Annotated in this window: 50 protein-coding genes, 2 tRNA genes and 1 pseudogene (2 of these 53 only partly in view); 20 read left to right on the forward strand and 33 right to left on the reverse strand. The window is 74.3% G+C overall.

What is annotated here, in order from left to right:
- A protein-coding gene (locus tag IE305_RS04285) for an ABC transporter ATP-binding protein (protein WP_190127982.1) crosses the window boundary here: on the forward strand, positions 1-1611 show its 3' portion. 186 nt of this gene lie to the left of the window's left edge; 1611 of the gene's 1797 nt are visible here — the last part of the coding sequence; its start codon lies off the left edge, out of view; it ends in the stop codon at positions 1609-1611.
- Between the two features lie 11 nt (positions 1612-1622).
- On the opposite strand, the gene IE305_RS04290 is transcribed toward IE305_RS04285, so the two are convergent.
- Genes IE305_RS04290 through IE305_RS04305 form a run of 4 tightly spaced genes read right to left on the reverse strand, consistent with a single transcriptional unit; the run spans position 1623 to position 5684 of the window.
- Positions 1623-2780: a CaiB/BaiF CoA transferase family protein gene (locus IE305_RS04290; RefSeq protein ID WP_229890510.1), complete on the reverse strand. Its 1158-nt coding sequence runs from the start codon at positions 2778-2780 to the stop codon at positions 1623-1625.
- Positions 2777-3460: a LutC/YkgG family protein gene (locus tag IE305_RS04295; protein WP_190127983.1), complete on the reverse strand. Its 684-nt coding sequence runs from the start codon at positions 3458-3460 to the stop codon at positions 2777-2779. Before IE305_RS04295 ends, IE305_RS04290 begins: the two co-directional genes overlap by 4 nt.
- Complete coding sequence (locus IE305_RS04300; RefSeq protein WP_190127984.1) at positions 3457-4944, reverse strand: lactate utilization protein B; 1488 nt, start codon at positions 4942-4944, stop codon at positions 3457-3459. The genes IE305_RS04295 and IE305_RS04300 overlap by 4 nt, the downstream gene beginning before the upstream one ends.
- The gene (locus IE305_RS04305; RefSeq protein ID WP_190127985.1) at positions 4941-5684 is read right to left on the reverse strand and encodes a (Fe-S)-binding protein; all 744 of its coding nucleotides are present in this window, start codon (positions 5682-5684) and stop codon (positions 4941-4943) included. The genes IE305_RS04300 and IE305_RS04305 overlap by 4 nt, the downstream gene beginning before the upstream one ends.
- 248 nt (positions 5685-5932) lie before the next feature.
- Here IE305_RS04305 and IE305_RS04310 point away from each other — a divergent pair, with 248 nt between their 5' ends.
- Entirely contained in the window at positions 5933-6637 is a 705-nt protein-coding gene (locus tag IE305_RS04310; protein ID WP_190127986.1) for a hypothetical protein, read from the forward strand.
- Positions 6638-6674: 37 nt separating this feature from the next.
- Entirely contained in the window at positions 6675-7097 is a 423-nt protein-coding gene (locus tag IE305_RS04315) for a secondary thiamine-phosphate synthase enzyme YjbQ (RefSeq protein WP_190127987.1), read from the forward strand.
- A gap of 32 nt (positions 7098-7129) precedes the next feature.
- Here IE305_RS04315 and IE305_RS04320 read toward each other — a convergent pair whose 3' ends face one another.
- The 4 genes from IE305_RS04320 to IE305_RS04335 all read right to left on the reverse strand — a co-directional run bounded on the left by IE305_RS04320 (position 7130) and on the right by IE305_RS04335 (position 11485).
- The gene (locus tag IE305_RS04320) at positions 7130-8056 is read right to left on the reverse strand and encodes a D-alanyl-D-alanine carboxypeptidase family protein (RefSeq protein WP_190127988.1); all 927 of its coding nucleotides are present in this window, start codon (positions 8054-8056) and stop codon (positions 7130-7132) included.
- A 117-nt stretch (positions 8057-8173) separates the two neighbouring features.
- The gene (locus tag IE305_RS04325) at positions 8174-8680 is read right to left on the reverse strand and encodes an Lrp/AsnC family transcriptional regulator (RefSeq protein WP_190127989.1); all 507 of its coding nucleotides are present in this window, start codon (positions 8678-8680) and stop codon (positions 8174-8176) included.
- Between the two features lie 100 nt (positions 8681-8780).
- A complete protein-coding gene (locus IE305_RS04330; protein WP_190128218.1) occupies positions 8781-10283 on the reverse strand; it encodes an FUSC family protein in 1503 nt (500 codons plus the stop codon).
- Between the two features lie 221 nt (positions 10284-10504).
- Positions 10505-11485, reverse strand: coding sequence for a helix-turn-helix domain-containing protein (locus IE305_RS04335; RefSeq protein WP_190127990.1), 981 nt, complete (start codon positions 11483-11485; stop codon positions 10505-10507).
- A gap of 110 nt (positions 11486-11595) precedes the next feature.
- Here IE305_RS04335 and IE305_RS04340 point away from each other — a divergent pair, with 110 nt between their 5' ends.
- Both IE305_RS04340 and IE305_RS04345 read left to right on the forward strand, forming a co-directional pair.
- The gene (locus IE305_RS04340; protein ID WP_190127991.1) at positions 11596-12837 is read left to right on the forward strand and encodes an alpha/beta hydrolase; all 1242 of its coding nucleotides are present in this window, start codon (positions 11596-11598) and stop codon (positions 12835-12837) included.
- A 44-nt stretch (positions 12838-12881) separates the two neighbouring features.
- Positions 12882-13943, forward strand: a complete 1062-nt coding sequence (locus IE305_RS04345) for a lactonase family protein (protein ID WP_190127992.1) — start codon at positions 12882-12884, stop codon at positions 13941-13943.
- A gap of 67 nt (positions 13944-14010) precedes the next feature.
- Here the strand turns inward: IE305_RS04345 and IE305_RS04350 are convergent, their stop codons facing one another.
- From IE305_RS04350 to IE305_RS04385, 8 genes are all read right to left on the reverse strand, one after another.
- A complete protein-coding gene (locus tag IE305_RS04350) occupies positions 14011-14976 on the reverse strand; it encodes a sirohydrochlorin chelatase (protein WP_190127993.1) in 966 nt (321 codons plus the stop codon).
- A 117-nt stretch (positions 14977-15093) separates the two neighbouring features.
- Positions 15094-16107: an N-acetylglucosamine kinase gene (locus IE305_RS04355; protein WP_190127994.1), complete on the reverse strand. Its 1014-nt coding sequence runs from the start codon at positions 16105-16107 to the stop codon at positions 15094-15096.
- A 29-nt stretch (positions 16108-16136) separates the two neighbouring features.
- On the reverse strand, positions 16137-16814 hold the full coding sequence (locus IE305_RS04360; RefSeq protein WP_190127995.1) for a uracil-DNA glycosylase: 678 nt from the start codon (positions 16812-16814) through the stop codon (positions 16137-16139).
- Between the two features lie 82 nt (positions 16815-16896).
- A complete protein-coding gene (gene fabI, locus IE305_RS04365; protein WP_190128219.1) occupies positions 16897-17685 on the reverse strand; it encodes an enoyl-ACP reductase FabI in 789 nt (262 codons plus the stop codon).
- Between the two features lie 56 nt (positions 17686-17741).
- Complete coding sequence (locus IE305_RS04370) at positions 17742-19127, reverse strand: MFS transporter (RefSeq protein WP_190127996.1); 1386 nt, start codon at positions 19125-19127, stop codon at positions 17742-17744.
- Between the two features lie 96 nt (positions 19128-19223).
- Positions 19224-20342, reverse strand: coding sequence for a fatty acid desaturase family protein (locus tag IE305_RS04375; RefSeq protein ID WP_190127997.1), 1119 nt, complete (start codon positions 20340-20342; stop codon positions 19224-19226).
- A 184-nt stretch (positions 20343-20526) separates the two neighbouring features.
- Positions 20527-20691, reverse strand: coding sequence for a hypothetical protein (locus IE305_RS04380; protein WP_190127998.1), 165 nt, complete (start codon positions 20689-20691; stop codon positions 20527-20529).
- 69 nt (positions 20692-20760) lie between these two features.
- Positions 20761-21759, reverse strand: coding sequence for a bifunctional lysylphosphatidylglycerol flippase/synthetase MprF (locus tag IE305_RS04385; RefSeq protein WP_229890511.1), 999 nt, complete (start codon positions 21757-21759; stop codon positions 20761-20763).
- 172 nt (positions 21760-21931) lie between these two features.
- Here IE305_RS04385 and IE305_RS04390 point away from each other — a divergent pair.
- From IE305_RS04390 to IE305_RS04400, 3 genes are all read left to right on the forward strand, one after another.
- Positions 21932-22024, forward strand: a tRNA-OTHER gene (locus IE305_RS04390).
- A gap of 288 nt (positions 22025-22312) precedes the next feature.
- Positions 22313-22792: a hypothetical protein gene (locus IE305_RS04395; protein ID WP_190128000.1), complete on the forward strand. Its 480-nt coding sequence runs from the start codon at positions 22313-22315 to the stop codon at positions 22790-22792.
- Between the two features lie 229 nt (positions 22793-23021).
- Positions 23022-23795: an AfsR/SARP family transcriptional regulator gene (locus IE305_RS04400; RefSeq protein WP_229890513.1), complete on the forward strand. Its 774-nt coding sequence runs from the start codon at positions 23022-23024 to the stop codon at positions 23793-23795.
- Positions 23796-23961: 166 nt separating this feature from the next.
- On the opposite strand, the gene IE305_RS04405 is transcribed toward IE305_RS04400, so the two are convergent.
- From IE305_RS04405 to IE305_RS04450, 10 genes are all read right to left on the reverse strand, one after another.
- Positions 23962-25182, reverse strand: coding sequence for a beta-ketoacyl-[acyl-carrier-protein] synthase family protein (locus tag IE305_RS04405; protein ID WP_190128002.1), 1221 nt, complete (start codon positions 25180-25182; stop codon positions 23962-23964).
- Entirely contained in the window at positions 25182-25412 is a 231-nt protein-coding gene (locus IE305_RS04410) for an acyl carrier protein (protein WP_190128220.1), read from the reverse strand. The genes IE305_RS04405 and IE305_RS04410 overlap by 1 nt, the downstream gene beginning before the upstream one ends.
- Positions 25413-25498: 86 nt before the next feature.
- Entirely contained in the window at positions 25499-26509 is a 1011-nt protein-coding gene (locus IE305_RS04415) for a beta-ketoacyl-ACP synthase III (protein ID WP_190128003.1), read from the reverse strand.
- Positions 26506-27525: a ferritin family protein gene (locus IE305_RS04420; protein ID WP_190128004.1), complete on the reverse strand. Its 1020-nt coding sequence runs from the start codon at positions 27523-27525 to the stop codon at positions 26506-26508. The genes IE305_RS04415 and IE305_RS04420 overlap by 4 nt, the downstream gene beginning before the upstream one ends.
- A complete protein-coding gene (locus IE305_RS04425) occupies positions 27518-28081 on the reverse strand; it encodes a flavin reductase family protein (RefSeq protein WP_190128005.1) in 564 nt (187 codons plus the stop codon). Before IE305_RS04425 ends, IE305_RS04420 begins: the two co-directional genes overlap by 8 nt.
- A complete protein-coding gene (locus tag IE305_RS04430) occupies positions 28078-28644 on the reverse strand; it encodes a hypothetical protein (protein ID WP_190128006.1) in 567 nt (188 codons plus the stop codon). Before IE305_RS04430 ends, IE305_RS04425 begins: the two co-directional genes overlap by 4 nt.
- Positions 28645-28672: 28 nt before the next feature.
- Positions 28673-29161 (reverse strand): type II toxin-antitoxin system RatA family toxin, encoded by a 489-nt coding sequence (locus IE305_RS04435; RefSeq protein ID WP_190128007.1) that lies wholly within the window; start codon positions 29159-29161, stop codon positions 28673-28675.
- Positions 29162-29163: 2 nt separating this feature from the next.
- Positions 29164-30447: an aspartate aminotransferase family protein gene (locus tag IE305_RS04440; protein ID WP_190128008.1), complete on the reverse strand. Its 1284-nt coding sequence runs from the start codon at positions 30445-30447 to the stop codon at positions 29164-29166.
- Between the two features lie 49 nt (positions 30448-30496).
- A complete protein-coding gene (locus IE305_RS04445) occupies positions 30497-31636 on the reverse strand; it encodes an acyl-CoA dehydrogenase family protein (protein ID WP_190128009.1) in 1140 nt (379 codons plus the stop codon).
- A 50-nt stretch (positions 31637-31686) separates the two neighbouring features.
- Positions 31687-33360 (reverse strand): aldehyde dehydrogenase family protein, encoded by a 1674-nt coding sequence (locus tag IE305_RS04450; RefSeq protein ID WP_190128010.1) that lies wholly within the window; start codon positions 33358-33360, stop codon positions 31687-31689.
- Between the two features lie 296 nt (positions 33361-33656).
- Here IE305_RS04450 and IE305_RS04455 point away from each other — a divergent pair, with 296 nt between their 5' ends.
- The 5 genes from IE305_RS04455 (at position 33657) to IE305_RS04475 (ending at position 43507) form a co-directional block, all read left to right on the forward strand.
- Entirely contained in the window at positions 33657-33968 is a 312-nt protein-coding gene (locus tag IE305_RS04455) for an acyl carrier protein (RefSeq protein ID WP_190128011.1), read from the forward strand.
- Positions 33969-34054: 86 nt separating this feature from the next.
- On the forward strand, positions 34055-39820 hold the full coding sequence (locus IE305_RS04460) for a type I polyketide synthase (RefSeq protein ID WP_190128012.1): 5766 nt from the start codon (positions 34055-34057) through the stop codon (positions 39818-39820).
- A gap of 119 nt (positions 39821-39939) precedes the next feature.
- Positions 39940-41568, forward strand: a complete 1629-nt coding sequence (locus IE305_RS04465) for a long-chain-fatty-acid--CoA ligase (protein ID WP_229890517.1) — start codon at positions 39940-39942, stop codon at positions 41566-41568.
- A 66-nt stretch (positions 41569-41634) separates the two neighbouring features.
- On the forward strand, positions 41635-42621 hold the full coding sequence (locus IE305_RS04470) for an LLM class flavin-dependent oxidoreductase (protein ID WP_190128014.1): 987 nt from the start codon (positions 41635-41637) through the stop codon (positions 42619-42621).
- 100 nt (positions 42622-42721) lie between these two features.
- Positions 42722-43507, forward strand: a complete 786-nt coding sequence (locus IE305_RS04475) for a thioesterase II family protein (RefSeq protein ID WP_190128221.1) — start codon at positions 42722-42724, stop codon at positions 43505-43507.
- Positions 43508-43585: 78 nt separating this feature from the next.
- Here the strand turns inward: IE305_RS04475 and IE305_RS04480 are convergent, their stop codons facing one another.
- The gene (locus tag IE305_RS04480; protein WP_190128015.1) at positions 43586-44023 is read right to left on the reverse strand and encodes a hypothetical protein; all 438 of its coding nucleotides are present in this window, start codon (positions 44021-44023) and stop codon (positions 43586-43588) included.
- Positions 44024-44264: 241 nt separating this feature from the next.
- Between IE305_RS04480 and IE305_RS04485 the strand changes: the two genes are divergently transcribed.
- From IE305_RS04485 to IE305_RS04500, 4 genes are all read left to right on the forward strand, one after another.
- Positions 44265-44353 (forward strand) — tRNA-Val (locus tag IE305_RS04485).
- A 33-nt stretch (positions 44354-44386) separates the two neighbouring features.
- The gene (locus IE305_RS04490; protein ID WP_190128016.1) at positions 44387-45352 is read left to right on the forward strand and encodes a diacylglycerol/lipid kinase family protein; all 966 of its coding nucleotides are present in this window, start codon (positions 44387-44389) and stop codon (positions 45350-45352) included.
- Between the two features lie 95 nt (positions 45353-45447).
- A complete protein-coding gene (locus tag IE305_RS04495) occupies positions 45448-45816 on the forward strand; it encodes a nuclear transport factor 2 family protein (RefSeq protein ID WP_190128017.1) in 369 nt (122 codons plus the stop codon).
- 93 nt (positions 45817-45909) lie between these two features.
- The gene (locus IE305_RS04500; protein ID WP_190128018.1) at positions 45910-47496 is read left to right on the forward strand and encodes an MmgE/PrpD family protein; all 1587 of its coding nucleotides are present in this window, start codon (positions 45910-45912) and stop codon (positions 47494-47496) included.
- A 36-nt stretch (positions 47497-47532) separates the two neighbouring features.
- On the opposite strand, the gene IE305_RS04505 is transcribed toward IE305_RS04500, so the two are convergent.
- Positions 47533-48210, reverse strand: coding sequence for a ScbR family autoregulator-binding transcription factor (locus IE305_RS04505; RefSeq protein ID WP_190128019.1), 678 nt, complete (start codon positions 48208-48210; stop codon positions 47533-47535).
- Positions 48211-48368: 158 nt separating this feature from the next.
- Here IE305_RS04505 and IE305_RS04510 point away from each other — a divergent pair, with 158 nt between their 5' ends.
- Positions 48369-49466 carry a ScbA/BarX family gamma-butyrolactone biosynthesis protein gene (locus IE305_RS04510; RefSeq protein WP_190128020.1) on the forward strand — a complete coding sequence of 366 codons (1098 nt, stop codon included), beginning with the start codon at positions 48369-48371 and terminating at the stop codon, positions 49464-49466.
- Positions 49467-49473: 7 nt separating this feature from the next.
- On the opposite strand, the gene IE305_RS04515 is transcribed toward IE305_RS04510, so the two are convergent.
- On the reverse strand, positions 49474-50082 hold the full coding sequence (locus IE305_RS04515) for a TetR family transcriptional regulator (RefSeq protein ID WP_190128021.1): 609 nt from the start codon (positions 50080-50082) through the stop codon (positions 49474-49476).
- A 122-nt stretch (positions 50083-50204) separates the two neighbouring features.
- Between IE305_RS04515 and IE305_RS04520 the strand changes: the two genes are divergently transcribed.
- Both IE305_RS04520 and IE305_RS04525 read left to right on the forward strand, forming a co-directional pair.
- Entirely contained in the window at positions 50205-51356 is a 1152-nt protein-coding gene (locus tag IE305_RS04520) for an acyl-CoA dehydrogenase family protein (protein ID WP_229890519.1), read from the forward strand.
- 52 nt (positions 51357-51408) lie between these two features.
- A pseudogene (locus IE305_RS04525) lies at positions 51409-51909 on the forward strand (HAD family hydrolase); the annotation flags it as partial.
- Here IE305_RS04525 and IE305_RS04530 read toward each other — a convergent pair.
- The 4 genes from IE305_RS04530 to IE305_RS04545 all read right to left on the reverse strand — a co-directional run.
- On the reverse strand, positions 51903-52820 hold the full coding sequence (locus IE305_RS04530; RefSeq protein WP_229890521.1) for an alpha/beta fold hydrolase: 918 nt from the start codon (positions 52818-52820) through the stop codon (positions 51903-51905). The pseudogene IE305_RS04525 and the gene IE305_RS04530 overlap by 7 nt on opposite strands.
- A gap of 102 nt (positions 52821-52922) precedes the next feature.
- Entirely contained in the window at positions 52923-54380 is a 1458-nt protein-coding gene (locus IE305_RS04535) for an MFS transporter (RefSeq protein WP_190128024.1), read from the reverse strand.
- A 57-nt stretch (positions 54381-54437) separates the two neighbouring features.
- Positions 54438-55649 (reverse strand): cytochrome P450, encoded by a 1212-nt coding sequence (locus tag IE305_RS04540; RefSeq protein ID WP_190128025.1) that lies wholly within the window; start codon positions 55647-55649, stop codon positions 54438-54440.
- A 108-nt stretch (positions 55650-55757) separates the two neighbouring features.
- A protein-coding gene (locus IE305_RS04545) for a TetR-like C-terminal domain-containing protein (RefSeq protein ID WP_190128026.1) crosses the window boundary here: on the reverse strand, positions 55758-55960 show its final stretch. Its footprint extends 502 nt past the window's final position; the window shows 203 of its 705 coding nt (coding positions 503-705); its start codon lies off the right edge, out of view — the gene reads right to left on this strand; the stop codon is at positions 55758-55760.

The raw sequence follows: 55960 nt of genomic DNA on the forward strand, positions 1-55960 counted from the left end.
GCCATCCCGCACGGCCGTACCGGCCTGCTGACCCTGCTGGCCCTCGGCATGATCCTCGCCGCCGTCGTCAACAGCGTCTTCGGCGTCCTCCAGACCCTGATCTCCACCACCGTCGGCCAGCGCGTCATGCACGACCTGCGCACCGCCGTGTACTCCCGGCTGCAGAGCATGCCGCTGGCCTTCTTCACCCGCACCCGCACCGGTGAGGTCCAGTCCCGCATCGCCAACGACATCGGCGGCATGCAGGCCACCGTCACCTCCACCGCCACCTCGCTGGTCTCCAACCTCACCAGCGTCATCGCCACCGTCGTGGCCATGATCGCCCTCGACTGGCGGCTCACCCTGGTCTCGCTGCTCCTGCTGCCCGTGTTCGCGCACATCAGCCGGCACGTGGGCGACGAACGAAGAAGGATCACCGCCAAGCGGCAGACGCAGATGGCCGCCATGGCCGCCATGGTCACCGAGTCGCTCTCCGTCAGCGGCATCCTCCTCGGCCGCACCATGGGCCGCTCCGACTCCCTCACGCACGCCTTCGCCGCCGAGTCCGAGCGCCTGGTCGACCTGGAGGTGCGGACCAACATGGCCGGGCGCTGGCGGATGTCCACCATCGGCATCGTCATGGCCGCCATGCCCGCCCTGATCTACTGGGCCGCCGGCATCGCGCTGCGCACGGGCGGCCCCGGCATCTCGCTGGGCACCCTCGTCGCCTTCGTCTCGCTCCAGCAGAACCTCTTCCGCCCCACGGTCAGCCTGCTCTCCACCGGCGTGCAGATGCAGACCTCCATCGCCCTGTTCCAGCGCATCTTCGAATACCTGGACATGCCGTCGGACATCACCGAGCCCGCCAACCCCGTGCGGCTGCGGAAGATCGGCGGCGAGGTGCGCTTCGAGGACGTCACCTTCTCCTACGACGGCACGAGCACCGCGCTCACCGGCATCGACCTCACCGTCCCCGCCGGCACCAGCCTCGCGGTCGTCGGGCCCACCGGCTCCGGCAAGAGCACCCTCGGCGCCCTCGTGCCCCGCCTCTACGACGTCACCGGCGGCCGGGTCCTCATCGACGGCACCGACGTCCGCGACCTGGACTTCGACAGCCTCGCCCGCGCGGTCGGCGTGGTCTCCCAGGAGACCTACCTCTTCCACGCCTCCGTCGCCGACAACCTCCGCTTCGCCAAGCCCGACGCCACCGACGAGGAGCTCCGGGCGGCAGCCGAGGCAGCCCAGATCCACGAGTACATAGCGGCCCTGCCCGACGGCTACGACACCCTGGTCGGCGAGCGCGGCTACCGCTTCTCCGGCGGCGAGAAACAGCGCCTGGCCATCGCCCGGACGATCCTGCGCGATCCGCCGGTGCTCATCCTCGATGAGGCCACCAGCGCCCTGGACACCCACACCGAGCACGCGGTGCAGCAGGCCATCGACGCCCTCACCGCCGGACGCACCACCATCACCATCGCCCACCGGCTCTCCACCGTCCGCCACGCCGACCAGATCGTCGTGCTCGACCACGGGCGGATCGCCGAGCGCGGCACCCACGAGGAACTGATCGACGGCGACGGCCTCTACGCCGCCCTCGTCCGGCGCGACACCCACCTCACGGCCAAGGTCTGACCCGACCGCTCCTACGTCCCGGCGGCGAACTCCGCCCGGACGGCCGCCGTGTGCTCGCCCAGCGCCGGCACCGCGCCCATCGCCGCCTCACGCCCGGCCACCTCCACCGGCGGCAGCAACCCCTGCAGAGGCCCGGCGGGAGAGGCGAACTCCCGGTGCCGGCCCCGCGCCACCAGCTGCGGATGACGGCTGAACTCCGCCACCGTGCGCAACCGCGCATTGGCGATCCCCACCGCGTCCAGCAGGACGCACAGGCCGTCCGCCGTGTGCCCCGCGAAGCACCCCTCCAGCACGGCCGTCAGCTCCTCGTCGTGCGCGTGCCGCAGCGGGTTGTCGGCGAACCGATCGTCCCGCACCAGCTCCGGGCGGCGCAGGACCCGTTCGCACAGCGCCACCCACTCCCGGTCGCTCTGCACGCCGAGGAACACCCGCGCCCCGTCGCCGCACCGGTACGGCCCGTACGGCGCGATCGACGGGTGCCGCGCGCCACTGCGGGGCAGGGGCTCGCCGCCGTACGCCTCGGCGAAGTACGGGTGCCCCATCCACTCCGCCAGCGCGTCGAACAGCGAGACGGACAGGGCACTGCCCCGGCCGGTGCGTTCCCGCTCGTACAGCGCGGTGAGGATGCCCGAGAAGGCGTACATGCCGCCGGCTATGTCGGCGACGGATATCCCCGGGCGCGCCACCTCCTCCGGGCTGCCGGTGAGGGAGACCAGCCCCGCCTCGCACTGCACCAGCAGGTCGTACGCCTTCTTTTCGCGGTAGGGGCCGTCCGGGCCGTAGCCGGAGAGGTCGCAGGTGATCAGCCGGGGGTCGCGGGCCCGCAGCGCCTCGGCACCGAAGCCCAGGCGGGCGGCGGCGCCCGGGGCGAGGTTCTGCACGAACACGTCGGCGCGGGCCGTGATCCGGTGCAGCAGCGCCCGGTCCTCCGCGTCCTTCAGGTCCAGGACCACGCTCTCCTTGCCGCGGTTGACCCACACGAAGTAGGCGGAGAGCCCCTTGGCGCGGCGGTCGTAGTCGCGGGCGAAGTCACCGCCCCCGGGCCGCTCGACCTTGATGACGCGGGCTCCCAGGTCCGCCAGCTGCCGGGTGGCGAACGGCACGGCCACGGCCTGTTCGAGGGCGACCACCGTCACGCCCGACAGGGGCAGCAGCACGTCCCCGCTCACGGTGCCGCCTCGTCCAGGAGGACCACCTCCAGGGTCCGGGGCCCGTGCACGCCCTCCACGCGGTCGAGTTCGATGTCGCTGGTCGCCGAGGGCCCCGAGATCCAGGTCAGGGGCCGCAGCGGGTCCAGCCGCCCCAGTGCCTGCGGCACCGAGTCCACGACCTGGGACGGCACCCGCACGACGCAGACGTGGTGGTCGGGCACCAGCGTGATGCGCCGCCGCCCCTGCCCCGGGCCGCCGTCCAGCACCAGCGTGCCGGTCTCGGCGACGGCCAGCGCACAGCCGGTCACCACGCTGTCCACCCGGTCGAGCTCCCCGGTGGTCAACCCGGGCGTGTCGGGCACCATCTCGACACCCGCGCCCGCCCCCACGCCGGCCAGCCACTCCGGCGGCACCCCGGCCGGGACGACCACCCGGCGCGCCCCGCGCCGCCGCAGCAGCCCCGTGAGCAGCTCCGGCAGCTCCGCGGCGCCGGCGCGGTGCACGGTGGCGCGGTAGTCCTCCAGGTGCGCGGCCAGCAGCGCGACGCGCTCGGCAGCGGTCCGTTCGCCGTGCGTCAGGGCGTAAGCGCGCGGCACCGGATGGTCGCCGGGCCGCTCGTGGCGTGGCACGTCCGCCAGCGCCCGCCGGATGCGGGCCAGCACGCGCTCGCGCGCCGGGTCGTGGGGGCGGCCGGTCACGCCGTCCCTCCCCGGCCGGCGCCGTCCCCGCGCGTGCGGGCCCACCAGTCCCGGAACGACTCCTCCGGCACGGGCGGCAGATCCCGCGCCGCCGACCAGGCACGGCCCGGTCCGGGCAGCCGCCGCGGGTGGAGGCCGCGGGTCCGGTACAGCAGGCGCTGGGCGCGCCGCAGCGCCGCCGGGTGGTCGAGCACCAGCCCGGCCGCGCGGGCCGCGGCGCCCTCCAGGGCCCGCCGCCGGGCCGGCCGTACGACCGTCCGTACGCCGCGCACCGTGGCCTCGCCGCCCTCCACGACACGTTCGCGCAGGTGCAGCAGCACCTCCGGGATGTCGATGGCGACGGGGCAGACCTCGTAGCAGGCGCCGCACAGCGAGGAGGCGAAGGGCAGCGACTGCTCCAGCGGCGAGGCCGTGCCCCGCAGCTGCGGCGTGAGGACCGCACCGATCGGCCCCGGGTAGGGCGAGCCGTAGGCGTGGCCGCCGGCCCGCTCGTAGACGGGGCACACGTTGAGACAGGCGGAACAGCGGATGCAGCGCAGCGTCTGCCGGCCGGTGACGTCGGCCAGGGCGTCGCTGCGGCCGTTGTCGAGGAGGACGAGGTGGAAGGCGGACGGCCCGTCACCGTCGGTGGTGCCGGTCCACATCGTCGTGTAGGGGTTCATGCGTTCGGCGGTGGAGGAGCGCGGCAGCAGCTGGAGGAAGACCTCGAGGTCGCGCCAGGCCGGCACGGTCTTCTCGATGCCGACCACGGAGATCAGCGTCTCGGGCAGGGTCAGGCACATGCGCCCGTTGCCCTCGGACTCCACGACGACCAGCGTCCCGGTCTCGGCCACCATGAAGTTGGCACCGGACACGGCCACCTTGGCGCGCAGGAACTTCTCCCGCAGGTGCAGCCGCGCCGCCTCCGCCAGCTCGGCCGGGCGGTCCGTGAGCCCCTCGGGTGCGGGCCGCCCCCAGGCGCCCATGCGGTCCCGGAACAGCTCCCGGATCTCCGCACGGTTGCGGTGGATCGCCGGCACCAGCAGGTGGGAGGGCAGGTCGTCGCCGAGCTGCACCACGAGTTCGGCGAGGTCCGTCTCGTACGCGCGGATGCCCGCCTCCTCCAGTGCGGCGTTCAGCCCCGTCTCCTGCGTCGTCATCGACTTGACCTTGACCACCTCCCGCTCGCCGGTGTCCCGCACCAGCCGGGTGACGATCCGGTTCGCCTCGTCGGCGTCGGCGGCCCAGTGGACGGTGCCGCCGGCCCGGGTGACGTTCTCCTCCAGGCGCAGCAGGTAGTGGTCGAGGTGGCGCAGCGTCCGGTCCTTGATTGCCGCGGCGGCGGTGCGCAGCTGCGCCCAGTCCGCCAGTTCGGCCACCGCGGCGGCCCGGCGGTCGCGGATCGTGTGGGTGGCGCGGCGCAGGTTGGCGCGCAGCACGGCGTCGTCCACGGCGCGTGCGGCGGCGCGCGGGAAGGCGGGCATGCCCACGTACGTACGGCTCACGCCCCGCTCCCGTCCCTCGACGCCAGGATCTCGGCGAGGTGCAACGGGCGGACGCGCGAACCGCGGCGGGCGAGGATGCCGCCGAGGTGCGCGAGGCAGGAGTTGTCGACGGCGCACACCACGTCGGCGCCGGTCGCCACCAGGGCGCGTGCCTTGTCGGTGCCCATGGCGGCCGAGACGGCGGCGTTCTTCACGGCGAAGGTGCCGCCGAAGCCGCAGCACTCCTGGGCGCCGGCCGGTTCGCGCAGGCGCAGCCCGTCGACCTGCTCCAGCAGCCGCCGGGGCCGGTCGCCCAGGCCCAGCGCCCGCAGGCCGTGACAGGTGGGGTGGTAGGCGACGGTGCGGGGAAAGCGCGCGCCGACGTCGGTGACGCCCAGCACGTCGACGAGGAACTCGGTCAGCTCCCGCGTCCGGGCCGCCACCTCCGCCACCGCCGCGGCGAGCGCCCCGCCGTCCCCGGCCCGCGCGGCGATGCGCGGGTACTGCTCCCGCACCATGGCGGCGCAGGACGCGGAGGGTGTGACCACGTGGTCGTAGCCGGCGAACACCTCGGTGTAGCGGCGCACCAGCGGCTCGGTGGGGCGGCGGTGACCGGAGTTGAAGAGCGGCTGCCCGCAGCAGCTCTGCGCGGCGGGGAACTCCACCCGCACCCCCAGCCGTTCCAGCAGCGTGACGACGGCACGCCCGGTGGCGGGGTAGAGCGTGTCGTTGACGCAGGTGACGAAGAGGGCGACGCGCACGGACGGGCACCTCCTCACGGCCGGGAGCGGACGGTGATCGTCCGGTGGTTCCGGTGGCTCATCCTGCCGCAGCGGCGCGGGGGTTGTGAAGAGCGAGCGGCCAGGGGCGCACGCGTGTCGGGGGCGCTCGCCCCCGGCCGCAAGCCCCCGATTGCTTCTCTGCCTGGTGGCCCGCCCCTCGCCCGGGGGACGGGCCCGGGGGTGCAATGGCCGGAACTCGGGGGGCCGGGCGAATCGGGGGACGGGACATGAGCGGTGGGACCGGGGGCGAAGGACCGGACACGTCCGGGCGCGGGTACGGACCGGCGTGGATCGCCGTGGCCGGGACCATCGTCGCGGCCGTCGTGGGAGCGTGGGCGACCCTCGCCTTCTCCGACCGGGGCGGAGGGCACGATCACGACGACGTCACCCCCACCGCCTCTGCCGATGCCCTCGTGGGCGGTACGGGCGGCGGGGGAACGGAGAGTGCACCGCCCCGCAGGGTCTCGCCGTCACCCGACCCGGCCGACGAACCGACGCGCACCGCCTCGCCGTCGCGGGCGCCGTCGGCCAAGGCACGGTGGACGGGCCTGGTCACCCTTCCGCTGAGCCTGAACCAGGCCTCGGACGTCGGAGCCGACGTCGACGGGAGCAGCCCCGGCCGCCTGGTCGGCGTGGACGACGACCTGCGGGGCGACTTTTCCGCGTCGGCCAGCGTCGTGGTGATGAGCGGTCGCGCCGCGGAGGCACCCGGGAGCGCCACGGAACTGAGCCGGGCCGAGTGCGTGCGGCGGCTGCCCGGCGGGGTACCGACGCAGCCCGTCTGGGTGCCCCTCACCCGCGGCAACAGCAACGCTGTCTCCGGAACGTACTGCTTCACCACCACCGGCGGGCGTGTCGCGGCCTTCGAGATGGTCTCGGCCTCGTTCCCGCTGCCCGAGAAGGTCACGGTGCAGGTCGTGGTGTGGGACTGATACGGGGCCCGGCCCCGCGGGGCGGGAAGATGGAACCATGACCGACACCTTCCACACCCGCGTCCTGGACATCACCACCGGCTCCACCGAGCGCGTGTACGACCTCACGCGCGACTGCGAAGCGTTCCTGCGCGAGGCCGCCGGCGGCCGGGACGGGCTGCTCAACGTCTTCGTGCCGCACGCCACGGCGGGCGTGGCGGTGCTGGAGACCGGGTCCGGCAGCGACGACGACCTGCTCGCCGCGCTGCACGACCTGCTGCCCGCCGACGACCGCTGGCGCCACCGGCACGGCCACCGCGGCCACGGCCGTGACCACGTCCTGCCCGCCCTCGTCCCGCCGCACGCCACGCTGCCCGTCATCGGCGGCCGGCTGGAGCTGGGCACCTGGCAGTCGGTGTGCCTCGTCGACACCAACGTCGACAACCCCGACCGCCAGGTGCGCCTGACCTTCCTCGGCTGAATCCGGCCGGCCCGGCCGAGGAGCGCCCGGCGTCAGTCCTTCTGGGCCGACGGCGGCAGCGTGCGGAGCGTCACCTTGGTCTTGGTGTCGAACGCCCAGTCGAGCATCTTCGTCGCGTCCGGGTAGCGGTTCGTGGCGTCGTTGAGGATGACGCCGACCACCGTGCGCTTGCCGCGCTCGGCGGCGAACACCAGGCACGGCCCGGCGGCCGTGCCGGTGCCCGTCTTGATGCCCACGGCACCCTTGTACGAGCCGAGCAGCTTGTTCGTGTTGTACCAGGTGTAGAGGCGGTTGACGTTCTGCGCCTTCTGCCGGGTGCTGGCGGACTTCACGACCGTGCCGAACGTGGTGTTGGCCATCGCGTGCCGGGCCAGGGCGGCCAGGTCACGGGGCGTCGTGTAGTTGTCGCCGCGCTGCGATATGCCGTCGAACGAGTCGTACCGGGTGTTCTTCAGGCCCAGCGACGCGGCCTTCTGGTTCATCTTGCCGATGAACGAGGCGGTCCGGGCGGCCTCCGTGCTGCCGGTGCCGAAGGTGTCGGCGAGCGCGTAGGCCGCGTCGCAGCCGGACGGCAGCATGAGCGCGTACAGCAGCTGCCGCACCGTCATCTGGTCGCCGGTGCGCAGGTCCGCGGTGCTGGCGCCGGTGCGGACCACGTAGTCCCGGTAGGACTGCTTGATGGTGACCTTGCGGTCCAGGTTGACGCCCTTGGTGTCCAGCACCGTCACCGCGGTCATGATCTTGGTGGTGCTGGCCATCTGCCGCCGGGTGTCCGCGGCCTTGCTCCACAGCGCCTTGTTCTTGCCGCTGTCGAGCAGGAACGCGCCCTGGGCGGATATGCCCGACGGACCGCTCGCGGCCTGGGCGGCCGTCGCCGGGAGGGCGACGGCGAGGGCCGAGGCCGAGGCGACCGCCACGACGCCCCACCGGCGCACGGGTCTTCTGCGGCTCCGTTCCATGTGTACCTTCTCTCGCGTGGGAATGAGCGAGCCGATGATCGCATCGGTGCATTCCCGCGGAGAAGCCGGGGCGGCCTTGCCCGACGGGCCGTCAGAACGACCTTCGAAACGACCTGGTTACCGGGGGTCCGTCCCCTCGGGGGCGGACCGGCGGGCGGCGGCCCGGCCCACCGCCTCCACCAGCGGTTCCATGCGGTAGGGCACGCGCTCGCGCAGCACCATCTCGGTACGGGTGCGCACCACGCCCGGCAGCTGCACCAGCCGCTGGATCACGTCCTCGAGGTGCGCGGCGTCCCGCGCCACGACGCGCGCCATCAGGTCGCCGCCGCCCGTTATCGAGAACGCCTCGATGATCTCGGCCACGCCGCCCAGGCCCTCGGCCACCGTGTCCAGGTGCCCCTGGGTCACCTCGATGTGCACGAACGCCAGCACCGGATGGCCCAGCGCCGCCGGCGACAGCCGCGGCCCCGTCCCCGTGATCACACCGTCCCGCTCCAGCCGGTCCAGCCGGGCCTGGAGCGTGCCCCGGGCGATGCCCAGCAGCCGCGCGTACTCCCGCGCGCTCGTCCGCGGCTGCTCCAGCAGCAGCCGCAGGATCCGCGCGTCGAGCGCGTCCACCGCCATGGGCCATCCGCTCCCTCGGGCTCGCTGTCGGGGGCCTCGAACTGTACCAATGGCCCACCGGCGGCCCCGTGCTGCGGCACGTCCCCGGACGGGGTGCGGGTCAGGCGCCGGCCAGCGGCCTGCCCGACCCCAGCAGCGGGGCCGCCAGCTCCGCGAGCTCCCGCTCCAGGTGGTGCAGGTGCGCCAGGGCCCGTTCGGCGCCCGGGTGGTGCGCCGGCGCTGCCGGCTCCACGGCGCGCGCCGGGGCCTCGGTCTCCGCGGCCACCGGGACGAGGGCGTGCAGCGCCTCCTCCACGCGCCGGCAGGCCGCTGTCAGCCGGGCGTCGTGCGAGGCGTCGGGGTCCGCGGCGACCTCGGCCAGGCCGCGCGCCTGCCGCGCGCACTCGTCGAGCCGCGCGATGACCAGTGCCGCCCGCTCCTTACGGGCCCGCAGCGGGCTGAGGGGGTGCAGCAGCGGCGCCACCGCCACCCGCACCCGGCCCAGGACGAGCTCCAGCTCGGCCACGTGCGGCGACGGGTCGGCGGCCTCGTCGCCCGCCAGCCGCCGCGCCGACTCCGCGGTGCAGCGCCGCACGGCCAGCAGGGCGCGGTGGATCCACGCGTCGGTCGCGGCGTGCGTCGTCACCGGCAGCACCGCCACCACTGCGATCGCCGCACCGAAGGCACCCACCAGCGTCTGCTCCAGGCGCAGCGCCAGCAGCCCCGGGTGCAGCACGCCCAGCAGCCCGTAGAGCAGCCCCGCCATCACGGTGACGAAGAACATCATCCAGCTGTACGACGGCGCCGCCGTGTAGAAGATGCCGAACACGCAGGCCGCCACCAGCAGCACGGTCGGCAGCGGGGCACCGTGCAGCGGCACCGCCACCAGCAGCCCCACGCCGATGCCCGCCAGCGTGCCGACCACGCGCCGGAAGCCGCGGACGAGCGTCTCGCCCCGCGACGCGGTGTTGACGAAGATCCACCAGGCGGTGCCCACGGCCCAGTACCAGCGCTCGCCCGAGACCAGCTGCCCCACGCCGAGCGCGAGCCCGGCCGCGACCGTGTTCTGGACCGCCAGCCGCGTCGTCGGCCGGGCCAGCCCGCGGGCGGCCAAGGGAGCCGGCGCGGCCGGCGGCGGCGTCCGCCGCTCGAAGCACCACAGCCCGAAGCGGACCAGCGAGGACGCGGCCAGGGCCAGCAGCATCGCCCCGTACAGGACGGGCAGCTGCTCCGGCACGGCCCGCAGGAACTGCGCCATGAAGAACATCATGAACGCGAAGATCCCCAGCGCCTGGCCGCGCGGGCCCCAGCGCCGCACGTACACGCCGCCGAGCACGATCGCGAGGAACGCGCCGTCCCGCGCCAGGGCCTGCCCGTGCAGCGCCGTCGCCAGCGCGAGCACGGGGAAGCCCACGACGGGCAGCAGCGCGGTGGTCAGGCCCTGCGCGGGGACGCGCGCGTCGGTGACGGTGAAGAGGGCGAGCAGCGCGGCGAGGCCGCCCGCGACGGCCGCGGGGAGCGCGTGCGTGACGAGGCCGCTCACCGCGACCGCCAGGCCCACTCCGAGCACGGCACGGGCCGCGCTGCGCAACCGCAGCCGGCCCGGGTCCGCGACCACGAACATCCTCTTCAGCAACGCGCCCCCCTGTTCCGTTCGGCAATGGGTGTCCGGCATGACAAAGGCGCCGCGGAGATCCGCAGCGCCATCGACCCCTCCATGAGACCATCACCCGGCGTTTGGCTCAAGAGAGACCCGGAACACTGGGCCAATGGCCCACCTACCGCGCGTACGGCTGCGCCACGAGCGAGCCAATGGCCCCTCCCGGTGGCCCTTACCGCCGGTCGTCACCCCAGCCGGCCCACCAGCAGGCCGCCCAGCGCCGTCCGCCGGTGCACCACCGACCGCCCCGCCCGCACGCTGTCCACCAGCCCCGCCCCGCGCAGCGCCGCCGCGTGGGCCGAGGCCGTGGCCGCGCTGACGCCCAGCCGCCGGGCCAGCCCGCCCGTGGTGTGCTCCTCCGCCAGCACCAGCAGGACACCCAGGCGCGTCCGGCCCAGCACCGCGGCCAGGGCGTCCTCCGTGACGTACGGCCCGTCGGGCCCCGGCGGCAGCCCCCGCCCGGCCGGGTACGTCACGTGCACCGGCCGGCCGGGCACGTCGGACAGGAGCGGGTGCCCCGTCCAGTGGAACGTCGGCACCAGCACCACCCCGCGGCCGGCCGGGACCACCTCCCGCTCCTCGGGCGACGGCAGCTCCCAGACGCCCGCGGCCAGCCGCGCCCCGGGCACCAGCCCGGCGAGCACCGCCCCGGTGCCGTGCTCCGCCACGGCCAGCGCGTACCGCGTGAACTCCTCCCGGTGCAGGTCCTGCACCACCGGCCACACCGGGCGCACCACCGCCTCGAACGCCGCGTGCCGGGCCCTGCGCAGCTGCTGCCACGCGTCCTCGTCGCCCCGGTGCAGGGCACGCACCCACGGCGGTACGGGCCCCGCGTGGCCGGCGTACACACGCTCGATCTCGCCGCGGACCAGCGCCGGCTCCGTCTCCCGGGCGGCGTCCAGGGCCGCCGCGAGACCGTCGCGGAACTCGTCGAGGAACAGCGGGGCCCGCCCGCCCGGGACCAGATCCCCCAGCGGCTCCATGGCCGCCGGCAGCGCGCGCAGCACCCGCTGCCGCCACCGCCCGGACAGCAGCCCGGCGGAGGGGGAGACGGCCGCGGGCAGGAACAGCATGCTCAGCGCCGTGTTCAGCTCCTGCAGCGGAGCCGGCCGGGGCGCGAACCTGACCCCGGCGACGTCCTCGGCCCCCAGCCGTATCCGGATCACCCCGCACCACCTCACCCCGCGGCGCAGCACACCACCGCCTGCCGCGCCATCCTTTCGGCCAGGGCCTCAGAGATCGCCCGGCCGCCCCGCCCCGCGCCAGCATGCCCGGCATGAACCGCAGAGACTTCCTCGCCGCGACCGCGCTCTCGACCGCCGCCCTCCTGACGACCGGTCAGCCTACGTCCGCCGCCGCCCGGACCCGCACCACCGGCCCGGTGACCCCGCTGCTGCCCGCGCCCACCGGCCCGTATCGCGTCGGCGCCACCGCCCTCCACCTCGTCGACCGCACCCGGCGCGACCCGCTGGAGCCGGGCATCCCCGTACGCGAGCTGATGCTGACGGTGCACCACCCCGCCCGCGCCACCACAGGACACCCGCCCGCCCCCTACATGACCGCCCGCGCCGCCACGTCCTTCGCGGAGTTCCAGCCCGCCGCCCACCCCGGGCTGCCCGCCGCCGGCGTGGACTGGGCGGGCCCGCGCACCCACGCGTACGCCGGCGCTCCCGTGCTGCCCGGCCGGTGGCCCGTCCTCCTGTACAGCCCCGGCGGCGGCGACCCCCGCACCCTCGGCACCGCCCTCGCGGAGGACCTGGCCTCCCACGGCCACGTGGTCGTGACCGTCGACCACCCGGGCGACGCGTGCGGCGTCGAGTTCCCCCGCCCCGCGCCGCCGTACCGGACCGGCGTCCTCCGGGAGAGCGTCCTCCGGGGCGACCCGCGCACCGACCCCGCCCTCTTCCGCACCCTGATCGACGCCCGCGTCGCCGACCTCCGCTTCGTCCTCGGCCGGCTGGAGGACTGGGCGGCCGGCCACGGCACCGACGCCGACGGCCGACCCCTGCCCGCCGGGCTCGGCCGCACGCTGGACCTGCGGCGCACGGCCGCCTACGGGCACTCCGCCGGCGGCACCGCCGTCGCCCAGGCCCTGCACGAGGACCACCGGCTGCGCGCCGCCGTGAACCTGGAGGGCTTCCTCGACCACCCCACGGGCGAGCTGTTCCCCGTCGCCCGCGACGGCGCGGACCGGCCGCTGCTCCTGCTGGGCACCGACGGCTTCGCCGGCCGTACGGAACGGGACCGGTCCTGGCAGGCCGCCTGCCGCCGCTCCCGCGGCCACGCCGTCCGGCACGAGCTCACCGGCACCGCCCACTGGGTCTTCACCGACCACGCCGCCTTCGCGCCCCGGCTCCAGGCCGCCGGCCTGATGACTGCCGAGAGCCGCGCCGCCCTGGTCGGACCGCGGGACCCCGCCACCACCGTCCCCCTGGTCCGCGGGCTGGTCCGCGCCTTCCTCGCCCGGCACCTGGCCGCACCACAGCGCCCACGGGCCACCACGGCACCGGGCGTGTAGCGTCGGACCGACCGCGGACACGGGTGTGCGAAGGGGAGAACGGCATGACGGACGGCGGCGGACAGCGGCAGCGCTGGGCCTACATCGGCTCGTTCACGCAGGCGGGCGGCCCCGGGCTGACCGTCGCCCGCGTCACGGACGGCACCGGCACGCTCACGCCCGTCCACCGCCTCGCCGGCGACACCCTCCCCAACCCCTCCTACCTGGCGCTCTCACCCGGCCGGGGCGTGCTCTACGCAGTGAGCGAGACCGACGAGGGCGCGGCCGCCGCCTTCTCCCTCGCCGACCCGGCGCGCCCCGAGATGCTGGGCGCCCCCGTGCCCGTACGCGGCGACGGGCCCACCCACCTCGCGGTCGCCGGGTCCGTGCTGCTCACCGCCAACTACGGCTCCGGCAGCGTCAGCGTGCTGCCCGTCCGCACCGGCGGCGCGCTCGGCGCGCCGGCCGCCGTGTACCCGCACCGCGGCTCCGGGCCCGTCACCGGTCGCCAGGCCGGGCCGCACGCCCACGCCGTCGTACCCGACCCCTCCGGGCGCTGGGTGCTCGCCACCGACCTCGGCACGGACACGGTGTGGATCTACGCGATCGACCCGCTGAGCGGCCTGCCGGTACCGCACGGCCAGGCGCGGCTGCGCCCCGGCAGCGGCCCCCGGCACCTGGTCTTCCACCCGCGCGGCGACCGCGCCTACGTCCTGAACGAGCTCGAGCCCACCCTGACCGTGTGCCGCTGGGACGCGGACACCGGGACCCTGGAGCCCGGCGCCGTGACCCGGGTGGTGCCCGACGGCGCCGCGGACCCCACGTACCCGTCGGCACCCGTGATCTCCGCCGACGGCCGTCTGCTGTGGGCCGCCAACCGCGGCGACGACAGCATCGCCACCCTCGCCCTCGACGCCGCGGGCGACACCTGCGAGCTGCGCTCCACCGTGTCCTGCGGCGGCCACTGGCCGCGCGACCTGACGGCCCATCCGGACGGCGGCGTGCTCTACGCGGCCAACGAACGCTCCGGCGACGTCACCTGGTTCACCGTCGACCCCGGTACGGGCCTGCCGTCCCGCGGCGGCACGCTGCGGCTGCCCGCCGCCTCCTGCGTGGTCCTGGCCTGAACGTGCCGGAGGGGCCTCCGCGGTGCGGAAGGCCCCTCCCGGGATGCGCGCGACGGCACGCGGCACGTCAGCGGACCGGTGTCCCCTGCGGTGCGGGCTGCGGGGTGATGCCCAGCACCTCCGCGTACTTGGCCAGCACCAGCTTGCCGATCGCCGGGTACGAGCCCAGCGGCTCGGCGGCCTCGCAGCCGGCCTCCTTCGCCGCCATGTCGACAAGGCTGCCGTCCACCTCCGGGCCGACCAGGCACGGCGCGAGCGCCAGCTGGTGCGAGCCCGAGGAGCGCAGCTGGTCGGCGGCGCGGGTGATCGCGCCGTCCTCGTCCAGCGCGGCGGCCAGCACCGGCACCGCCAGGCGGGCCGAGAGCAGCATGCCGGTGATGCCGGCGGCCTGCACGGCCTCCTCGCCGCCGACCGTCGCCAGCACGATGCCGTCGGCGGCGGTCGCCACGGTGAACAGGCGCGCCCGGTCGGCACGGGCCAGGCCGGCCTCCGACAGGCGCACGTGCAGCGCCTCGGCGAGCAGCGGGTGCGGGCCGAGCGCGGCGGTCAGCTCGCCGGTCGCGCCGCTGTTCATCAGCGACTGGCGTATCCGGCGCAGCGCGGCGCTGTCCGGCCCCGCGAGCAGCGGGACCACCACGGCGTCGGGCGCCCGGTCCCAGGCCGCGAGGGCCTCGGCGGCGGCCTCGTCGCCCGCGGCGGCGGCTTCGCGCGCTTCGCCGGTGCGAGCGGCGCGCTGCGCGGCGGCGTGGCCGAGGACGGCCTCCAGCGCGGGGAAGCCCTCACCGGCGTCGGCCTCGGCCGCGTCGACGTAGCCGACGCGCGCGTCGAGGCCGGGGAGCTCGGAACGGGCGATGCTGAGGATCTCCTCGGCGGTGCGACGCATGGTCAGGTCGGGCGTCCCGGGCACGGCGAGCACCAGCGGGGGCGCACCCGCCGGAGCGACCACGGGCTCGGGCCGCCGGTGCCGCCCGGGCTGGCGGGGGCGTGGCATTCGTACTGGCAGGCCGGACGCGGGTCCTGTGGGGGAGCTCATGGCGCCGCATGTTAGCCGTTCATAGGACTTCGACGTTCGACTGGGGGTAACTGGACAAGGTCTGTCCGGTTTTATTCGTTCACTCCTACGAGACCTCTCCGAAGGGCCCGGAAGTGATCAGCGGACGACGCACAGCAGCGTGCCGTCCACCGGCAGGGCCAGCCGGCCGGCCGCCAGCGCCGCGGCCACGTGCAGGGCGCCGTCGAGCGGGTCGCCCGCGGCCGGCACGCAGCGTGCGTACGGCAGTTGCTTCCGCAACTCCTCGCGCACCGGCCCCAGAAGCGGCTCGCCGACCCGGAACAGCCCACCGGTCAGGGCCACGTCGGCCACGTCGTGACTTCCCTTACTCCCGCGCCGCGGGCACGCCGCGGCCGCCGCCCCGGCGATGTGGCCGGCGGCGGCCCGCAGCACGCCCGCCGCGACCGGGTCGTGGGCCGCGGCGCAGCGGGCCACCTCCGGGGCGAAGGACGCCAGCACGGCGGGGCGGTCCGGGCGCGGGTACAGCCGGGCCGGCAGCCCGGCCACCGGCCCGAACAGCGCCTCGGCCCGTTCCAGCAGCGCGGCCGAGCCGCCCGTGCGCCCGTCGTACGCGCGCAGCGCCGCCTCCAGGCCGGCCCGGCCGATCCAGGCGCCGCTGCCGCAGTCGCCGAGCAGGTGGCCCCAGCCGTCCACGCGCCGCCAGCCGCCGCCGGGCGTCAGGTCGGTGCCCAGCGCCACGAGGCCGGTACCCGCCGCGACGACCGCGCCGGGGCGCGCGCCGAGCGCCCCCGCGTACGCCGTCACGGCGTCGGAGGCCAGGGCGAGCAGGGGCGCGCCGAGTTCGCGGTGCAGGGCGTCGGGCAGCAGCGCCCGCAGCTCCTCGCCGAGCGTGGCCATGCCGGAGGCGCCCACGCAGACCGCCGCGCAGGGGGCCGCGGTGCCGGACTCGGCCAGCAACTCCCGGGCCAGCGGCAGCACCTGGCCGAGCAGCCCGCGGGCGTCCATGCCGCGCCCGGCCGTCGCCACCGGCACCGTCGACGTACGCACCCGCACCGGCCCGCCGTCCCCGGCGTCCAGCGCCACGCGCACCCCCGAACCCCCCGAGTCCACGCCCAGTACGGGCCGGCCCCCGTGCCCCGTCGCGTCCGCCATGACCGGGCACCCTACCGCCGGGCGGCCCGTCAGGGCAGACGCCAGTCCACCGGCGCGGAACCCTGCCCCAGCAGCAGGTCGTTGACCCGGCTGAACGGCCGCGAGCCGAAGAAGCCGCGGTCGGCCGACATGGGGGAGGGGTGCGCCGACTCGACGCAGGGCACGCCGCCCAGCAGCGGCCGCAGATTGCGGGCGTCCCGCCCCCACAACACCGCCACCAGCGGCTTGCCCCGGGCCACCAGGGCGCGGATCGCCTGCTCGGTGACCTCCTCCCAGCCCTTGCCGCGGTGCGCGGCGGGCCGGCGCGGGGCGGTGGTGAGCGCCCTGTTGAGCAGCAGGACGCCCTGCCGCGTCCACGGTGTGAGGTCGCCGTTGGACGGGCGGGGCAGTCCCAGGTCGGTGTTGAGCTCGCGGAATATGTTCTCCAGGCTTCCGGGCAGCGGCCGGACCTCCGGCGCCACCGAGAAGCTCAGGCCGACGGCGTGGCCGGGCGTGGGGTACGGGTCCTGTCCGACGACGAGCACCCGTACGTCGTCGAACGGCTGCTGGAAGGCGCGCAGCACGTTCGGGCCCGCGGGCAGGTAGGTCCGGCCCGCGGCGATCTCGGCGCGCAGGAAGTCGCCCATCGCGGCGATGCGCCCGGCCACCGGCTCCAGCGCCTTGGCCCAGCCCGGTTCGACGATTTCGTTCAACGGTCGTGCAGCCACGGAGCGTCACCCTAGTGGGTCGGCTGCGGGTCCGTCGACTCGCGTCAACAGGAGGGCGGGGAGGGGGCCGCGAGGGGGACGCTCATGCGCCCGTCGAGTGGACCCCGCCGTCCACGTGGACGATCTCGCCCGTCGTGGCGGGGAACCAGTCCGACAGCAGCGCGGCCACCGCGCGGCCGGCGGGGGAGGGGTCGGTGGCGTTCCAGCCGAGCGGGGCCCGGTCGGGCCAGAGCGTGGCGAGGTCGTCGAAGCCCGGGATGGACTTGGCCGCCATCGACTTCAGCGGGCCGGCCGCCACCAGGTTGCAGCGCACGCCGCGCGGCCCGAGGTCGCGGGCCAGGTAGCGGTTGACGGACTCCAGCGCGGCCTTGGCCACGCCCATCCAGTCGTAGCGCGGCCACGCCACCTGCGCGTCGAAGGTCACGCCCACCAGCGACCCGCCGCGCGGCATCAGCGGCAGCAGGGCCGTGGCCAGCGACTTGTAGGAGTACGCGGAGACCTCGACGGCGCGCGAGACCGCGTCCCAGCCGGCGTCGAGGAAGGAGAACACCTCCTGCGGGCCGAAGGCGATGGAGTGCACCACGCCGTCGAGGACGGCGTCCCCCGCCTGCCGGTCGCCGCCCTGGAAGTGCCCGCGCACCGCGTCCGGCAGCGCGGCCAGGTGGTCCGGGTCGGTGACGTCCAGCTCGACGACGGGCGCCGGTTTGGGCAGCCGGGCCGCTATGCGTTCGACGAGGGCGAGCCGGCCGTAGCCGGTGAGGACGACGTCGGCGCCCTCCTCCTGGGCCGTGCGGGCCGCGTGGAAGGCGATGGAACTCTCGGTGAGGACGCCGGTGACGAGGACGCGCTTGCCGGCGAGGATGCCGCTCATGGTGATCATCAGTCCTGTTCGGTCGGGAAGGCGGGTGGGTGAAAGGGAGGAGGGCGTCAGTGGCGGTCCACCGACTCGCCCGTCGTGCGCTCGCCGAGCAGCAGCACGCTCAGCGCCAGCAGGGACATCGCGGCGGCGATCACCACGAACAGCGGCCCGGCGCCGTACGCCTCCAGCACCGGCAGCAGGGCGAACGGCAGTGCCGCGGCGCTGAGCTTGGACAGCGAGTAGGCGAGGCCGGAGGCCGCGGCGCGGATCGCCGTCGGGTACTGCTCGGCGAGGTAGACGTGGGAGACGTTGGCGAAGACGTTGCTGACGAGCGTGTAGCAGAACCCGGCCAGGATCAGCAGCGCCGGCGAGGCGGCGTAGGCGAAGCCGAGGCCGGTGACCACCATCGCCCCCGCGGACAGGGCCACCAGCGTCCTGCGCTCGACGCGGTCGATCACCGGCAGGGACAGCGCCGAGCCGATGGGGTAGCCCAGGAACGACAGGGCGGTGAAGCCGAGGCCGGCCACGACGTCGTAGCCCTTGGCGGCCAGGATCTGCGGCGCGAGCGAGCCGAAGCCGTAGTAGCCCACCACGGACAGCACGCACACCAGCCACAGCATGACCGTCCGGCGGCGGTACGGGGCCTGGAGCACCGTCCGTATCCGCGGCGGCTCCACGGGCGCGGAGGGAGCGGCGGCGGTCGCGGCCGGGGCGGACGCCTCGGCGTACGGCCGGGCGGTGCCCGCCGGGATCTGGGCCTCCATCCGGGCCACGAGCCGTTCGGCCTCCTCGTGCCGGCCCACCGCCGCCAGCCAGCGCGGCGATTCGATCAGCTGCCGGCGGAGCACCCACACCACCGCCGAGCCGAGCGAGCCGATGACGAAGAGCCAGCGCCAGCCGTCCAGGCCCAGCGGGCTGCGCGGGACGAGCCACAGCGCCGCGAAGCCCACGGCGGGCACCCCGCAGAAGGCGATGGTGTAGGCCCAGGCGGTGTACCGGCCGCGCTTGGAGGCGGGCAGGACGTCCGCCAGGTAGCAGTCGGAGAGCGACTGCTCGGCGCCGATGCCGATGCCCGCCAGGAAGCGCGTGGCGATGAGCCAGGCGGCGTTCGGGGAGAAGGCGCCCAGCAGCGAGAAGCCCGAGTAGAGGGCGAGGTTGACGAGGAAGGCGCGCCGCCGGCCGTACCGGTCGGCGATCCGGCCCAGCAGCAGCGAGCCGATGAACTGGCCGATGAACGCCGACGCCAGCACCAGCTTGAGCGTGGTGGCGCCGAACGCGAAATCGTTCTGGAGGACCTTGGAGACGGTCCCGGAGAGGTTGTTCTCGAAGGTGTCGAAGAGCAGGCCGATGCCGACGACGCCGGTGAGCCGGCGGTGCATGGGGGTGATCGGCATCCGGTCGAGCCGGTCGCCGACGGACGGCGCGACCACGGGGCGGACGGTGGTGGTGGTCATGGTGTTCCCGGGGAGGAGGGCGTGCGGGGGCGGGGAGCGGGAGGAGGGGCCGCCGGCCGGGCGCACCGGCCCGGCCGGCGGCGGCCCTCCCGGTGGCTAGGCCACCGGCAGGCCGTCGCGGCCCACCTCGCCCCGCCGGATCGGGGCGCTGACCTCGTGCAGGTACGAGGCCACCTCGCGGTAGGAGGCCCAGAACCCCACCTCGTGGTAGGGCACGCCGCGTTCCGCGCAGTACTCGCGGGTCAGCTCCCGGGCGCGGGCCAGGTGCTTCTGCGGCATCGCGGGGAACAGGTGGTGTTCCACCTGGTAGTTGAGGCCGCCGTAGAGGAAGTCGATCAGCCGGGAGGGGCGGATGTTGCGGGAGGTGAGGACCTGGCGCTCCAGCCAGTCCAGCGTCTCCTTCTCCCCGTCCCGGACGGCCATGCCCTTGTGGTTGGGGGCGAAGATCAGGCCGAAGTACACGCCGAGCGCGGCCTGCTGCACCAGGATGAAGGCCACCGCGAGCAGCGGCGACAGCAGCCAGAACACGGCCGTCAGGTAGATCGCCACGCGCAGCACGAGCAGCGTGGACTCCAGCACCGGGCGCTTGGTCCTGCCCTCGGCTATCGACTTCACCGCGGTCTTGTGCATCTTGAACGACTCGAGCGTCAGCAGCACGAAGAACAGCACGCTCTGGTAGCGGACCACGAAGCGCTGGCTCCCCTTGCGGGTGGCGTACTGCTTGAGGTCGAAGATGACCGTGCGGCGCCCGATGTCGGGGTCCATGTCGAGGTGGTTGGGGTTGCTGTGGTGACGGTTGTGGTGGTTGACCCACCAGCCGTAGCTCACCCCGTTGACGAAGTTGGCGTGGAAGTAGCCGACGATCGAGGCGGCGGTCTTGTTGCGGAACATGGCCTTGTGGCCGGCGTCGTGCCACATGAAGGCCGACTGGCCGCCGCACAGGCCCATCCACAGCGCCACCAGCAGCTGCCACCACGAGTCGCCGAGCAGCACGAAGGCGGCGATGCCGGCGACCAGCAGCGAGGTGTTGAGCGTCAGCCGCCACGCGTAGTAGCGGGGATCGAGATCGAGCAGCCCCTCGGCCTTCACGCGCTTCAGCAGCTCGGCGAAGGTGGCCGAGGCGCCGGTGCGCTGCTGCGGGGCGGGGGTGGCACGGTGGTCCCGGAGCGAGGTGACGCCCCCGGGACCGGTCGTGCTCGGATGTGGAGATCGCATTTTCGGTGCTCCCGTGGGAAAAGAGGCGCCCGGTCGTGCGCGGTGCGCCGCATTCGGCCGGCATTCGCCGGACCGCACTCCGGGCGGACAGTTGCGGCGAAGCCTTTCGCGCCGTGCTGATATGTCGCTGATGCTGGGCTGACCGGTGAATGCGGCGGTGCGTACCGCACCGGTGCGGCCGGGTTCAGGCCGCGGCGTGCCGGCCGGTACTCAGCCGGCCGTCGAGCGCGCGGACGACCTCGTCCGCCTCGCGGGCGAGTTCTTCGTCGTCCGGCAGTCCGATGATGCGCATCAGGTAGTCCACCATCGACTGCCGCAGGGCGTCGGTACCGCTCTCCCGGTGGGTCATGGCCGCCTCCTCGTGGGCGAATGTGGAAACCTCTTCGAATACAGGTGTGTGCAGAACGCGTGGGGGCGATCAGAACGCGTTGCAGGCGCGGAAGATGTGGGCGAACGAGGCCAGCGACGCCTGCCCGTCGAAGGCGACGTATTCCGGCAGCAGCGCGTCCGGCGCCCATTTCTGCTTGTAGGCCAGCTGGGTCTGGGCCGGGTACAGCGCCTCGCCGTGCTCCCACAGGAAGTGCATGAGCCACTGGAACGCGGGGCTGTGCCCGGGCAGTTCATTCGCCTCGTCCAGGCCGGTGAAGGGGGTGAAGCCGAAGTGCAGCCACTCCACGCCCTCCTCCCGGAACCGCTCGATGGCGTGCGCGTTGATGGCCTCCATCAGCCCCGGCGAGCCGCTGGGGATGCGGCGGCTGAGGTCGTGCATCCAGCCGGCGCGGCTGCCGTAGACGGGGGAGTACGAGATGTAGGCCACCGGCGCGCCGTCGATCGTGCCGACGAACAGCCGCCGGTGCTGCTGGGCGTCCCCGCCGAGCTGGCCCACCAGGAACTCCAGCGGCCGGGCCTGCTCGCCCTTGGAGCCGAGCCAGGCGTTGTCGATGGCCTCCAGCGCGGTGTGGTAGTCGCCGGCCGGCACCTCGGCGATCTCCAGGCCGTTGCGCAGCGCCCGGGAGATCTTGTTGCGCAGCTGGACGAACCGGCCGCCGCGCAGCGAGAACTCCGGCAGCGAGACGGCCCAGGAGGCGCCGATCTGGTTGACCGTGAAGCCCTGCGCGGCGTACCGCTCGGCGTCGTGGCGCTGGAGCTGCACGCCGACCAGCCGCAGCCCCTGGCCGCGGACGTGCTCGGTGAAGCGGCGCAGCAGGGTGTCGTACGTCTCCGGCGCGGCGAACGGGCCGCCGAGCTGCACCGCGAAGCGGCCCGTCGTGCGGTAGACGATCACGCCGTCGGCGCCCGGGGTGGTGAACACGCTGTTGCCGCTGTTCAGCGTGAGGAACGAACTGGAATTCTCTGCCTGGGTGTGTGTGCGGACGGCCCGGAGAACCGGGTTCTCCGCGGTGGCGGTTGCGGACACTCGATGTCCCCTTCCCAATGAATCGCGGTGGGGAGAGTAGAGCATGGACCGGGCGGCGCCGGAAAGTGACGGATGATGATTTCTCTTTGTGTCAGTGGTGCGTCAGCCGGGTATCAGAGCGGGCTGTCAGTCTGGTTCTCGTGAACGGCACGGAAGAACGGGCCGGGAACGAGGAGAGGTGCCCGGAGTGGCTTATCGGGGACCGGAGCCCAGGCTCTTGGTCGGGTCGGTGCGGCCTGCGCAGGTTCGAATCCTGCCCTCTCCGCCGAAAGGCCGTGGAAGCACGGCGCGAAATACGCAGAAGAATTGACCACCGAGAGGTGCGAAGGAATTCATGGACGTGGGGCGGGCGTAGTGCGGCGGAATTCTCCGCCGGGTGCGCCGGTCTCGTGCGGCTGCCCCTCACCCGGCTTTCCCCCGGGCCGGTGAAGGGCGTGACGTCTCGGCGGGTCGTATGCACGGATACGGCCCGCCGGGACTTTTTTGTGGCCGCGTGGCCGCGGCGGCACCGTCCCGGATGCCGTCCGCCTCGTTCCCCCGTCCGGGAGTTCCCGTGGACACCAGCGAACTGGACCGCGCGTACCAAGAGTTGCTGACCGCCGCCGAGTCGCTCGGCGCGGCCCCGGCGCTCTCCGAGGCCGGCCGTACCGCGGCCGACTGGCTGCTCGTGCACGTCGCGCTCACCGACGACATGCTCGCCCGCGCCGCCGGCGCCCTGCTGGCCGACCGCGCCGCGTGCGTGGACAACGCGGCGGCCATGTCCCGGGTGGTCATCGCCCAGACCGTGGCCGCCACCACCTACGCCGAACGTCTAGCACTCGTCCGGCAAAGTGCTGAGCGTTTACTGGGCCTGTTGGGGGAGTTGCCCGCGGCCTCGGCCGGCGCCGGAGTCCGGGTCCGCCTGGTGGACCGGGCCGGCCGTGAAGTCTTCGACGACGAGTTGTGCTGGGCCGATGTCCTCCTGACGCGGGCCCGTGACCATCTTCCGGGCCACGTCAGGACGTTGCGCGCGGTCGCGGCCGGCCACGGCTGAGGCGTGCGCCACCCCGGGTCGCCGGTCTCCGCGGCCCGGGGGGATGGTGAAAAAATACCGTCGTGAAGTAATATTTTGAGTGAGGGTCCTGCCAGGGGGGTGAGGACCAGTGCGCCGTGTGCTGCGAGCCGAGCGACGTGTGTCCGTCAACACGAGCAACACCACCCTCATCCAGTGCACAGAGCGGCAAAGGGAGACAGTCGTGCTGAGCTTCTCGATACTCGGAGCCTTGGAGATCCGCACCCCGCGTGGGCCGGCAGAGATCCCCGGAGGGCTCCAACGCACCCTCGTCCAGGCGTTGTTGGTCAGCGAGGGGCAGGCCATCGCGGGGGACACCCTCATCGACGAGATGTGGGGGGAGTCCGTGCCGGAGAACGAGGCCAACGCCCTGCAGGCGCACGTGAGCAGATTACGGAGGCGGCTGAAGGACCTGGAGCCCGAACGGCCGGCCTCCCGCCTGAGCATGCACCCCTCGGGCTACCGCCTGGCCGTCGCCTCCGGCGAACTCGACGCCGCCCATTTCGTCGCCCTGGTCAAGCAGGCCGAGGTGGTCAGCGCCACCGACCCCGGTGAGTCGGCCGCCCTGACCCGGGCCGCCCTGTCCATGTGGCGCGGGCCGGTCTTCGGCGGACACGCCGGCGGATCGGTCTGCCAGACGGCGGCGGCGCGGTACGAGGAGTACCGCATGCGTGCCCTGGAGCTGTTCTTCGACGCCGAACTGCGGGCCGGCCGCCACTCGGCCATCCTCGCCGAGCTGCACGAGGCCCACGCCGGCAATCCGCTGCGCGAGTACTTCTGCGAACAGCTCATGATCGCGCTGTACCGCTCGGGCCGGCAGGCCGACGCGCTGGACACCTACCGGCGCATGTGGCACCGCCTCTCCGAGGAGCTGGGCGTGGAGCCCTCGCCGTCCCTGCGGCGCGTGGAGCACGCCATCCTCTCGCACCACCCGGCCCTCAGCACGGTGGGCGACGCGCGCTCCGCCCTGCTGGAGACGGTCTGAGCCGCGGCGGCGTCCGGTCGTCACGACGAGGCCGGTGGGTGGGGAGGGGACGGACCGCTGGTCCGTCCCCTCCCCACCCACCGGCCTCGTCCCATGTGGGTGACGGGCGCATGCCTTCGCCCCCTCCCCGGCCACGGCCGGAAAGGGGGCGAAGGGCCCCGGCGGGTCATGCGGCCGCGATGGCCAGCACCACGTTCTGCCCGCCGAACCCGCAGGAGTTGCTGAGGGTCAGGTCGGTGCGGACCTCCGTGGGGGTGTCGGCGACCTTCACCTCCACCCGCGGGTCGAGCACCGACAGGTTGGCCGTGGGCGGTACGACCCCCTGCTCCATCGCCAGGACGGAGAACGCGGCCTCCACCGCGCCGGCCGCGCCCAGCAGGTGCCCGGTGACGCCCTTGGTCGAGGTGACCAGCGGGTCGGAGGTGAGCACCCGCTTGAGCACCTTGGCCTCGGCCAGGTCGTTGAGCGGGGTCGAGGTGCCGTGGGCGTTGACGTGCCCCACGTCCCCGGTGCCCGCCCCGGCGTCCGCCAGGGCCGCCCGCATGGCGTCCTCCACACCGGTGCCCTCCGGGTGCGGGCTGGTCATGTGGTGGGCGTCCGCGGACGCCCCGTACCCCACGATCCGGCCGCGCACCCGGGCCCCGCGGGCCCGCGCGTCGGCCACCCGCTCCAGGACCAGGACGCCCGCCCCCTCGCCCGCGACGAAGCCGTCGCGGTCGGCGTCGAAGGGGCGGGACGCGGCGGCGGGGTCGTCCTCGCGCTTGGAGAGCGCCCCCATCTGCGCGAAGCCGGCCATCACCAGCGGCGTGATCATGGCCTCGCTGCCGCCGGCCAGCACCACGTCGCACCGGTCCAGCGCCAGCAGGTCGCGCGCCGTGCCGATGGCGGTGGCGCCCGAGGCGCAGGCGGTGGCCACCACGAGGTTGGGGCCGGTGGCCCGGAACTCGATGGCGGTCTGCCCCGCCAGCATGTTGGGCAGCTGCATGGGCAGCAGGAGCGGCGAGACGCGGGTGGCCCCGCTGTGCCGCAGCACGTGGTGCTGTTCCTCCACCGTGCCCGGCCCGCCGTCGGCGCAGCCGAGCACCACCCCGACCCGGGCGCCGTCCCAGGTCGTGGGGTCCAGCCCGGCGTCCTCGATCGCCTCCCGGGCGGCCACCAGTGCGAACTGCACGAAGCGGTCGAGCCGGTGGGCCCGGCGCGCGCCGAGCAGTTCGTCGGGCCGGAAGTCCGGCACCCGGCAGGAGATCCTTACGGGATTGTCCTCCAGGGCGGGGTCGAGCGCGGCGGCCGACCGGCCGCCGCACACCGCCGCCCAGCTCGGCCCGACCCCAATGCCGCCCGGGGTGACCAGGCCGAGCCCGGTGACAGCGACATCGATGCCGGCCATCAGACCTTGGCGCTCCGCTCGTCCATCAGGGCGACCATGTCGCCGATCGTCGGGGCCTCCAGCAGCTCGTCGTCGCTGATCCTGATGCCGAGCTCCTGCTCCAGCACCAGCGACAGCTCGACGACGGCCAGGGAGTCGAGCTCGAGGTCCTCGTGCGTGGCCTCGGGCACCACCTGGTCCGGCGTCACCTTCAGCTTGTTGACGAGGATGTCCTTCAGTTGCTCCAGCATGGCGGACATGGGGTCTTCCCTTCGTGGGTGTGCGTTCGCTCGGTTGTGCTTCGCGTGGTGCGGTCGTGGTGCCGGCGCGGACGTCCTCAGACGTCGAGGCCGGGCCAGACGAGGGTGGTCGAGCCCCAGGCCAGCCCGCCGCCGAAGGCGGTGAGCAGTACCCGGTGGCCGGCCGCCAGGTCCCCGGCCTCGGCGGCCTGGGCCAGCAGCAGCGGGATGGACGCGGCGCCCGTGTTCCCGACGTGCTCGATGTTCGACAGCTGCCGCTCGGGCGGGATGCCCAGCCGTTCGGCGACCGCCGTGAGGATGCGGGCGTTGGCCTGGTGCGCCGCGAGGCGGTCCACGTCGGCCAGGTCCCAGCCGGCGCTCTCGACGGCCGCCTTCGAGGCGGCCGTCATGCGTTCGACGGCCATCCGGTAGGTGTCGCGGCCGTGCATCCGGAAGAACTCCTCGCCGGGGGCGGCCGGCAGCCCGGTGGAGCGCTGCCGGGAGCCGCCCGCCGGTACCTCGATGAGGTGCCGGTGGTCCCCGTCGCTGCCGAGGACGGTCCGGCCGACCGCCCCCGGTTCGTCGGGGCGGCCCGCCCGCAGCACCACGGCCCCCGCCCCGTCGGCGAAGATGACCGCGGTGCCGCGGTCCTGCGGGTCGATGATGGTGGTGAAGGCGTCCGCGGCGATCAGCAGCACCCGCTCCGCCGTGCCGGCCGCGATGAGGCCGGAGGCGGTGGCGAGCCCGTAGAGGAAGCCGGTGCACACCGCCGAGACGTCGAAGGCCGCCGCGCCTGCCAGTCCCAGCCGGGCCGCCACCTGCGGGGCGGTGGCCGGGCAGGGCTGGTCCGGGGTGGTGGTGGCGAGCACCACCGCGTCGGCACGTGCCTCGCCGGAGGACTTCAGCGCCCGCAGGCCCGCCTCCACCGCCAGGTCCGAGGTGGCCGTGCCCGGCTCGATCACGTGCCGGGTGGCGATCCCGGTGCGGCTGCGGATCCACTCGTCGGAGGTGTCCAGCCGGGCCGTGAGGTCCTCGTTGGTCACCACGCCGGGGGGTACGTACCCGCCGACGCCGCAGACGACGGCGGCCCGCCCGGCCCGGCCGCTCATGCGGCCTTCTCCGCCGGCCCGCCGGCCGCCGCGCCGTCCGTGCCCTCGGCGGTGGCGAGCACGTCGACCGGCAGGCCCATGTACGCCATGCGGGCCTCGGCCATCTCGTCCGTCCACCGCTCGGCCATGTCGTAGCGCTGCTCGGCGGTGGTGTCCAGCATCCGCACGCCCGGCCAGATCTCGTAGTCGCCGATCAGGTCGGCGTGCTCGGCCATGCCCTGCTGGAACAGCTCCTCGCGGTGGATGACGAACTCGCGGTCCGGCACCCGGTCCCACAGCTCCACGCCGGCCCGCAGGATCTCCAGCAGCCGCGGCCGGTACTCCGGGCGGGCCGCGACGTGGTCGCGGAGGATGGTGCTGGCCACCGTCAGGTGGCGGATCTCGTCGATGGCGGTGCCCCGGGAGATCTCGCCGGTGGCCGGCGACAGCGGGGTCCACTTGCGCTCGCTGAGCTCGGCCGCGGGGGCCAGCACGCCCTCGATGACGATGGCGAAGACCGCCACGCCGCCGACGAAGTCCTGCTGGTCGCGGACGATCTCCAGGGTGAAGTCCTCCACGGGCTTGAGCACCCGGGCCCGGTAGTCGGCCGCCATCTCGTCGATGTCGCGCAGCAGCGTGGCCGCGGGCATGCCCAGCTCGACCAGGTGGTTGCGGAACACCCGGGCGTGCCGCGCCTCGTCCAGCAGCTGCGTGGCGTAGAACTCCAGTTCGGGGACGCCGGGGGCGATGGGCACGTAGTGGCCCAGCAGCCGGGTGGCGATCTCCTCGGACAGGCCCCGGAAGCCGAACTCCAGGACCAGGGCCTCGCGCAGCGGGCCGGGCTCCTTCAGGAAGTCGGGGACGAGCGCCTTCTCGTGGTGGCCGGTCGTGCCGCGGTCGCGCAGCGTGCCCTGGGCCACCTCCGTGATCCAGTACGCGAGGTTGCACTGCTCCGGGCCGAGCGTGAGTTCCTTCGCACCGTCCAGCAGTCCGGGAGCCCGGTCCCAGTCCGCCTCCGGCGCCACGGCGTCAGACATCGTGCTGATTTCCTTTCCGGTGGGGTCCGGCGAACAGGCCGCCGGCGTAACTGAGCAGGGGGGCGCCGTCGTGGACGGCGGTCCGGGTCACCTGGCCGAGCAGCACGTCGTGGTCACCGACGCGCGGGGTGTCGAAGACCCGGCAGGTGTAGTGCGCCAGGGCACCGTCGATCAGCGGCGCGCTCGCGTACGGGTCGGCCTCCCAGGCGATGCCGGCGAACTGCTCGGCACCGGTGGGGCGGGAGCCGTCGGCGAACCAGCGGGCCAGCTCGCCCTGCCCGGCGTCCAGCACGTTCACCACGAACCGGCCCTCGGCCACCGCCAGTTCGGCGAAGACCGAGCCGGCCCGCAGGCAGGCGCCCAGCAAAAGCGGCTCCCGGGAGACCGCCGTGACCGTGCTGACCGTGGTGCCGTGCAGCCGGCCCCCGTGGCAGACGGTGAGCACCGAGACGGGCGAGGCCAGCTGGGCCAGCGCCCGGCTGCGCCGCTTGCGGCTCTGCGGGCCCGTCCCGCCGGCCCGGGGGGCCGGGCGGAGGCGGGCGGCGGCGACGCTCACCGGAGTGCCTCGTGCCGTGCGGCGGCCGGCGCGGCCGGCTCCGCGGCCGTGGGGGCCGCGGCCGCCGGCCGGTGCCCGACCGGCACCGGGTCCGTCACCGCGTGCCCGGCCGCCTTGGGGTGCGGCAGCCCGAGGTCGTCCAGCAGCCGCAGGTAGCCGGGCTGCCGCACGGGCTCGAAGGGCAGGGCGAACGACTTCATGAAGTTGCCGAACAGCCCCCGGTCGCCGAAGAGGTGGAACGGCAGCACCAGCAGCGCCCACTCCGGCTTCACCAGCCAGCACCACAGCGCCGCGACCACGGCCTGGGTGATGAGGCTGTGCATGACGTTGTAGAGGACGTAGTACGTCTTGGCGATGGGCCGGCCGCCACTGCGCTTGAAGGCGATGGCGCCCGGGATGTAGCCGATCAGGTCGATGTAGAGGAACAGCCCGATCGCGGGGAGCCAGCGGATCTCGTCGTAGTGCGCGATCAGCAGCCCGGTCGCGACGGCGAAGCCGACGAGGTACTCGGCCCGGTGTATTTGGTAGGTCTTCGGGGTCTCGAAGGGATTTGCCTGGTCCACGGCGTGCCTCCTCGGCGGGGGTGGGGCGTCAGGCCGCGACGTCGCCCGGACGGGCGCCGTCCAGCTCGATGCCCCCGGAGATCCGGGTGCCGGGGAACAGCCCGACGAGGGCCCAGGCGACCGTCTCCTTGATGACCCGCTCGGCGATCGGGTCGAGGATGCCCTCCAGGCTGGGGATGCCGAAGTCGAAGTCGGCGTCGAAGCGCACCGCGACGTCGTCGCCGTCCTGGCGCAGCGCCCAGGTGCCGGTGAAGCTCTCGAAGTCGCCGTCGCTCTGCTCGAAGCGCACCAGCAGCTGGTCGCGGAGGAAGTGGTCGTCCTCGGTCCAGCTCAGCAGGCCGCTGCGGAAGTGCAGCTCCCAGCTGGAACTGCCGCGCGGCTCCGGCAGCGTGGCGTGCACGGTGGTCGCCCGCACGTGCGGGGCCAGCTCCGGGTACTTGTCCCACTGGACGACGCTGTCGTAGACCGTCTCGGCCCGCTGGGAGGGCACCACGGCGTCGATTTCCACGTGTCGCACGGTCAGTTACCGCCTTCCGGCATCGTGGCCGAACCCCGGACCAGGTCCAAGGTGGCCTTGTCGAACGCATTGAGGAGGAATTGCATGTCGGTCTCGGTGAGGATCGCCGGGGGCGTGAACCGGACCACGGAGCTGCCGTTCATGGAGTGGTTGGCCACCACACCGTGGTTGAACAGCTCGATCAGCAGCTCGCCGGCCAGGCCGGCCTCGACGAGCTCCACGCCGATGAGCAGGCCCTGACCGCGGACGTCCACGACCAGGTCCGGGATGTTCCGGCGGGCGATCCTCGCGATCTTCGGCAGCAGCCGCTCGCCGATGTCCTTGGCCCGGGCGACCATGTCGCCCTCCTGCACCGCCTTGATCGCGCCCTGCACGGCCGCCATCAGCACCGGCTGGCCGGAGAACGTGGCGGTGTGGACGTACGGGTCCTTGTCGAACGGCCGGAACGCCTTGCGGGTGGCCACCGCGGCCGACACCGGCATCACACCGCCGCCCAGCGCCTTGCCGGTCAGCAGCACGTCCGGCACCACGCCCTCGGCGTCGGCGCCCCACCACTCGCCCAGCCGGCCGAAGCCGGTCTGGATCTCGTCCATGATGAGGAAGCCGTCGTACTCGCGGACCAGCTCCTCGACCTGCTTGAGGTAGCCCTTGGGCGGGATGATCACGCCGCCCTCGCCCTGGACCGGCTCGAGGATGACGCACACCTCGCCCGGGTGGGCCCGCAGCTCCTCGCGCAGCGCGTCCGCGTCGCCGTACGGCAGGTGCACGAAGTCGGGCACCAGGGGCCGGAACGGCGCTTGGTAGACCTCCTTCGCCGTGGCCGACAGGGCGCCCAGCGTCTTGCCGTGGTAGCCGCCCTTCATCGACACGGTGCGCTTGCGGCCGCCGGCCCGGGCCAGCTTCAGGCCGGTCTCCACCGCCTCGGCGCCGGAGAGGGCGAAGTGCACCCGGTCCAGGCCCGGGGGCATCACCGACACCAGCGCCTCGGCGGCGCGGGCCGCCGTGGGCTCCAGCAGGATGCGGGTGGCCGTCGGGTGGGTGGTCAGCTGGCGCAGCACGTGGTCCATCACGACGGGGTGCCGGGCGCCCATGACGAACACGCCGTAGCCGCCGGCGTTCAGGAACCGCTCGCCGTCGCTGGTGGTCAGCCAGGCGCCGGAGGACTCGACCTCCATGTGGCTGCCGAACAGCTCGGCCAGGGTGGCCCTGCCCTTGCTGAGGTGCGCCCGGTACAGGCCGAGGACCTCCGCCTCGGCACTGACCCGGACGTCCTGGATCACACTCATGGAACTCTCCAAAGGAAGCTCTCGGAAGGAAGGGGGGCGCCGGGCGGGGCTACGACAGCTCCAGCGCGCCGCCGCCGAAGTACGCCAGCAGCGGCTCCGCGGCCGCGCCGCGGCCCGGCGGGTGGAAGGCCAGCGGGCGGGCGGAGGCGGCCTGCCGCACGTGGTCGGAGGAGCGGATGAAGTCCATGCCGCCCAGCAGCTCCAGGGCCTGGTCCGTGGTGCGGGCCAGCGAGTCCTGGAGCGCGTAGCGCGCCACCAGCACCCCGGCGACCGCGGCCTCGCCCTCCTCGCCATCGGCCACCGCCCGGGCCGCGCCCTCCAGCAGCGCGAAGCCCGCCTCGCAGGCCACGGCCAGCGCGGCCCGCTCGGCCGCCGCGCCGCGGTCCCGCTCCAGCACCAGCTCGACGAGGGACGCGGCGGCCCCCGCGTACCCGGCGGAGACGAGCATCTCGAACCAGATGAACCCGGCCGTCTGGAGGTCGTCCAGCCGCCCCGGGTCCTCGGCCGAGGTGCGCACCACCAGCTCCTCGGGGACGAACACGTCCTCCAGGCGCACCTCGTCGCTCTCCGCCGCGGCCAGCAGGTCGTTGCCCCAGAACGGGTGCACCGACAGGCCCTCGGAGGTGGCCGGCACCAGGGCCAGCGCCAGCTCCGGGGCGCCGTCCTCGCCGGGCACCGAGATGCTCGCGGTCAGCAGGTTCATCGAGGACGCCAGGCTGCACGGCTTCTTGGCGCCCGAGAGGCGGTAGCCGCCCGGCACCGGGCGGGCCGTCACCGAGGGGGCCAGGATGTTCTGCTGGGTGCGGCCCTCGGCCCAGCCGGAGGCCAGCAGCAGCTGGTCGGGCACCACGCGGTGCAGCAGGTCCAGCTGGGCCGGGGAGAGCCGGCCGCCGTCGGCCGCCAGCGCGAACAGCATGGCCACGGTGAAGTGGTGCATGGTCACCGCGGCGGCCAGCGACGGCGACAGCGCGCCCAGCGCCCGCTGCACCCGCACGGCGTCCAGGGGCCCGGCGCCGTGCCCGCCGTACTCGGCGGGCACCAGCAGGCCCACGCCGCCGTACTCGCGGAAGAGGGCGATGCCCGGCCCGCCGGGCCGCTCCCGCTCCGCGTAGGGGATCTCCGCAAGGGCCTTGACCAGGCCCGGGTGGTAACGCTCGCACACCGCGCGAGCTTCATCGAGGGAACGCACGAGTCATCTCCGGTCGTGTGAGGGCCGCGGGGTGGTCCGCGGGGCGGCGGTCAGGAGCCGAACACCGCGTCGCGCGGGCTGACGTCCCGGGCGATGCTGATCCCCTGGACGTGCGAGGTCTTGAGGATCGGGTAGTTGGCCTCGCCGAACGCACCGCCGGTCAGCCCGGTGCCGCCGTGGCTGGGCAGGTAGGGCAGGAAACCGATGTGCGAGTCGTTGATCTTCAGCAGGCCGCCGTTGACGACCTGCGCCACGAACGCGTCGATCACGTCCTCGGACGCGGTCCACAGCGAGTTGCGCAGCCCGTACTCGTTGGTGTTGACGAAGTCGATGAACCGCTCCAGCAGTTCCTCGTCCGGCGCCCGCTCCGCCACCACGATGGGGATCAGCGGGAAGAACGTCTCCTGCCGCACCAGGTCGTACGAGCGCGCCCCGGCCATCCCGTCCACGCGCACCACGGTCGGCTCCAGGAAGACACCGGTCTCCGACGGTGTGCCGTCCAGCTCCGTGCGCCGGCCGCCGGTGACGATGGTGCCGCCGTTGTCCAGCGCCTGCTGGAGCAGGGCGAAGAACCGCTCGCTGCGCCGCACCGGCGACAGCAGCACGTCCTCGTCCTCCGGGTAGCCCGGCCGGACGGTCTTCACCTGCTCCCGTACCTCGTCGATCAGCGCCTCGGCGACGTCGGGGTGGGCCAGCACGTAGTTGGGCACCATGCAGATCTGGCCCGAGCCGAAGAACGCCTCGGTGATGGCCTCGGCGGCCTTGGGCACGTCCGCGTCGGACCACACCACGATGCCGTCGTTGCCCGCCAGCTCCAGGATCGGCTTCTTGCCGTTGGCCACGCAGCGCTGCTCGAAGCGCAGGCCCTCCTGGCTGCCGCCGATGTAGAAGATGTCGTCGATCAGCGGCGACTCGACCCAGCGGTCCAGGGTCTGCTTGGGGTTGCCGCAGACCGCGTTCAGGGTGCCGGGCGGCGCCCCCAGCTCGTCCAGCAGCGGCGCCACCACGTCCCGCAGCAGCCACATCGTGCTCAGCGCGATGCTGCGCGGGGCGCGCACCACCACGGCGTTGCCGGCCATCAGGGCCAGCACGGCCAGGGCGGCGCTGGGCAGCGGGGCGTTCTGCGGCGGGTTGAAGCCCACCACGCCGTCCGGCTGGCGGCGCACGATCAGCCGCCGGCCGCCGTGCCGGAACTCGGTGTGCATCTGCTGCCGGTACCAGCCGAGGCTCTCCTCGCTGTAGATCTGCAGCAGGCAGCTCAGCTCCCAGCGGGCGAGCTTCACCGGGTGCGCCTCGTCCACCAGCATCTGGATGAACTCGTCCTTGCGGCGCAGGAGTTCCTCGCGGAACCGGGTGCCCAGCCGCATCCGGCGGCCCAGCGGCACCGCGGCCCAGCCGGGGGCCGCGGCCGCCGCGGCCTCGGAGGCCAGGTCGATGGCGGCGTCGTCGGCGATGGCGCACCGGCCCACCACGTACGGGTGGTGCGCGGCCTCGGAGTGCGGGTCCTTCTCCAGGGCTCGCTTGAGGCTGACACTGGTGAACACGTCCTCCAGCAGCGAACGGCCGCTGACGGTGTACACCCAGTCGTCGCCCTCGATGTCCTTGCCGCCGATGTAGAGCGGATAACTGCGCAAAGAATCACTGTCGTGCCGGTCCCCGGCACTCGGGGCGGCAGTAGAGGAATTCGCGGTGGAAGTCCTCCCCGCCGATTCATCGAGAAGCATTCTCAGGCCTTTCCGGGGCGGGCCGGTCGGTCCCGTCCGTCGGTGAGCGGTTTCCGTCCGAATCGAGGCGATCGTGTCAACCCGGCCTGACCCGCCACTGACGCGCTGCTGATTCCCCCAGGCCCGCGCAACGTCCCGCCACCGTCCCGCAACCCGACCCCGAATCTCCGCTTCCGTGCTGATCAGCGCCGTGTCAGTGCGCGGTCAGCCGGGCTGGGCAGCGTGTCACCACCTTCGGCCACGAGCCGGCCGGCGCCCGCCGGGCACCGGGCCACCCACCGCGACGGGGAATTCCTATGACAGCACCGACCGAAACGCTCCTGCAGCTGCGTGACCTGCCCGGCACCGAACTCGGGGAAGCCGTCGAGGAACTGGTGACCACCGAGTTCCGCCGGGCCCTGCTCATGGACGACGACGAGGAACTGCCGCTGCACAGCAACTTCTTCGAAATCGGCCTGACCTCCCTGCGCCTGATGAACGTCCGGCGCACCCTCGAGGAGACCCTCGGGCTGCCCATCGACACCACCGTGCTCTTCAGCCGGCCCACCGTCGACGAGCTGGTGCAGCACCTGACCGACGTCCTCGCCGACGGGCGCGGGGAGCCGTAGGCCGCCGCCGTCCGTCCCCGGTCCGCCCGCCGGGCCGCGCCCATCAGCCCCCACGACGCACAGGGACACAAGGAGAAGAAGCGGACATGCCGCGCCAGTCCTCACACCACGCCCCCAGCGAGCCCATCGCCGTCATCGGCGTGGGGCTCCGCTTCCCCGGGGGCTGCGACTCCCTCGACGCCTTCGACGCGTTCCTGCGGGAGGGCCGGTCGGGCATCGTCCCGCTGCCCCGGGACCGCTGGGACCCCGACACCTTCACCCCGCGCGACCCGGCCGACCCCGCCGAAAAGGGCAAGATCCGCACCACCGGCGGCGGCTTCCTCGACCGCGTCGACCTCTTCGACGCCGGCTTCTTCAACATCTCGCCGAAGGAAGCCCAGTACATGGACCCCCAGCAGCGGCTGCTGCTGGAGACCGCCTGGCAGGCCCTGGAGCACGCCGGCGTCGACCCCACCCCGCTGCGCCGCGGCAACGGCGGCGTCTACATCGGCGCCAGCTCCATCGACTACGCCCTGGAGCTGGAGTCGTTGCCGTACGAGGAGCTCGACGGCCACCTCGCCTCCGGCATCACCATGTTCCCGCTCTCCGGGCGCCTGTCCTACTTCCTGGGCTGGCGCGGCCCCAGCATGAGCGTCGACACCGCCTGCTCCTCCTCGCTGGTCGCCCTGCACGCCGCCGTCCAGGGGCTGCGCGCCGGCGAGACCGACATCGCCCTGTGCGGCGGCGTCAACGTGCTGCACAACGCCCGCATCCCGGTGATGTTCAGCCACGCCAACATGCTCGCCCCCGACGGCCGCTGCAAGACGTTCGACGAGTCCGCCGACGGCTACGCCCGCGCCGAGGGCTGCGGCGTGATCGTCCTCAAGCGGCTGTCCGACGCGCAGCGCGACGGCGACACCGTCCTCGCCGTCGTCCGTGGCACCGCCGTCGGCCAGGACGGCGACAGCGCCGGCCTGACCGTCCCCAACGGCGTCGCCCAGGAGGGCGTCATCCGCAACGCCCTGGCCGCCGCCGGCCTCGAACCCGGCGACATCCAGTACGTGGAGGCACACGGCACCGGCACGCCGCTGGGCGACCCCATCGAACTCGGCGGCATCAACGACGTCTTCTCCGCCTCGCACACCAAGGACGACCCGCTGATCGTGGGCTCGGTCAAGACCAACCTCGGCCACATGGAACCCGCCTCCGGCCTCGTCGGGCTCATCAAGGCGCTGCTGCAGATCCGCTCCGGCACCATCTACCCGCACCTCAACCTCGAACAGCCCTCGGCCCGCATCCCCTGGGACCTCTACCCGGTCCGCATCCCCACCGCCTGCGAGCCCTGGGACGCGCCCGTCCGCCGCGCCGTCGTCAACAGCTTCGGCTTCGCCGGCACCATCGGCGCCGTCGTACTGGAACAGCCCCCGGCCCCCGCCCCCGCCGCCCTGGAGCCCGCCGGCGACGGCGGCGTCCGGATGCTCACCCTCTCCGCGAAGGGCACCGCCGCCCTCCGCGCCCAGCTGGAGAACCACCGCCGCCTCCTCGACGAGCGCCCTGACCTGGACACCGGCCGGCTCTGCCACGCCACCAACGTCGCCCGCGCCCACCACTCCCACCGCCTCGCCCTGCCCCTCCTCGACCGGGACGCACCCCGCGCCGAACTGGTCCGGGCCCTCGACGCAGCCCTGGCCCGCGAGGACCTGCCCACCCCCGGCGGCATCCGCAAGGTCGCCTTCCTCTTCGCCGGGCAGGGCTCCCAGTACCCCGGCATGGGCGCCGCGCTCTACGAGCGGTACGAGGTCTTCCGCGACACCGTCGACACGTGCGAGGAGCTCTTCGCCCCGCACCTCGACGGCATCTCCGTCCGCGCCCTGCTCCTCGGCACCGCCGACGACCCCGAGGCCGTGCACCGCACGCGGTACACCCAGCCCGCCCTGTTCACCCTCGAGTACGCGCTCGCCCAGCTGTGGCTGTCCTGGGGCGTCAAGCCCGGCGTCCTCATCGGCCACAGCATCGGCGAGGTCGTCGCCGCCGCCGTCGCCGGCCTGTTCACCCTGCCCGACGCCGTCACCCTCGTCGCGGCCCGCGCCCGCCTGATGCAGTCCGTCACCGCCCCCGGCGGCATGGCCGCCGTCAGCGCCCCCGCCCACGAGGTCGAACCGCTCCTCGCCGGCCACCCGGACCTGGCCCTCGCCGCCGTCAACGCCCCCGACCAGTGCGTCGTCTCCGGCGGCAGCGCGGCCCTCGCTGAGGTCACCGCCCGCCTCACCGCGGACGGCGTCCGCGTCGAGCAGCTCGGCGTCTCGCACGCCTTCCACTCGCCCCTCATGGCCGAGGTCTTCGACGACTTCCGCGCCGCCCTCGCCGGCATCACCTTCCACCGGCCCGCCATCGGCCTCGTCTCCAACGTCACCGGCAAGGTGGCCCGCTACGCCGAGATCGCCACCCCCGAGTACTGGGTACGGCACATCGGCGAGCCCGTGCGCTTCCTCGACGGCATGCGCACCCTCGGCAAGCGCGGCCGGCACGCCTTCGTCGAGATCGGCCCCTCCAGCGCCCTCACCGCGCTCGGCCGCCGCTGCCTCGGCGACGGCGACCACCTCTGGCTGACCAGCCTGCGCCGCCGCGACACCGGCGACGCCACGCTGCTGCGCTCGCTCGCCGCGTACTACGAGGCCGGGCTCACCGTCTCGTGGACCGGCGTCCACGGCGGCCGCACCCTGCCCCGCACCGACCTGCCCACCTACCCCTTCCAGCGCAAGCGCTACTGGCTGCCCACCCCCACCACCCGGCGCACCGCCACCGGCGGTGCCGCCCACCACGTTCTCCTCGGCACCGAGACCACGCCCGCCGGCAGCCCCGCCGGCACCCGCGAGTTCACGGCCGTCGTCGTCCGCGAGGACCTCGCCGCTCTCGGCCACCACCGCGCCGGCGACCAGCACGTGCTGCCCCCCGCCGCCCACGTCGACCAGCTGCTCGCCCTCCAGGACGCGGTGTACGGCCACACCCGCGCCGGCCTCGACGGGCTGCGGCTGCACGAGCCGCTGCCGCTGCCCGACGACACCGAGATCACCCTGGTCACCCGGCTGCGCCCGGCGGACGGCGGGGCCGAGGCCGAGGTCGTCAGCGTCACCGAGGGCGAGGAGCGGCTGCACGCCACCGCCCGCATCACCGCCGGCGCCGGCACCGACGGACCGGCCCCGGAGCTGCGCGCCCTGCCGGCCACCGCCGGTGCACCCGTCGAGACCGTGACCGCCGAGGACGTCTACACCGACCTCACCGCCGTCGGCCGCGACATCGGCGCGGGCCTCGCCCTGCTCACCGAGGTGAGCGCGCACGACGGGGGAGTGGTGACCGCCACGCTCACCGCCCGCGACGCCACCGCCGTCGAGCACCTGCCCGGCGACCTGCTGGAGGCGGCCCTGCACGCCGTCGTCGCCCTCGACGCCGACGGACCGGTGTTCACCCTCGCCGCCGCCCGCCGCGTCCGCCTGTTCAAGAAGCCGCGTGGCACCACCCTCCGGGTCGCCGCCCGCGTCGCCGCCCCGGCCGGCGGCACCGCCCGGCGCACCGCCGACGTGCTGCTGCTGGAGGGCGACGAGCCCGTCGCCGAGCTCCTCGGCGCCGAGTTCACCGGCCCCGCCCGCCCCGGCACCGAGCAGCAGTTCCTGCACCGCCCCCGCTGGGTACGGCACTCCGCCCCCGCCACCGCCCCCGACCGCCCCCGCCACGCCGTGCTCATCCAGGCCGGACGGGACCGGCTCGCCGCGTTCGAGCGCCAGGCCGCCCGGCACGACGTCCGGCTGTCGTACGCCGCGACCCGCGCCGAGTTCGAGGCCGTCCTCGCCGACGGCTCGGTCACGGACGTCACCTGGTTCTGGCGCCCCGCCGACGGGCCCATGTCCGCCGAGCGGCTGCGCACCGAGTGCGAGCGCAACTACCGCCACCTGCTGAAGGTCGTGGCGATCCTGGAGGGCGCCGCCGCGCCCCGGCCCCCGCGGCTGTGGCTGGTCACCGAGCGGGCCCAGGGCCTCCCCGGCGACCTGCCCGGCACCGGCGAACAGCTCGGCGCCGCCACCCTCTGGGGCTTCGGCCGCGTCCTGCTCACCGAGTACCCCCAGTACCGGGCCACCCTCCTCGACCTGCCCTCCGAGGGCGACCTGTTCCCGTTCTCCTCCCTCCTCGACGAGTGGCGTGCCGGCGCCGAGGACGAGTTCCAGGTCGCCTACCGCGGCGGCCGGCGCCACGTCCGCCGGCTCCTCGCCGGCGACGCCACCCTCCCGGACGGCGCCGGCTTCGCGTTCCGCGCCCCCGCCGACGGCGACCTCACCGCGCTGGCGCCCGCGCCGGCCGAGGACCGCGCCCCCGTCGGCGACGAGATCCAGGTCCGGGTCGACACCGTCACCCTCACCCCCGACGACGCCCGCACCGCCCTGGAGGGCCTGCCCGGCGACGCCGGCGACCCCGGCGCCACCGCTCCGGTGCTCGGCACCTCCTGCCACGGCACCGTCGTCGCGGCCGGCGAGCAGGCCGCCTTCGCCCCTGGCGACAAGGTGTTCGTCCGCGGCCACGGCACCCTGCGCTCCACCGTGACCGTCCCGTCCGCCGACGCCGAGCACGCCGCCGACGTCCCCGCCTCCGGCAACGCCTACGGCCCCGACGAGATCGACGAGGCCCTGCGCGTCGTCGCCGACGGCCCCGCCTCCGCCACCGCCCTGGTCAGCGTGGCCGCCGACGTGGCCGACCCGGCCTGGGCCGGCGACGGCGCCCCGGCACCGCGCCACGTCACCATCCGGCCCGACCGCACGTACGTCGTCACCGGCGGCCTCGGCGGCCTCGGCCTGGCCACCGCGCAGAAGCTCGTCGACCTCGGCGCCCGCCACCTCGCCCTGGTCAGCCGCCGCGGCAAGGCCACCGACGAGGCCGCCGGCATCCTCGCCGCCCTCTCCGAGCGCGCCGAGGTCACCGTGGTCCGCGCCGACGTGGGCCGCGAGGAGGACGTCCGGCGCATGACCGCCGAACTCCTCGACGGGCCCGCCCCGGTCGGCGGCATCATCCACGCGGCCGGCGAGATCGGCAAGGCGCTCGTCGCCGAACTCGACTGGAAGGCCATGGAGGAACAGCTCACCGCCAAGGTCTACGGCGGCTGGCTGCTCCACGAGGCCGGGCGGCTCTTCCCCGAGCTGGAGTTCTTCGTCGTCTACTCCTCCGTCGCCTCCGTCCTCGGCGGCGCCACCCAGGGCCACTACGCGGCGGCCGCCTCGTACCTGGACGCCCTCGCCGACTGGCGCGCCCGCCAGGGCCTGCCCGGCCTCTCCGTCAACTGGGGCGCCTGGTCCCGGGTCGGCATGTCGGCCCGCCTGGACGACGACCTGGCCCGCGAGGTGCACCGCAGCGGCGTCCGCTTCTTCTCGCCCGCCCGCGCCCTGCGCGCCCTGGCCGGGATGTGGGGCCGCCCCGTCGTGCAGCGCGTGGTCGGCGACTTCGACTGGAACGCCTACACCGCCGGCGCGCCCGTCCAGGACGCCTTCTTCTCCCGGCTCGTCACCCGCGCCGCGCAGGACACCGGCGGCGGCCTCGACCTCGCCGAGCTGCTGGCCCGGCCCCGCGAGGAGCGCCGCGCCGTCACCGCGGCCCTCGTCGGCGCCCAGGTCGCGGCCGTCCTGCACCTGGAGGACGACGAGGAGCTCGACCCCACCGCCGAGTTCGTCTCCCTCGGCCTGGACTCCCTGATGGCGATGACCGTCAAGTCCGCGCTGGAGAAGATGTTCGGGCTCACCCTGCCGGCCTCGCTCACGCTCGACCACCCGTCGGTGCGGCAGCTCACCGAGTTCCTCGACAGCCGCCTGGTCCCCGAGGACCAGCCCGTCTGAACCCGCTCCGCACCGCCTCCGGAAGGGCGCTCGCCGGGCGCCCTTCCGGGGCACTCCCCCAAGCCACCACCGGGCCCACCACGCAGGGCCCGAGACCGAGAATGCGAGGCGGACCACCCGTGACTCACCCGGTGAACGAGACCGACCGCAGACAGTGGACCCTGCACCGCTCCGCCGCCCGGCACGCCGCCGAACGGCCCGGCCACCCGGCCGTGGTCTGCGAGGGGCGCACCACCACCTACGCCGAGCTGGACGACCGCAGCACCCGGGCGGCCCACGCCCTGCGCGCCGCCGGCATCGGCCGCGGCGCCCGCGTGGCCTACTTCGGCCGCGAGTCGGAGCACTACTACCTGGCCGTCCTCGCCTGCGCCAAGACCGGCGCGGTGCTGGTGCCCGTCAACTGGCGGCTCACCCCCGGCGAGGTCACCCACATCCTGCGGGACTCCGGCGCCCGCCTCGTCTTCGTCGACGAGCGGTTCGGCCGCACCGCCGAACAGGCGCTGGCCTGCCTGCCCGGCGTGACCCGCGTGCCGCTGACCGGCCCCGGCGGCCTGGCCGGCTGGTACGAGGGCCACCCCGGCACCCCGCTGGACCCGGGCACCGGGCCCGACGACGCCGTGGTGCAGGTCTACACCAGCGGCACCACCGGGCTGCCCAAGGGCGCCGTCCTCGCCCACCGCAGCTTCTTCACCCTGCCGCACGCCCTGCGCGAGGCCGGCAGCGACTGGCTGGACTGGCGGCCCGACGACGTCGCCCTCATCTCCCTGCCCGGCTTCGGCATCGCCGGCATCGGCTGGTTCCTGCACACCTTCAACGCCGGCGGCACCAACGTCGTGATGGGCATGTTCACCCCCGGCGAGGCCGTCCGCCTCATCGCCGAACACCGCGTCACCACCACGTTCATCGCGCCCGCGATGCTCCAGATGATGCTCGACGAACCCGCCGCCGGCCCCGCGGCCTTCGCCTCCCTGCGCAAGGTCGCCTACGGTGCCGCGCCCATCTCCGAGACGCTGCTCTGCCGCTGCCTGAAGATGCTGCCCTGCGAACTGGCCCAGATCTACGCCAGCACCGAGACCGGCAGCGTCGCGGTGTGCCTGCCGCCCGAGGCGCACCGGCCCGGCACCACCATGCTGCGCTCGGTGGGCCGCGTCTGCCCCGGCAACGAGATACGGGTCACCGGCCCCGACGGCCACGACCTGCCGCCCGGCGAGATCGGCGAGGTCCGCGTCCGCACCCCCGCCCACATGCTCGGCTACTGGAACCTGCCGGACGCCACCGCCGCCGCCCTGGACGACGGATGGCTGCGCATGGGCGACGCCGGTTACCTCGACGCCGACGGCTACCTGTTCCTGTGCGACCGCATCAACGACACCATCATCGTCGGCGGGCAGAACATCTACCCCGCCGAGGTGGAGAAGGAACTGTCCGACCACCCCGACGTCGTCGAGGCCGCCGTGGTCGGCCTGCCCGACCGGTACTGGGGCGACCAGGCCCACGCCTGCGTCGTCCTGCGGCCCGGCAGCACCGCCCGCCCCCGCGACCTGATGCGCTTCCTGCGCGGCCGGATCGCCGACTACAAGATCCCCGAGGTCTACCACGTGGTCGGCGCCCTGCCGCACAACCCCGCCGGCAAGGTCCTGCGCCGCGAGGTCCGCGAGACGCTGCTGGCCGGCGTCACCCAGCCGGCCGGCCCCGGCCTCCCGGCCACCGGGCCCGCCACGCCGGCCGTCGCCGCCGCCCGGCCGTAGGCCCGCGCCCGTGGCCCCGCACCCGTAGCCCCCCGACCGTAGAGCCCGACCGAGAGGCAGACCGCCGTGTCCGACCCGACGTCCCCGCCCCTGCGCATCGGCATCCTCCTGCCGACCCGCGAACAGGCCATCACCGACAGCTACGCCGCCGCGCCGCTGCTCGACTTCGCCCGCCGCGCCGAGGAGCTCGGCTTCGACTCCCTGTGGGCCGGCGACTCCCTCACCGCCCGGCCCCGCCTCGACCCGCTCGTGGTGCTCTCCGCCGCCGGCGCCGTCACCAGCCGCGTCACCCTGGGCACCGCCGCCCTCACCCCGGCGCTGCGCCACCCGCTCATCGGCGCCAACATGATCTCCAGCCTCGACCACGTCTGCGGCTCCCGCCTGGTGCTGGGGCTCGGCTCCGGCTTCCCCATGCCGGAGACCGAGGAGGAATTCGCCTCCGTCGGTGCCTCGTTCGAGGGCCGGGTCGGCCGGCTCGACGAGATCACCGCCCTGTGGCGCACCGCTTGGCGCGCCGGCGAACCCGGCGCCCCCACCGCCCACGACGGCACGCACTGGCAGGCCGACCGGCTCGACCGGCTGCCCCGCCCGCACCGCCCCGGCGGACCGCCGCTGTGGCTGGCCGGCAGCGACACCCCGCGCGTCCTGCGCCGCGTGGCCCGGCTCTACGACGGCTGGCTGCCGTTCCTGCCGTCCGCCGAGGCGTACGGCACCGCCCGGCGCCGCCTCGCCGGCCTCGTCGAGGAGGCCGGCCGACCCGCCGACGCGGTGACCCCGGGCCTCTACGCGACCATCACCGTCGGCCGCGACCCGCGCGCCGCCGAGGCCGAGCTGGAGCACTACATCACCCACTACTACGGGCGCTCCCTCCAGCAGATGGCCACCATCCAGGCGTACGCCTGGGGCACCCCCGAGCACTGCGCCGAGTGGCTGGCCTCCTACGTGCGGGCCGGCGCCCGCCACCTGGTGCTGCGCGTCGGCTCGCTCGACCCCGAGCCCCAGCTGAAGGACATCGCCGAGATCGTGCTGCCCGCCGTGCGGGCCCTCGGCTGACCCACGCCCCGTCCGGCCGGGCCCGCACCGAGCGGGCCCGGCCGCCCCGTACGGCACGCACCCCACCCTTCCATCTCACGTGAGGAACGAGGCATCCACCATGGAGCACGCGGACCACCTGTCCACCGCCGGTCACTGGTTCCACCCCGTCGAGCCCTCCGCCGACGCACAGATCCGGCTGTTCCTGCTGCCGCACGCGGGCAGCGGCGCCATCATCTACCGCGACTGGGCCGGCCTGCTGCCCCCGCACATCGCCGCGCAGGCCGTCACCCTGCCCGGCCGCCACAACCGGCGCACCGAGCCCACCCACACCGACTGGGAGCCGCTGCTCGACGCCCTGTACGAGGCGGTCCTCGACGAACTCGACGACCGGCCCTTCGCGTTCTTCGGGCACTGCCTCGGCGCCCAGCTCGCCTTCCGGCTGACCCAGCGCATGGAGCGCGACGGCGGCCCCGCCCCCGTCCTCCTCGGCGCCTCCGGCTGGTCCCCGGTGGGCTTCTTCGAGCCCACGCCCGAGCAGGTCCACATGCCCGAGGAGGAACTCGTCGGCTGGATCCGCAAGCTGGGCTCGTTCCCCGCCGAGATCTACGAGAACCCCGAGACGCTCGCCCTGGTCGTCCCCGCCCTGCGCGCCGACCTGTCGGTGGCCGCCCAGTTCCGCGACGACGGCGACGGGGTCACCTGCCCCCTGGCCACGTACGGCGGCGCCGCCGACCCGCTGCAGGAGGCGCCCGACGCCATGACGCACTGGGCCGCCCGCAGCCCCCGCTACCTCGGCCACCGCGAGTACTCCGGCGGCCACTTCTACATCGACCACCACGCCCCGGCCGTCACCGCGGACTTCGCCCACCACCTCACCCGCGCGCTGACCGCCGCCGCGGCCTGAGTGCAGCCGGCACCACCGCACAACGCTGTGGGGCCCCACCCTTCCGGGTGGGGCCCCACAGTCCGTTCTTCAGCGGGTTCAGGTGCCGGCGTTCAGCTTCTTCAGGCCGGACATCTGGAGGAAGGCGAACGCGGCGACCACGACGGCCTGCATCGGGGTCCACACCGTGCCGACCGTGTTCGGGTCGAGCCAGCCGAAGGCCAGCGCCGCCACGCTCGCGACGGCCCACAGCAGGTTGGCCTCGATGACCACCTTGGTGGCCAGGGCGGACGGCACCTGACGCGCCGCCAGCACACCCACGAGGATGCCGTAGACGGTCAGGAAGGCGCCGATGCCGCGCAGGAAGCCCGTCGACAGGTCCAGCAGGTCGCCGACCGGGCCCGCGCCCAGCAGGTAGATCAGCCCGTTGCCGCCGGTGACGACGGCGTCGAGCGCGAGGAAGGTGCGCAGCGGCTTGGCGGCCGCGGTGGTGCCGCGGTCCGCGCGGGCCGACGCCGAGGTCTGGTACGTCGTCATGGATAGGTCTCCTGACTGAGGATGGGTGGGCGGAGGGCGGCGGCCTTGCCGGGGACACGGGGGCGTCACCGGCACCACTCGCCGTCACGCGAGCGTGACAGGAGCCGCTGACGCCGCGCTTACACGAAGGGCGCCTGACGCGACAGCGGCACGTCAGCACGCCGTCAGCGCACTCCGGCATCGTTCTGGGTGTCGCCGGGAGCGGCCGGGCAGGACCCGGACCACCCGCCGCCGGCGACGGGGAGAGGTACCCGAAGTGGCCCAACGGGGTCCGGGCGCACGCCCGGTCGGGTTTCACCGCCTGCGCAGGTTCGAATCCTGCCCTCTCCGCCCACGACGACCGACGAGGAGGAACACGCCCGCATGGCCGACCGAGCCGCAGCCCCGGGCCACACCGGGGCCCTGATCGTGGCCAACCCCGCCTCCGGCAGTCACAGCCCGCGCCTGGTGCGCGAGATCGCCGAGCTGTGCGCGGCCCACCTCGACCTCGTCGAGGTGCACCTGACCACCGCACCCGGCGACGCCACCGACGTGGCCCGCCGCGCAGCCGCCCCCGCCCCCGGCCCCCGGCCGGACCTGGTCGTGGCGGTCGGCGGCGACGGCACGGTGCGCGAGATCGTGCAGGGCCTCACCGACACCGGCACGGACGGCGCCGCCGCCCTGACCATCGTCCCCGGCGGCACGGGCAACTCCGCGTACCGCATGCTGTGGGGCGAACGTCCCTGGCAGGACGCCCTCAAGGCCGTCCTCGCCGACTCCGGGCCCGGCGGCACCGCCCGGCTGCGCCGCCTCGACCTGGCGCTGCTGCGGGAGACCGGCAACGCCGTCTTCCTCGGCTCGTGCAGCGGCGTCATCGCCGACGCGCTGATCACCGCGCGCGACCTGCCGCTGACCGGACGCGCCCGCTACGCCCGCGCGTTCGCCGACACGGCCGACGGCTACCGCCCGTACCCCGGGCGCGTCACCGTCGACGGGCGGGTCGTCCACGAGGGGCCCACCGTCCTCGCCAACGTCGGCGGCGGCCCCTACCGCGGCGGCCAGTACCTCGTCCTGCCGCACTCCCGGCTCGACGACGGGCTGCTGGACGTCTGCGTCATCGACGGTGCCGTCGCCGCCGCGGACGTGCCCGAGCTGACCAGGACGGCCGCCCACCTCGACCACCCCGGCACCGTCTACGCCCGCGGCCGCACCGTCGTCGTGGAACGCACCGACGGCGAGCGCCTGCCGCTGGAGCACGACGGCGAGTACCAGCACGGCATCGGCACCACGGCCACCTTCGAGGCCGTGCCCGCCGCCCTGCCGGTCTGGGCCCCGGCGGACCCGGCCTGACCCCGCCCCGCCGCACCGCGGCGGCCCCCGAGACTTGGCGCCCCCGGCGTCAACACCCCTGCAGAACACGCTGAGAAATCTTGGAGTCAGTCACCATGAGCGACCTCACCGCCACCGTCAACCGCTACCTGGCCATCTGGAACGAGGCCGACGCCGACAAGCGCGCCCAGGAGATCGCCGAGCTGTTCACCGCGGACGCGCCCTACATCGACCCGCTCGCCGAGGTCGCCGGCCACGAGGGCGTCGCCGCCGTCATCGCCGGGGCCCGTGACCAGTTCAAGGGCCTGTCCTTCGAGCTCCTCGGCACCGTGGACGCCCACCACCGGCAGGCCCGCTTCCAGTGGGGCCTGGTCACCGAGGCGGGCGCCGAGCCCATCGCGATCGGCTTCGACGTGATCGTCACCGGCGAGGACGGCCGCATCAAGGGCGTCTACGGCTTCCTGGACAAGGTGCCGGCCGCCTGATCAACCGGGCCCCCGGCCCGTCGAGGGAGCGGTGGGTGCGCCCACCGCTCCCTTTCCCGTCTCCTCCCGTCCCTCCCCAAGGGGTGTTGCAACATGGCCGGCCCAACTGGTGATGTCCTCCGTACCGATCTCGTACGGGCCCTGTGCGAGCAGTGGGGGCTGCCGCCGGGCCGGCCCGCCGCCTCCTCCGCGCCCTGGACCTCCGACCCGCACGCCACGCCGCTGGCGCAGCTGTCCCGGTGGGCCGCCGGGCTGCACGCGGACGACATCCCCTGCCGCGTCCTCAAACTCGCCGCCAGCCAGGTGCTGTCGCAGGTCGCCTCCATACGCGCCGGCCTGGAGCACCCGCTGGGCCGGATGCTGATCTCCGCGTTCGGCCACCCCGTGCAGAGCGACCCCCGGGCCGCCGCCGGCGTGCTGGCCGCCCTCGGCTCCTGGCTCAACCTCGACGACACCGCGTACGCCGGCCACCTGTCCAACTCCACCGTCGCCGTGCCCCTCGCCTACGCCTACGCGCGCCGGCTGGACGGGCTGTCGCTGCTCACGGCGGTGGTGGTGGCCAACGAGTGCGCCGCCCGCATCACCGCCGCCGCCACACTGGGCCCGCTGCGCGGCCAGAGCGCCGTCCACACCCACCTCGCCGGGGCCGTCGCCGGCCGCCTCTACCTGGAGCGGGCCCCCGCCCCCCTGTGGGAGAACGCCTTCGGCCTGGCCTTCGCCATGCCCAACTGGCCGCTCATGCGCGCCTTCCTGGCCAGCGACGCCCGGCTCTTCAACACCTTCACGCCGGTGCGCACCGCGATGGACGCGTGCGACGCCGCCGAGGCCGGGCTGCGCGGCGCCTCCGACATCATGGAGCACCAGGACGGCTTCCTCGCCCGCTTCGCCACCGTCCCGCTGCCCGAGGTCATCACCGAGGGGCTGGGCCAGCGGTGGCACACCGAGACCCTGTCGTTCAAGATGCACCCCGGCGGCCCCGGCATCGACGCGGCCGTCGACTGCGCCATGGAGATCCACCGCGCCATCGGGCCGGTGCACCCCGACGACGTCGAGGAGATCGTCGTCGAGGCGTCCCTCTACACGCTGTTCGCCGGCCGCCGCGCCGCCCGCTACGTCACCGGTCCCGGCTCGCCGCTCGGCGCCCTCGTCCTCGACGTCCCCTACCCGGTCGCCACCACGCTGCTGACGGGCGAGTTCACCGTCGACGACTTCTCCTCGCCGCGCGTCGACGAGCGCCGCCGCTGGCAGCTGGCGGACCGGGTGCGGCTGGAGCACGACGCGGAGATGACGCGGGAGCTGTTCCGCTCCGAGGCGCCCTTCGGTGAGGCCGTCCGGGAGGCCGGGCCGCTGGCCACGCCCTGGCTGCGCGACTTCGGCGGGGACGAGCTGGTGGAGCTGGTGGGCGAGGCGGAGCCGGTGGAGCGGGACTTCTCCCGCTCCACCAAGGCCACCGGCGCCCGGGTCACCGTGCGCCTGACCGACGGACGCACCGTCAGCCGCGAGCGTCTCATCCCGGTCGGCGCGGCCGGCCCGGACACCCGCGCGCGCCACTCCCAGCTGGTGCGGGAGAAGTTCCTGTCGGTCGGCGGCCCGTCGGAGGTCGCCGACTCGGTGGGCCGGCTGCACCGGATGCGGGCGCGCGGCGTGCAGCGCTGGGTCGAGGCCGCCCTGATGGACTAGCCGCCCGGAGGGCGGGCCGCGCGCCCGGGGCCGGTGCTACCGGCCCACCGGCTCGCGGGCGGCCCGCTGCTGCCGCGGGAGGTAGAGCACCGCGTCCAGGACCTCCTGGGTGCGCTCGACGACGTCCGAACGGTCCTCCAGGACCCAGGAGATGTGCTGGGCGCCGAAGACGGCGGACACCAGCACCCGGGCGAGCGCCTCCGGCGTCGCGCCCTCGGGCAGCAGCCCCTGCTCCAGGCCCTGCTGGAGCAGGCTCGCGATGAGGTCGGTGAAGCCGACGTAGGGCAGCGGCATGTCGACGCCGATGTACTGACGCTCGATCTGGAGCCGGGCGCCGGCCTGGGTGATGGGGTCGTCCCGGAACGAGGCGGCGGCGCGGCGCAGCAGGTCGGCCACCTTGTCGACCGGGTCCTGGTCCTTCTCCAGCGCCGGCCGCATGGTGTGGGTGAGGTACCGGTAGAACTCCTCGGCCACGGCGAGGGCCAGCGCCTCCTTGCTGCCGAAGTGGAAGTAGACGGCTCCCTTGGTCATGCCCGCACGGTCGGCTATGTCCACGATCGTGACGTTGGGGAAGCCCCGTTCGGCGAAGGCCGCGGCGGCGGCCTTCAGGATGACGGCGCGGGTCCGGATGGCGCGCTCCTGCTTCAGCTGCGGCACTCCCTTGGCCGCCGGCGATGCGTCACGCCGTGTCTGTCGGTCGCTGTCGACCTTCATGGTCACTCCCCACTTGCTCTTGCGGTGCCTCGCTGTGCACGACCTTCATCCCCGCCCCTTGTAATATACCTTCCGAAAGGTATATTTATTGAGCGCACCCTGACTGTTCGAACGTTGGTCCGTAGCGTGACTTCTCGATTCTGGGCGGGGGAAAAGACATGTACCAGCGCTCTGCCGTACCGGTGGATGGTGTCAGCACCGAGGGCGATCCGGCAATGACGTCCACCACTCGATCCACAGGACTCTCCTTCTTACAACCCGTCTCGCGGCAGCTGGTCCACCGGGCCGCCGTGGCCGAGGTGTTCGTCACCGACGGCATCCGCGAGGACGACGGGCGCTTCCTCGTCGCGGCCCAATGGCCGCGCGACCACGCGCTCTACCACCCCGACGACCACGGCCTGGCCGATCCTCTGCTGCTCGCGGAGACGATCCGTCAGGCCGCCTTCTACCTGGCCCACGCGGAGTTCTCCGTGCCGCAGGGCCACCCCTTCGTGGCCCGCGGTCTCGACTTCGAGATCACGGACCCGGAGGCCCTGCGGGTCGGCCACGCCCCGCAACTCGTCTTCCTGGAGGCCCGCTGGGCCTGGGAGGACCTCAGACCGCCCCGCCGCTACGACTTCCGGCTGGAGCTCAGCCTGGTCGTCGACGGGCGTCCGTGCGGCCGGGGGGGCCTGCGCGGACTCGCCGTCCCGCCGCGGAGCTACGCCCTGCTGCGCCGCAGGTCCACCGACGCCGCGAGCGTGACCGCCGCCGCGGCGCGCCTGGCCGGTCCGGGCGGGCCCCGGACGATGCCGCCGCATCAGGTCGGCCGGCTGCGCTCGAAGGACTGCGTGCTGGAGGCGGGGGAGCGGCCCGGCGAGTGGCTGCTGCGGCCGCCGCTGGACCACGCGATCCTCTTCGACCACCCCACCGACCACGTCCCGTTCATGGTGATGCTGGAGGGCTTCCGGCAGCTGGGCCACCTGCGGACGCACGGCGGCTCCGCGGCGCCCGGCGGCCCGGAGGCGTACACGCTCACCTCCGTGGATGCCGAGTGCGGGGCGTTCGCCGAACTCGACGAACCGGTCCGGCTCGTGGTACGCGAGGAGACCCGGGTCGACGGCCCGGACGGCCCGGTCCGGCTCGTCCTGGACGCCCTCCAGGGGGACGCCGTGGCGTCCTCGGCCCGTACGGTGTGGAGCCCGCGGCCCGTGGCGGCGGAGGCCACCGCCGGTGCGCCGGCCGAGCCGGTGCCCCTGGGTGCCGCGCGCTCCTGACGCTCGATCAGGCGCCCGGCCCGTCCTGGGCGCCGTGGTCCAGCAGTGCGGAGCTGAGCACGTCCCACATGGCGTGCACTCTGCTGCCCAGCCCTTCCTGCCCGCAGGCCGTCGTCGTGTAGTGCGTGCCGAACAGCACGGCCACCACGAGATCGGCGACGGTCTCCGGCGGCAGGGACGGGTGGAGCCGGCCCGCGTCCTGTATCTCGCGCAGCAGGGCGCGGGTGTCGCGCTGGATCCCGTCCAGCACCGGGGGCGGGCAGCCGTCGGGGCGCGGCATCTCGGCCGTCAGCCGCAGGGCCGCGCGCACCCGGACGTCCTTCTCGAACAGGTCGGCCAGCGAACGGACCAGTGAGCCGAGCCGGTCCACCGGTGGTGCGCCCGACTGGCGGGCATGGCACAGGAGGTCGTCGGTCACCGTCTCGAAGTGGTGCTCCAGCACCCCGGCGAGCTCCTCCTTCGAGGAGAAGTGGCCGTAGACGGCGCCCTTGGTCAGGCCCGTGCGGTCGGCCACGTGCTGCAGGTTGGTCCTGGCGTAGCCCTTGAGGGCGAACTCGCTCGCCGCGGCGTCCAGGACCCGGTCGTACGTACGCAGGGCCCGCGCTTGTTTGGGCAAGACGCCCTCCCGGAAGAGAGATCGGACTGGTGGTCGGCAAGCAGTCCACCGATAGAACATACCTGCATGAAGGAATTATAGTTCCCCGCCGAGGAGTTCACTACATGTTCCAGGCCCCTCACATGCCGCGTAACACCGAGGTCGAGACCCATGCACCGGTCACCTTTCCGCAGATCGCCGCCCTCTCGGCGGCGGCCGACGCGGTGGCCGCCGAGGAACGCCGCCGGCTGCACCCCGCCACCGCGCAGGCGCTGACCGAGGCCGGCTTCTGCCGCTACTTCGTGCCCCGCCGCTGGGGCGGCTCCGAGGGCGGCTTCCCCGAACTCGTCGCCGCAGTGACGGCGGTGGCCGTCGCCGACGCCTCCGCCGCGTGGTGCGGCGCCCTGTGGGCGACCCACAGCCGCTTCGCCGCCTACCTGCCCGAGCGCGGCCAGCACGACCTGTGGTCCCGGAGTCCCGACGTCCGTATCGCCGCCGCCGTCAACCCCGCCGGCACCGCCGCACCGCGCGGCGACGGCTGGGTGCTGAGCGGCGAGTGGCAGTGCGTCAGCGGCGCCCACTTCGCCGAGTGGGCCCTGCTCGCCGTGACCCTGCCCACGCCCGAGGGCCCCGCGCCCTGGCTGTGCGCGGTGCCCGCGGCCGACTTCGCCGTCCGCGACTCCTGGGACAGCACCGGGCTGCGCGGCACGGGCAGCCACACCGTCGTCGTGGAACACGCCGTCGTCCCCGCCCACCGTGCCTTCCCCCTCGCCGAGTTGTTACGCGGGGCCGGCGGACCGGGCCGGTCGCGCTGCCACAGCGTGCCGGCGCTCCTGGTCAGCGGGCCCGTCTTCTGCGCCACCGCCCTGGGCGCCGCCCGGCACGCCCTGGAGGTGTGGGCGGCGTGGGCCGCCGCCCGCGGCCGCAGCGGCCGGGACCCGGGAGGGCTGCACCGCACGCTCACCCGCTCCGCCGGCGACATCGAGGCGGCCCAGCTGCTGCTCCAGTCGGCCGCCGTGCGCGCGGAGACCGGCGTCGTCACCGAGCGGACCGTGGCGAGCAACCAGCGCGACGCGGCGGCCGCCGCCCACCTGCTCGTCAAGGGGGTCGAACGGCTCTTCCGCGCCGCGGGCGTGCACGCCTGCGGCGACAGCGAGCTCCAGCGCTGCTGGCGCGACGTGCACACGGTCGCGGCCCACCGGGCGCTCAACGCCGACGCGGCGGCCGCCGCGTACGCGAGCGCCGTCCTCGCCGAGGCGGACGCGGCCCGGGAGGTGTCCCTTGCCGGTGCGTGACCACCTGGTGTTCTGCGACGTCGACGAGACGCTCATCACCTGCAAGGGGCTCGTGGAGTTCCTGCACTACTACCTCCGCGAGCGGTACGGGCCCGCCGGTGCGGACCGCGCCCTCGCGCTGGACGCCGAGATGCGCGCCCGGGCCGCGGCCGGCGAGCCGCGCGACGCGCTCAACCGCTCCTTCTGCCGCGTCTGGCGGCGCGAGCCCGCCGCGGAGGTGGGCCGGCTGGCCCGGCGCTGGTACGACGAACGGGTCGCCCGCGGCGGCTTCTTCGTGGAGTCCACGCGCGAACGGCTGCTGCGGCACCGGGCCGACGGAGCCGTGATCGCCCTGGTGTCCGGCTCGCTCCCCGAACTGCTGGCCCCCGTCGCCGAGGCCGTCGGCGCCCGGCACGTCCTGGCCACCCGGCTGGAGCGGTGCGGGCCGGTCTTCACCGGGGAGCTGCGGGGCCGGCCGGTCATCGGCGAGGGCAAGCGCGCCGCCGTGCGCACGCTGCTGGCCGCCTACCCGCACGTCGACCCCGCCGACTGCTTCGCGTACGGCGATCACGTCTCCGACCTGCCGATGCTGACCGAGGTCGGCCGGCCCGTCGCCGTCGGCGACTGCCCCGAGCTGCGCGAAGCGCTCGCGCGGTGGGAGGACGAGACGGCGAACGCCCGCAGGTCCTCGGCCAGCCGCCCCGCGTGCGTGGCGAACAGCGCGTGCGCGGCGCCCTCGTACCGTACGAACCTCGCGTCCGGCAGCAGCGCCGAGGTGGCCGTCGCGCACAGCGCGTAGGGCGCGCCCTGGTCCGCGTCGCCGTGCACGATCAGGGTGGGCACGTCCACCGCGGCGACCTCGGCCCGCTGGTCGGTGCGGAAGAGCGTGCGGTAGATCTCCAGGGCGGCCCTCGGCGAGCAGTCGAGGGCCAGGCCCGTGATCCACTGCCGCAGGGCGGGGGAGAGTGCCGCCCCCGCCGCGTCCGGCCCCTCGCCGAAGAAGCAGCCGGCCTGGTCCGCCACGAACGCGGGCCGGTCGCCGGCCATCGTGGCCAGCGCCTCCTCGAACCCGGCGGGCTCCAGCCCGCCGGGGTTGTCGTGCGTGCGCATCATCAGCGGCGTGGTGGAGGCGACGAGCGCGAGCGCGCCGACCCGGCCGGTGCCGTGCCGGGCCAGGTACCGCACGGCCTCGCCGCCGCCGCAGGCGTAGCCGACCAGCACGGCGTCGCGCAGGTCGAGGTGGTCGAGGAGCGCGGCCAGGTCGTCGGCGAGCGTGTCGTAGTCGTAGCCGTGCCAGGGCCAGTCGGAGCGGCCGGTGCCGCGCCGGTCGTAGGTGATGCAGCGCAGGCCGCGGGCGGCGAGGTGGGGGGCCTGGAACTCCCACATGCGGGAGTTGAGCATGGCGGCGTTGAGGAGGACCACGGGGCGGCCGGTGCCCCAGTCGTTGTAGAAGAGCCGGGTGCCGTCGTGAGGCAAGGTGATCATGGGCATGACAAGCTCCGGCGGGGAGGGAACGGGTGCGGGTACGGGAGCGGGGGTCCCGGCCGGACCGTCGGCCGGGACCCCCGCGTTCCGGGGCCGCGGCGCTCAGGCCGCGGCGCGGCGCCGCAGCAGCTGCATCAGCGCGGCGGCCGTCACACAGAACACGGCCAGGGGGATCAGCGCCACGTCGAAGGCGTGCGGGTAGTCGGCGGGCCGGGCGGCCGCACCCAGGACGGGGAAGAAGACCGTGCCCGCGACCGACACGCCGATGGCCGCGCCGCCCTCCTGGGCGGTGTTGAGCGCGCCCGACGCCGAGGCCGCGTGCTCGGGGTCGACCCCGGACAGCACCACGTTCGTCAGCGGCCCCGTCGTCATGCCCATCCCCGCACCGGCCACCACCAGCGAGGGCACCAGCCACAGCACCGACGCGGACAGGCCCGACACGGCGACCGTCAGCCCGACGAGGCCGTACCCCACCGCCAGCGTGAGCGTGCCGACCGTCGGCAGCTGCTGCCCGAGGCGGGCACCGAGCTTCGGGGAGAGCAGCACGGAGCTGCCGAAGAACCCGGCGCCCAGGGCGAAGAACAGCAGGCCCGACTGGAGCGGGGACAGGCCCCGGCCCTGCTGGAGGTAGAGCGCCAGCAGGTAGAAGAAGGAGCCCATCGCCAGGAAGTACGCCAGTGTGGCGGACAGGCCCACCGAGAAGCTGCGCACCCGGAACAGCGAGAGGTCGATCAGCGGGCTGCGCCCCTGCCGGCCGCGCCGCGCGAAGTGCGCCACGGCCAGGGCGAACAGCACCGCGCCGGAGCCCAGGGCGGCCCAGCTCCACGCCGGCCAGCCGTCCTCGCGGCCCTGCACCAGCGCGTAGACGACGAGCACCAGCGCGGCGGTGGTCAGCAGCGCGCCCAGCAGGTCCAGCCGCGCCCCCTCGGCGCCCCGCGACTCCGGGACCGTACGGGCCGCACAGGCCAGCGCCACCGCACCGATGGGCACGTTGATGAGGAAGATCGACCGCCAGTCGAGGCCCGCGACGTCGGCCGTGATGAGCACGCCACCGATGACCTGGCCGAACACGGCCGCCTGACCGACCACCAGGCCGTAGACGGTGAACGCCTTGGCCCGGCTGGGCCCGGTGTACACCGACCCGATGATGCCCAGCACCTGCGGGACCATCAGCGCGGCGGACGCGCCCTGCGCGATCCGCAGCGCGATCAGGGCCTCGGCGGACGGCGCGAGCCCGCAGCCGGCCGAGGCCAGCGTGAACAGCGCGAGGCCGAGCATGAACATGCGCCGGCGGCCGTAGAGGTCACCGATCTTGCCGCCGGTGATCATGCCGGCGGTGAAGGCCACGCCGTAGCCGACGATGACCATCTGGCCCTGTGCCGCGGTGGCGCCCAGGTCCTCCTGGATGGAGGGGACGGCCACGTTGGAGATGAAGTAGTCGAGGACGGTGATGAAGGTGCCGGTCATCACCACGGCCAGGGCGCCCCACGAGGGGCCCCGGTTCGTCGCCGCGGGCTCCGCCGCGACGGCGGTGGCGGGCGTACGCGTGTCAGTGCTCATCCGCTGGTCTCCTGCTGAGGGAGCTGAGAGGGGGGAGGGGAGAAAGGGCGGAACCGGTCACCAGGCGACCGGCAGGTGGGTGACGCCGTGGAAGACCGTGCCGATCCGGAACAGGCTGTTGGGGTCGTCGGTGTCCAGGCGCAGCGTGGGGAAGCGGCCGAACAGACCGCGCAGGGCGAGGTCCATCTCCAGCCGGGCCAGCGGGGCGCCCTGGCAGAAGTGCGGCCCGTTGCCCCACTGGAGGTGCTTGCTGGTGTCGCGGTCGACGTCGATGCGGTCCGGGTCGGGGAAGACGGACGGGTCGTGGTTGGCGGCGGGGATGGAGATGACCACGGCGTCGCCGACGCGCATCGTGACGCCGCCCAGCTCCAGTTCCTCCGTCACCAGGCGCACGATGGCGTCCTGCGAGATCGACCAGTAGCGCATCGACTCCTCGATGTACTGCGGGACGAGCGCGCCGTCCCCGGCGAGCACCTTCGCGCGCAGCGCGTCGTCCTTCAGCAGGGAGAGGATGTTGAGGGCGATCTGGTTGGTGGTGGTCTCGTGGCCCGCCACCAGCACCAGGCGGGCGATGCCCACGAGTTCGTCCAGGCCGATGTGGCCCGTGGCCATGTGGTCGTGGGCCAGCCGGCTCATCAGGTCGTCCTGCGGCTCGGTCAGCTTGCGCGTGGCGAGCTCGCCCAGGTAGGCCGTCATCTCCGTGTACGCGGCGTACGACCGCTCCGGGTCGCCCTGGGCGATGGTGACCTGCGTCTTCTCGATGAACCAGGGCGAGTCCTCGTCGGGCACGCCCAGCAGCCGCGCGATGACGAGGGTGGGCAGCTTCCGGGAGAACGTGTCGTGCAGGTCGGCCCGGCGGCCGTCGTGCGCGGCCAGGTCGTCGAGCAGGTCGTCGACGAGCCGCTGCACGGCCGGGCGGAGCGCCCGGACGCGGCGCGCCGTGAACTCGGTGGCGATCATGCCGCGGAGCCGGCCGTGCTCGGGGTCGTCCATCCGCAGGAACGAGCTGGGGCGTTCGCCCGGCGGCAGCTGGATGCGCACCGGCGCGTCCGGCAGCAGCTCGTCGGCGCTCAGCCGCGGGTCCTTCAGGGCCTGCTTGACGTCGGCGTGCTTGGTCACCAGCCACGCCCTGCGCGACTCCGCGGCACCGGCCGGGAGGCGCACCGCACACGGCGGGGCCTCTCTCAGTTCGGCCAGGACCGAGGCCGGGCAGCCCGAGACCGTCCGCGGGAACGGCCAGTCCAGGACGGTCCGTTCGGCTGCGAGCATCACTTGTCTCCCTCACGAGAAAGCCGTTGTGATGCCCGAGTGTGGGAGATCGTACTGACGGCCCGCTGACACGCGGCGGCGGCCGGCCCGGCCGGTCCTTTTCAGGCGTTACGCACGCGGCAGTCCGGCGAACTCGCCCATGGCGGCGGTCGCGTGACCGAAGAAGGCGGCGGGATCGGCGGCCACGCCGGCGATGTGCCCGTACACCTCGAAACCGACCATGCCGTGCAGCTGGGTCCAGACGACCAGCAGGCGCGCGATGGTGGTGTGCGACAGCCCGGCCAGCAGGCCCCCGGCCAGGTTCTCCACGT

Source organism: Streptomyces mashuensis, assembly GCF_014654785.1.
Classification (GTDB): Bacteria; Actinomycetota; Actinomycetes; order Streptomycetales; family Streptomycetaceae; genus Streptomyces; species Streptomyces mashuensis.

Excerpts from the sequence above, each read along its gene's own strand:
- IE305_RS04415 (WP_190128003.1), bottom strand. The coding sequence starts at position 26,509 with ATGAGCGGCCGGGCCGGGCGGGCCGCCGTCGTCTGCGGCGTCGGCGGG.
- IE305_RS04480 (WP_190128015.1), bottom strand. The coding sequence starts at position 44,023 with ATGACGACGTACCAGACCTCGGCGTCGGCCCGCGCGGACCGCGGCACC.
- IE305_RS04330 (WP_190128218.1), bottom strand. The coding sequence starts at position 10,283 with ATGTTCGTGGTCGCGGACCCGGGCCGGCTGCGGTTGCGCAGCGCGGCC.
- IE305_RS04420 (WP_190128004.1), bottom strand. The coding sequence starts at position 27,525 with ATGTCTGACGCCGTGGCGCCGGAGGCGGACTGGGACCGGGCTCCCGGA.
- IE305_RS04540 (WP_190128025.1), bottom strand. The coding sequence starts at position 55,649 with ATGCTCGCAGCCGAACGGACCGTCCTGGACTGGCCGTTCCCGCGGACG.
- IE305_RS04450 (WP_190128010.1), bottom strand. The coding sequence starts at position 33,360 with ATGCTTCTCGATGAATCGGCGGGGAGGACTTCCACCGCGAATTCCTCT.
- IE305_RS04345 (WP_190127992.1), top strand. The coding sequence starts at position 12,882 with ATGACGGACGGCGGCGGACAGCGGCAGCGCTGGGCCTACATCGGCTCG.
- IE305_RS04405 (WP_190128002.1), bottom strand. The coding sequence starts at position 25,182 with ATGGCCGGCATCGATGTCGCTGTCACCGGGCTCGGCCTGGTCACCCCG.
- IE305_RS04350 (WP_190127993.1), bottom strand. The coding sequence starts at position 14,976 with ATGAGCTCCCCCACAGGACCCGCGTCCGGCCTGCCAGTACGAATGCCA.
- IE305_RS04455 (WP_190128011.1), top strand. The coding sequence starts at position 33,657 with ATGACAGCACCGACCGAAACGCTCCTGCAGCTGCGTGACCTGCCCGGC.
- IE305_RS04325 (WP_190127989.1), bottom strand. The coding sequence starts at position 8,680 with ATGGCGGTGGACGCGCTCGACGCGCGGATCCTGCGGCTGCTGCTGGAG.
- IE305_RS04510 (WP_190128020.1), top strand. The coding sequence starts at position 48,369 with ATGTACCAGCGCTCTGCCGTACCGGTGGATGGTGTCAGCACCGAGGGC.
- IE305_RS04440 (WP_190128008.1), bottom strand. The coding sequence starts at position 30,447 with ATGAGTGTGATCCAGGACGTCCGGGTCAGTGCCGAGGCGGAGGTCCTC.
- fabI (WP_190128219.1), bottom strand. The coding sequence starts at position 17,685 with ATGAGCGGCATCCTCGCCGGCAAGCGCGTCCTCGTCACCGGCGTCCTC.
- IE305_RS04310 (WP_190127986.1), top strand. The coding sequence starts at position 5,933 with ATGAGCGGTGGGACCGGGGGCGAAGGACCGGACACGTCCGGGCGCGGG.
- IE305_RS04340 (WP_190127991.1), top strand. The coding sequence starts at position 11,596 with ATGAACCGCAGAGACTTCCTCGCCGCGACCGCGCTCTCGACCGCCGCC.
- IE305_RS04355 (WP_190127994.1), bottom strand. The coding sequence starts at position 16,107 with ATGGCGGACGCGACGGGGCACGGGGGCCGGCCCGTACTGGGCGTGGAC.
- IE305_RS04320 (WP_190127988.1), bottom strand. The coding sequence starts at position 8,056 with ATGGAACGGAGCCGCAGAAGACCCGTGCGCCGGTGGGGCGTCGTGGCG.
- IE305_RS04520 (WP_229890519.1), top strand. The coding sequence starts at position 50,205 with ATGCCGCGTAACACCGAGGTCGAGACCCATGCACCGGTCACCTTTCCG.
- IE305_RS04500 (WP_190128018.1), top strand. The coding sequence starts at position 45,910 with ATGGCCGGCCCAACTGGTGATGTCCTCCGTACCGATCTCGTACGGGCC.
- IE305_RS04535 (WP_190128024.1), bottom strand. The coding sequence starts at position 54,380 with ATGAGCACTGACACGCGTACGCCCGCCACCGCCGTCGCGGCGGAGCCC.
- IE305_RS04495 (WP_190128017.1), top strand. The coding sequence starts at position 45,448 with ATGAGCGACCTCACCGCCACCGTCAACCGCTACCTGGCCATCTGGAAC.
- IE305_RS04370 (WP_190127996.1), bottom strand. The coding sequence starts at position 19,127 with ATGACCACCACCACCGTCCGCCCCGTGGTCGCGCCGTCCGTCGGCGAC.
- IE305_RS04375 (WP_190127997.1), bottom strand. The coding sequence starts at position 20,342 with ATGCGATCTCCACATCCGAGCACGACCGGTCCCGGGGGCGTCACCTCG.
- IE305_RS04505 (WP_190128019.1), bottom strand. The coding sequence starts at position 48,210 with ATGAAGGTCGACAGCGACCGACAGACACGGCGTGACGCATCGCCGGCG.
- IE305_RS04460 (WP_190128012.1), top strand. The coding sequence starts at position 34,055 with ATGCCGCGCCAGTCCTCACACCACGCCCCCAGCGAGCCCATCGCCGTC.
- IE305_RS04315 (WP_190127987.1), top strand. The coding sequence starts at position 6,675 with ATGACCGACACCTTCCACACCCGCGTCCTGGACATCACCACCGGCTCC.
- IE305_RS04475 (WP_190128221.1), top strand. The coding sequence starts at position 42,722 with ATGGAGCACGCGGACCACCTGTCCACCGCCGGTCACTGGTTCCACCCC.
- IE305_RS04490 (WP_190128016.1), top strand. The coding sequence starts at position 44,387 with ATGGCCGACCGAGCCGCAGCCCCGGGCCACACCGGGGCCCTGATCGTG.
- IE305_RS04530 (WP_229890521.1), bottom strand. The coding sequence starts at position 52,820 with ATGATCACCTTGCCTCACGACGGCACCCGGCTCTTCTACAACGACTGG.
- IE305_RS04380 (WP_190127998.1), bottom strand. The coding sequence starts at position 20,691 with ATGACCCACCGGGAGAGCGGTACCGACGCCCTGCGGCAGTCGATGGTG.
- IE305_RS04410 (WP_190128220.1), bottom strand. The coding sequence starts at position 25,412 with ATGCTGGAGCAACTGAAGGACATCCTCGTCAACAAGCTGAAGGTGACG.